Here is a 57671-nt window from a genome sequence, read left to right on the forward strand (position 1 = left end):
TCGGCCTATGCGGCAGGCTGCCACATAGGACTCGCATCAGCTAAAGTCGTTCTCGAGAAACGGGGCCCGCTTCACGGCCGCGTCGAGCGTCACCAGCGTTTCGAGCAGATCGGCCATGCGGTTCAGCGGCACGGCGTTCGGCCCGTCCGATTTCGCCTCGGCCGGCGTCGGGTGCGTCTCCATGAAGAGCCCCGCCACGCCCGTGGCCACGGCCGCGCGCGCGAGCACCGGCACGAACTCGCGCTGGCCGCCGGAACTCGTGCCCTGCCCGCCCGGCAACTGCACCGAGTGGGTCGCGTCGAACACGACCGGCGCGCCGGTCTCGCGCATGATCGCGAGCGCGCGCATGTCCGAGACGAGATTGTTGTAGCCGAACGACACGCCGCGCTCGCAGGCGAGGAAGCGGTCTTCGGACAGCCCCGCCTCGCGCGCGGCGTCGCGCGCCTTGTCGATCACGTTCTTCATGTCGTGCGGCGCGAGGAACTGGCCTTTCTTGATGTTGACCGGCTTGCCCGAACGCGCGCACGCATGGATGAAATCGGTCTGGCGGCACAGGAACGCGGGCGTCTGCAGCACGTCGACGACCGATGCCACGGGCTCGATCTCTTCCTCGGCATGCACGTCGGTGAGAACCGGCAGCCCGAGCTGACGCTTCACCTCGGAGAGAATGCGCAGCCCTTCGTCCATCCCGAGACCCCGGAACGACTTGCCGCTGCTGCGATTGGCCTTGTCGTAGGACGACTTGTAGATGAACGCAATGCCGAGCTTCGCGCAGATTTCCTTCAGGCGGCCGGCCGTGTCGATCGTCATCTGCTCCGATTCGACCACGCAGGTGCCCGCGATCAGGAAGAACGGCTTGTCGAGGCCGACCTCGAACCCGCACAGCTTCATGCCTGCTCCTTGACGCGAGGTGCCTCGCTCGTCGCCACGCGCGTCTGCTGATACGCGAGCGCCGCCTCGACGTAGGCCTTGAAGAGCGGATGGCCGTCGCGCGGCGTGGACGTGAATTCGGGGTGGAACTGCACGCCGACGAACCACGGATGCATGTCGCGCGAGAGCTCCATCATCTCGGGCAGATCCTCGCTCGGCGTGCGCGCGCTGATGACGAGACCGCCCGCCTCGAGCTGCGGCACGAAACGGTTGTTGACCTCGTAGCGGTGACGATGGCGCTCGTTCACGTCCCTGCCGTAGATCTGCGCGGCCATCGTGCCGGGCTTGATCGGGCAGCGCTGCGAGCCGAGCCGCATCGTGCCGCCGAGATCGGACGCCTCGTCGCGCTTCTCGACCTTGCCGTCGCGGTCGTACCACTCGGTGATCAGCGCGACCACGCGGTTCGGCGTGTTCGGATCGAACTCGGTGCTGTTCGCGTCCTTCAGGCCGACCACGTCGCGCGCGAACTCGATGACGGCGAGCTGCATGCCGAGGCAGATGCCGAGGTACGGCACCTTCGCCTCGCGCGCGTAGCGAACCGCCTTGATCTTGCCTTCGGTGCCGCGGCGCCCGAAGCCGCCCGGCACGAGAATCGCGTCGAGATGCCTCAGGCTGTCCACGCCCTCGGCTTCGATCTGCTCCGAATCGATGTACTCGATGTTCACCTTCGTCGAAGTGCGGATCGACGCGTGCTTGAGCGCCTCGATGAGCGACTTGTACGACTCGGTCAGATCGACGTACTTGCCGACCATGCCGATCGTCACCTCGTGCTGCGGATGCTCGAGCTTTTCGACGAGGTTCGCCCACACGGAAAGGTCGGCGGCCTTCGGCGAGATCCTGAGTTCCTCGCAGACGATCGTGTCGAGCCCCTGGTCGTGCAGCATCTGCGGAATCTTGTAGATGCTGTCCGCGTCCCAGACCGAGATCACCGCGTCCTGCGGCACGTTCGAGAAGAGCGAGATCTTCTGGCGCTCGTCGTCGGGGATCGGCCGGTCCGCGCGGCACAGCAGCACGTTCGGATAGATACCGATCTCGCGCAGCTTCTGCACGCTGTGCTGGGTCGGCTTGGTCTTCAGCTCGCCCGCCGTCGCGATGAACGGCACGAGCGTCAGGTGCACGAAGCAGGCGTTGTTGCGGCCGAGGCGCAGGCTCATCTGCCGCGCGGCCTCGAGGAACGGCAGCGATTCGATGTCGCCCACCGTGCCGCCCACCTCGACGATCGCGACGTCGGGCTCGCCGCACGTCGCGGACGCCGCGCCGCGCTCGATGAACGCCTGGATTTCGTTCGTGATGTGCGGGATGACCTGGACCGTCTTGCCGAGATAGTCGCCGCGGCGCTCCTTGCGGATCACCGATTCGTAGATCTGGCCCGTGGTGAAGTTGTTGGCCTTACGCATCTTCGTGCTGATGAAGCGCTCGTAATGGCCGAGGTCGAGGTCGGTTTCCGCGCCGTCTTCCGTCACGAACACTTCGCCGTGCTGAAACGGGCTCATCGTGCCGGGGTCGACGTTGATGTAGGGATCGAGCTTGAGGAGGGTGACTTTGAGACCGCGCGATTCGAGGATCGCGGCGAGGGAGGCGGCGGCAATGCCCTTGCCGAGGGATGAAACTACGCCGCCGGTGACGAAAACATATTTGGTCATCGCTGAATGCTCGCGGGAAAAACGGATTATATCGTAATTAAGGTGGCCAACCCGGCAATTTGCCCGCGTCCGGCCACCCCGGCACGGGCCTGAGCGGGCCCGGGCGGCCGGCGGCACGCCCGTCCCGCTCAGCCGTTTTCCTCCATCGCGTGAAGCAGCCGCTGTACGGCGCGCGCCGTCTCGAGCGGCTTTTCCATCGGAAAAAGATGGCTGCCCCCGATCCATTCGAGCTTCTCGCCGGTCAGCCGGCGTGTGGCCGCGAGACCGGCCTGGCGCACCTCCTTCGAGCGCGTGCCGGCCACGAAACCGACCGGGACCGGCGAGCCGTGAGCAAGCCGCGCGCCCAGCGTGTGCGGCAGGGTCCGGTAGATCAGATATTCGATGCGGCGGTCAAACGCGAGCGTGCGCGTGCCGTCGGGCGCGGTCCGCGGCATGCCGGAATCGACGTAGTCGGACAGCACGCGCTCGTCCCAGCGCGCGAACGCGGGCTTCGCGCGAAAGTGCCGCCAGGCCTCGTCGCGACTCGCCCAGGTGGTGCGCCGCCGGCGCGTCGCGGCGGCCGGCGAAAGCCGCTCGTCGAGGCCGGTCCACTGCGAGACGCGCAGGAGGCCGCGGCGCCAGCCGGCGACAACGGGCGAATCGAGCATCACCACGCCGCGCACCCGCTGGGGCCGGCGCAGCGCCGCCATCAGCGACAGGTAGCCGCCGAGCGAATGGCCGACGAGCCAGACGCGCGGTTCGTCGCTCCGCTCGATGTCGTCGAGCAGTTGCTCGACGAGGTGCGGCCAGCCCTGGGTAACGGGAAAACGCGCGTCGTGACCGATGCGCTCGATGGCGCGGATCGCGTAGCGATCCCCCAGTTCGGCGAAGAACGTCCGGTAAGTCGAGGCCGGAAACCCGTTCGCGTGCGAAAAGTGAATGACCTGCTTCAAGACGGTGCGGCCTCCGCGCGATGGTCCGGGCCCAGTTCCCGGCGATGCGGCCGGACAACGCCCGCACGGCGCCCCTGGGCCGTATCAATCGCCCTTGCCGCCGTCGTCGGACGGCGCCATCCAGTAGCGGCGATGGGCGGTCCGATAGCGCTCGACCGTCAGGGCGCCGGGCTGCGCATCGACGCGCACGGCGCCGTCCGCATCGCTGCGCGCGAGCACGATGCGGCGCGCCTCGTAGCGGGCCCAGACGCCAGGCGCGGGGTGGCGAAAGCGATTTCGATACCCTACCTGAAATAACGCGACGAGCGGCCCGACGGAATCGAGGAACGGCTCGGTTGACGAAGTACGGCTGCCGTGGTGAGGCACCGCGAGCACCTCGGCATGCAGCGCATTGCGGTCGAGCCCGATGAGCGTGCGCTCGACGTCCGCCTCGATGTCGGCGGCGAGCAGCGCCGCGACGGCCGTCGAACCATGGGCGGGGTCCGCCGTCGTCGAGACGCGCAGCACGCAGCAGTGTCCGTTCGTCTTGCCAGCCAGCGGCCCGGGCGGCGGCCAGAGCACTTCGAACTCGACGCCGTCCCACTGCCAGCGCTGCCCCGCCGCGCACGGCACCGTCTCGGCGCCGGTCTGGCGCGCCCGCATCCACAACGGATGGCCGCGCCGGATGCCGGCCACGAACTGGCGCACGGCGATCTGGCCGAGCACGGCGCGCGCACCGCCCGAATGATCGGAATCGTCGTGGCTGATCATCAGGGCGTCGAGTCGCGACACGCCGTTCGCTTCCAGATAGGGCACGACGATGCGCTCGCCCGCGTGCGTCGACTCCGGCCCCGGTCCCGCATCGAACAACAGCGCGTGGCGCGCCGTCTGCACGAGCACGGCGCCGCCCTGCCCGACGTCGAGCGCCGTCAGCCGGAACGTGCCGTCCGGCAGGCCGGGGCCGCCCGGCATCAACAGCGGCAGCCACGCGAACGGCGCCGCCCAGCGCAACGGCCAGCCGCGCGGCGCGAGGCACCAGGCGACGCCGAGCGCCGCGCAGGCCAGCGCCCAGACCTCGGGCCGGGGCAGCCGCAACGTGGTCCACGGGCCCGACGCCACCATGCCGAGCGCCACGGCCAGCCAGTCGAACAGGGTGTGGGCGGCACGCAGTGCCCAGGCGTCGAGCGGCATCGGCAGCACGACGCCGGCCAGCGCGAGCGGCGTGACGAAGAGGCTCGCCCACGGAATCGCGAACGCGTTGGCGAGCGGCCCGACGAGCGGAATCTGCGCGAACCAGTAGACGGTCAGCGGCGCCAGCGCAAGCGTGACGGCCCATTGCACGCGGGCGCTGTCGCACGTCTTCGACGCAATGCGGGCGATGGCCGCGCCCGCGCGAAATCGTTCCCGCCGTGCGCGCCAGCGGCTTGCGAAGACATCCCGCTCCGGCGGCGCGGCTTCGCCGTCCGGCTCCGGCCCGAAAACGCACTGCGAGGCGGCGGCTTCGGCCGGCGTCCACGCGTGCCGCGCTTCCGCCCGCACGCGGGGCACGCCGGAAGCCGCATAGAGAATTGCAGCCACCGCGCCGAACGACAGCCAGAAGCCCGCCGCGCAAACGGCCCACGGATCGTGCAGCAGCACCAGCCCGAGCGCCCACGCGAGCGCCTGGGAACGCGCCACGCGACGCTGGCTGAAGAACGCGACGGCCGCGACGCCGAGCATCCACAACGCGCGCTGCACCGGCACGTTGAAGCCCGCCAGCGCCGCATGGATGACGGCCGCCGTCACGGCGCCGAGGGCGGCGGCCGTTTGCGCCGGCATGACGAGCGGCGCGGCGAAGCCGCGCCATCTCAGGCGCCGCCAGAGTCCGCCGGCGATCCAGCCCGCGAAACCCGCCGTCAACGCGATATGCAGCCCCGAGATCGCGACCAGATGGCTTGTCCCGGTGTTGCGCATCAGCGTCCAGTCGGCGTCGCTGATCGCGTCCTGGGCGCCGGTGGCGAGCGCGCGGACGATGCCCCGATGCGGCTCGCCGGCCAGCACGGTATCGATGCGCGCGTTCACGCGAGCGCGCCAGCGCCCGATCGCCGTGCCGATGCCGCCGGCCACGCCGGGCAGCGACACGGCCCGCGCCGGTGCGCTGACATAGCCTGTGGCCCGTACGTCGCGCTCGAGCAGCGCGGCCTCGGCATCGCGCAGACCGAAATTGGCGTTGCCGTGCGCGCGTTTGAGACGCACCGGCAGGCGCCAGCGCGCACCGGGTTCGAGTGTGGGAACCGGCGCGCCGCGCGCCATCCAGGTCAACTGGAGCCGCTCCGGAAGCCGTTCGGAAAATGCGTCGGAAAGCGCGGCCGGATAGGCATCGACCGCGAACAGGAAGCGCACGCTCTGGCTGTCGCCCGTCGGCAAACCGACGACATGACCGCTCACGTCGAGCTCGCGGCTTTCCAGCGCAACCGGCAACGTCTGCGCGAACCGGACCTGCGCGCGCCAGGCCGCATAGCCGAAGCCCACGCACAGTGCCGTAATCCAGACCGCCGTCCAACCGGCGGCGCGCCGCCGGCGGATTCGCCGTCGTTCGTGCGAGTCGTCATCGTCCGCCGGCGCCCGAGCGCCCAGCCCCCATGCCGCGCCCGCCGACGCCAGCGCCATCACGACCAGCAAGCCGAGCCCGCCGCGCCAGCCCGGCAGCGCCGCCTGCTGCTGCAAGACCATGACGCCCAGCGCAAATCCGCACCACACCGCCCGCATCCCGCCTCCCGCGGCGGCTCCGTCCGATCACACCGGAACCCGAACCGCCGACGGTGGATTATGCGGACAAAAGCGCGAGCCGCGGCAGCGCCGCGAGCGCGTTGGCCGTCGTGCCAAGGGCCAGCGCGTCGGGCGCAAGACCGCGCAATCCGGCCAGCACTTCGCCGATGCGCGGCACCTGGTCGGGCGTGTTGCGTTCGCGGTAACGCCAGGACGGCGCGATGTCGGGCGCGTCGGTCTCCATCACGATCGACTCGAGCGGCAGTTGCGCAGCGAGGCGCCGAATCTGCAGCGCGCGCTCGAACGTGAGATTGCCGCCGAAGCCCAGATGCAGCCCCTGGCCGATGAACGCCTGCGCCTGCTGGAAGCTGCCGTTGAACGCATGCGCGATACCGCGGCGCAGGCCGTGGCGGCGCAAGCCCTTGAGCACGCTGTCCTGCGACTTGCGCACGTGGCAGATCACGGGCAGGTCGAAGTCGCGCGCAAGACGCAGTTGGGCGTCGTAGAAATGCAGCTGCCGGGCCTCGTCGAGGCCCGGCACGAAATGGTCGAGGCCGATCTCGCCGATGCCGACGAAGCGCGGATCGGCAAGGCTTGCCTCGACCTCTGCGGCGAGCACGTCGAGGTCGCCGTCGAGCGCACGGGGCGTGTACATCGGATGAATGCCGAGCGCATAGACCGCGCCGTCGAGCCGATGCGCGAGCGCACGCACCATCGCGAAGTTCTCGCGCCCGACCGCCGGGATCACCACGCGCGCCACGCCCGCGCCGCGCGCCGCCGCGGCGACCGCGTCGCGGTCCGCGTCGAACTCCGCGGCGTCGAGATGGCAGTGCGTGTCGATCCACATAGACGGGTGTCTCCGCGACGCAAAACCCGAGGCCGGACGCGGGGCATCGCGCCCCGCCCCGCCGAACGGGCCGGCTAGTGCTGCTGCGCCGGGACTACCGGCGGCAGCGCCTCTTCGTACAGCGTGCCGTCGCGCAGCCGCACGATGCGGTCGCAGCGCCCGGCGAGGTCGAGATCGTGCGTGACGATCACGAAACTCGTGTTGAACGTATCGGACAATTCGAGCATCAAGTTGAACACCGTGTCCGCCGTCGCGCCGTCGAGGTTGCCCGTCGGTTCGTCGGCGAGCACGCAGGCCGGTTTCGTCACGAGCGCGCGGGCAATCGCCACGCGCTGCCGCTCGCCGCCCGAGAGCTCGCCCGGCCGGTGCTTCGCGCGATGCGCGAGCCCGACCCGCTCGAGCGTGTCGAGCGCCTCGCGGCGCGCGTCCTCGACCTCCATGCGGCGAATCCGCAGCGGCATCGCGACGTTGTCGAGCGCCGAGAATTCGGGCAGCAGATGGTGGAACTGATAGACGAAGCCGAGCGCCCGGTTGCGCAGCGTCGTGCGCTCGCGCTCGGAGAGCGCCGTGAACGGCTGGCCGAGCAGCGAGACCTCGCCCGCGCCGGGCTCGTCGAGGCCGCCCAGCACGTGCAGCAGCGTGCTCTTGCCCGAGCCCGACGCGCCGACGATCGCAAGTTTCTCGCCGCGCCGCACCGACAGTTGCGCGCCCTTCAGCACCGACACGCTCAGGCCGCCCTGGCCGAACGTCTTCGAGATGCTGTGCGCCTCGAGCACGTAGGGGTAGTCGCCGGCCACAGCCGACATCGCCGGGTTGAGCTTACTCATAGCGGAGCGCCTCCGCCGGACGAACCCGGGCCGCGCGCCAGCTCGGATAGAGCGTCGCGAGCGCGGACAGCACGAATGCGATCACGCCGATGTGGATCACGTCGGACGGGACGAGCTCCGAGGGCAGCTCGCTGATGAAGTACACCGACGGCGGCAAGAACTGCACGCCGAACAGATGCTCGATCATCGGCACGGACCACGGAATGCTCCAGGCGATCAGGCAGCCGAGCGCGACGCCCGTCGCCGTGCCAACGAAGCCGATCGTCACGCCCTGCACGAAGAAGATCTTCATGATCGAGCCCGGCTGCGCGCCGAGCGTACGCAGGATCGCGATGTCGGCCTGCTTGTTGGTCACGGTCATCACGAGCGACGAGACGAGATTGAACGCCGCCACGGCGATGATCAGCGTGAGGATGATGAACATCATGCGCTTTTCGATCTGCACGGCCGAGAACCAGGTCTTGTTCTCCTGGGTCCAGTCGCGCAGGTAGAGGTCGCCCGAGAGCGTGTGCGAAAGCTCGCGCGAGACGGCCGGCGCGCGCTGCATGTCCTTCAGACGCAGCCGCACGCCGCTCGGCGCGGGCAGCCGGTAAAGCACCTCGGCATCGTGGATGTTGATGAGCGCGAGCGTGCTGTCGTACTCGTAATGGCCCGACTCGAACACGCCGACCACGGTGAACTGCTTGAGCCGCGGCAGCATGCCGGCCGGCGTCATCGAGCCCTCGGGCGCGACGAGCGTGATGCGGTCGCCGAGCTGCACGCCGAGGCTCGAGGCAAGGTCCGCACCGAGCAGGATGCCGAAGCTGCCCGGCGTCAGCGCCGCCATGCTGCCGGCCTGCATTTCCTTGTCGATGTCGGAGACCTGCGGCTCGAGCGTCGGCTCGACGCCGCGCAGCGCGACCCCGCTCACGGTGTCGCCGCGCGTGAGCAGCGCCTGGGCGTCCACGTAGGGCGCGGCGCCGATGACCTCGTGGTTCTGCTTCGCCTCGCGCGCGGTGAGCTGCCAGTCCGGCATCGAGCCGGTCGGAGAAAATATCTCGATGTGCGCAAGCACCGACAGCATGCGGTCGCGCACGTCGCGCTGGAAGCCGTTCATGACCGACAGCACGACGATCAGCGCCGCCACGCCGAGCGCGATGCCCGACATCGAGACGAGCGCGATGAAAGAAATGAAGCCGTTGCCGGTGGTGCGTTTGCCGGCGCGCGTATAGCGCCAGCCGATTTGCCATTCGTAGGGAAGTTTCAAGCGATTCCTTGTATGCGCCCATGTGCGCCCGTTTTCGGGCGCGTTCAGCCTTGTTGCCCGACCGTCGCTCCAGCGTCGCGCCCACCCGCCCTGTTGTTGAGTGCAACGGACGGCATCGGGTTCCGCGGCGCCGGCGACGGCCAAGCGCGAAGTTTGCCACACAACGGATCCCGCCCCTCAAGTCGCTGCGCGGAGCACCGTCCCGGCGGCGCCCGCAGGCGACCGCCCCGAATCGCTACAAGTCGCCCCGACGCTCGGCCGGTACGACCCGGCATCGCCCGCGGCGCGCGCCGATCCGCAAAAACTTTCCGGACCGCGTCCGACAACGCGAAGCGATTACCCTACAATGCGCACCATCATGCCTATTGACCGCCTCCATCTCCTGGTGCCGTTTGCGCTGCCGTCGGCCGCCAACGCGTCCACCGCGCTCGCGGGCGTCGCCCGTCCGGCGCTGGAGCGGCTCGTGGCGCACGCGACGTTCGTCGAGCAGGTGATCGGCGAGGACTTCCAGCGCACGCTGCCGCACGAGCGCTGGGTCGCCCGCCGGTTCGGCGCCGTCGCAGGCAGCGCGGCCGACGAGGCGCCGCTCGCCCCCTACATGCTGCGCGCCGACGGCGGCGAGCCCGGCGACGCCACGTGGGCCTGCGTGCAGCCCGTGCACGTGCACGTCGCGCACGACCATCTGGTGCTGATCGATCCCGCCGCGCTCGCGCTCGACGATGCCGACGCCGCCGCGCTGTTCGCGCTGGCCCGGCCGCTGATCGGGGAACTCGGCGTGCGCGTCGAGGCACCGGCCCCGCAGCGCTGGTATCTGTCGAGCAACGCGTTCGGCTCGCTCGCCGGCGCCGCGCCGCTGCGCGCGAGCGGCCGCAACATCGAAATCTGGCTGCCGCACGAGGCGCACACGGGCGAGCGCTCGCGCCTCTGGATGAGGCTGCAGAACGAAGTGCAGATGGCCTGGTTCGAGCATCCTGTCAACGCGGCGCGCGAAGCGCGCGGGCTGCCGGCCGTCAACTCGATCTGGTTTCATGCGCAGGGCGCGGCGCGGCCCGTGACGAGCCCGTTTTCACGCGTCTTCTCGGACGCGGCCGCGACGCGCGGCCTCGCGCTGGCCGCATCGGTCGCGCCGGCGCCCGCGCCGGCCGGCTTCGCCGCGCTGCGCGAACAGCCCGACACCGCCGGACCAGACGGCACGACGCTCGTCGAGCTCGATCCGTTCGCCGCCGCGTTCATCGCGCAGGACTGGCCGCGCTGGGCCGATGCGTTCGCCGCGTTCGAGCGCGACTGGTGCGCGCCGGCGCTCGCCGCCCTGCAGACGGGCGAAGTGCGCGAGCTCTGCCTCACGCTGTGCGGCGATACCGGCTCGGTCACGCTGCGCGTCACGCGCGGCGACCTGCGCAAGTTCTGGCGCCGCCGCCCGTTCGCCTCGCTGCTCATCGAATGACGCACCATGTCCGCCCTGCGCGTTTCTTCCGCCTTTCCTGACAGCCTGGCATGACCCGAATCGTTACCCGCGCCTGCTCTCCCGCCGATGCCGAAGTGCTCGCGCGCCACGGCCTGCATCCCGTGCTCGCGCGGCTCTACGCGGCGCGCGGCGTGAGCCGGCCCGACGAGATCGAGACGGCGCTCGCGCGGCTGATCCCGCCCGCCTCGCTGAAGGGCATCGACGCGGCCGCCGCGCTGCTCGCCGACGCGCTCGAGCACCGGCGCCGCCTGCTCGTCGTCGCCGACTACGACTGCGACGGCGCGACCGCCTGCGCCGTGGCCGTGCGCGGCCTGCGCATGTTCGGCGCGCAGATCGACTACCTCGTGCCCAACCGTTTCGAATACGGCTACGGCCTCACGCCCGAGATCGTCGAGCTCGCCGCGCGGCGCGCGGGCGGCAAGCCGGACCTGCTGATCACGGTCGACAACGGCATCGCGAGCGTCGAGGGCGTCGAAGCGGCCAACGCGCTCGGCATCGACGTGCTCGTGACCGACCATCACCTGCCCGGCGAGACGCTGCCGACCGCGCGCGCGATCGTCAATCCGAACCAGCCGGGCTGCACGTTCCCGAGCAAATGCCTGGCCGGCGTAGGCGTGATGTTCTACGTGCTGCTCGCGCTGCGCGCGGAGTTGCGCCGGCGCGGCGCGTTCGGCGATGCCGACGGCGCGCGGCCCGAGCCGCGCCTCGACGGCCTGCTCGACCTCGTCGCACTCGGCACGGTCGCCGACGTCGTGAAGCTCGACGGCAACAACCGCGTGCTCGTCGCGCAAGGTCTCCAGCGCATCCGCAACGGGCGGATGCATCCCGGCATCGCGGCGCTCTTTCGCGCGGCCGGCCGCGACGCGCGCAGCGCCTCGGCCTTCGACCTCGGCTTCGCGCTCGGCCCGCGCCTGAACGCGGCGGGCCGGCTATCGGACATGTCGCTCGGCATCGAGTGCCTGACGACCGACGACGACGCCCGCGCCGCGCAGCTCGCGCAGCAGCTCGACGCGATGAACCGCGAGCGGCGCGAGATCGAGGCCGGCATGCAGCAGCAGGCGCTCGCCGATCTCTCGGCCGTGGACCCCGCCGCGTTCGCGACGAGCGCGACCATCTCGCTCTTCAACCCCGGCTGGCACCAGGGCGTCATCGGCATCGTCGCGGGCCGGCTGAAGGAGAAGTTCCACCGGCCGTCGTTCACGTTCGCGCCCGCCGACGAAAGCGGCATGCAGGTGAAAGGCTCGGGCCGCTCGATCCCCGGCTTTCATCTGCGCGACGCGCTCGACCTCATGTCCAAGCGCGAGCCGGGCCTGCTCGCGCGGTTCGGCGGCCACGCCATGGCGGCCGGCGTCACGCTCGCGGCCGCCGACGTGCCGCGCTTCACCGCCGCCTTCGAGCGCGTCGGCCGCGAATGGCTGAGCGACGACGCGCTCGCCCGCACCGTCGAGACCGATGGCGACCTCGAGGACGCCTACTTCACGCCGCAGTTCGTCGAGATGCTCGACGCCGCCGTCTGGGGCCAGGGGTTCCCGGCGCCCGTGTTCGCCGGCGAGTTCGAGGTGGCCTCGCAGGCGCTCGTGAAGGACCGGCACCTGAAGCTGCAGCTCGCGCGCGGCCGCCAGCGCTTCAATGCGATCTGGTTCAACCGCACCGACCCGCTGCCCGCTCGCGCGACGCTCGCCTACCGGCTCGTGCGCGACACCTGGAACGGCGTCTCGCGCGTGCAGCTCGTCGTCGAACACGCGGCCGACTAAAACCCTGCCCGCGCTGCCTTGCGCACGGGACGCCCGGCGACCTTGAAGGCGCCTTCAAGGCCTTCGCGGCCGCCCGCCACGCGGCCCCTTGCATGGCGCGCCGGCCCTCGCGCCGCCGGCGGCCCCGCCCCTTCTCCCGTGCCCGATCGGCTATAATTATCCGTTTTTACGCCCCCGGACGAAGATAGACATGGAAGCGGAACGTCTCAACGCGATCGAAGCCTCTCTGGCCGACCTGCGCCATCGCGCGGACGAGCTACGGGGGTATCTTTGACTACGACGTAAAGGCCACGCGGCTCGTCGAAGTCAACAGGGAACTCGAAGACCCCGACGTCTGGAACGACGCGAAGCACGCCCAGGCGCTCGGCAAGGAAAAGAAACTGCTCGAAGACGTGGTCGACATCCTCTCGGCGATCGACACCGATCTGCGCGACACGCATGACCTGTTCGAGATGGCGCGCGAGGAAAACGACGAGGACACGCTGCTCGCCTGCGAAGCCGATGCCGCCGCGATCGAGGCGCGCGTCGCCGGCGTCGAGTTCCGCCGCATGTTCTCGAACCCGGCCGACCCCAACAGCGCGTTCATCGACATCCAGGCCGGCGCCGGCGGCACCGAGGCCTGCGACTGGGCTTCGATGCTGCTGCGCCAGTACCTGCGCTACTGCGAGCGCAAGGGCTTCAAGGCCGAAGTGCTCGAAGAGTCCGAAGGCGACGTCGCCGGCATCAAGAGCGCGACGATCAAGGTCGAGGGTGAATACGCCTACGGCTTTTTGCGCACCGAAACGGGCATCCACCGGCTCGTGCGCAAGTCGCCGTTCGACTCCTCGGGCGGACGCCACACGTCGTTCTCGTCGGTCTTCGTCTATCCCGAGATCGACGACTCGTTCGAAATCGACGTCAACCCGGCCGACCTGCGCATCGACACGTTCCGGGCATCGGGCGCGGGCGGCCAGCACATCAACAAGACCGATTCGGCCGTGCGGATCACGCACATTCCGAGCGGCATCGTCGTGCAGTGCCAGAACGACCGCTCGCAGCACCGCAACCGCGCCGAGGCCATGGCGATGCTCAAGTCGCGCCTCTACGAGGCCGAGATGCGCAAGCGCCAGTCGGAGCAGGACAAGCTCGAATCGTCCAAGTCGGACGTGGGCTGGGGCCACCAGATCCGCTCCTACGTGCTTGACCAGAGCCGCATCAAGGATCTGCGCACGAACGTCGAAATGAGCAACACGAAGGCCGTGCTCGACGGCGACCTCGACGAGTTCATCAGCGCGAGCCTGAAACAGGGCATTTGAGCGGCGCCGGGCACACCTCGCGCCCTGCCGCACCGGAATCCGCCCGCCTTGCCGGGCCTTCGAACACCGAGCCATCATGACCGAACCGAACCAGCCGAACGAGGCGCCCGAGGCGAGTGCCGCCGGAGCGGACGACAACCCGATCATCGCCGAGCGCCGCGAAAAGCTGCGCGCGCTGCGCGAGGCCGGCGTCGCCTACCCGAACGACTTCCGTCCGACCCATCACGCCGCCGACCTGCAGGCCGGCTACGCCGACGCCGACAAGGACGCGCTCGAGACGCGCGTGCTCGAAGTCTCGGTGGCCGGCCGCATGATGCTCAAGCGCGTGATGGGCAAGGCCAGCTTCGCGACGGTGCGCGACGGCTCGGGCCAGATCCAGTTCTTCGTGACGCCGGCCGACGTCGGCGCCGACGTCTACGAGGCGTTCAAGAAGTGGGACCTCGGCGACATCGTGGCCGCGCGCGGCGTGCTCTTTCGCACCAACAAGGGCGAGCTCTCGGTACGCTGTACCGAACTGCGGCTGCTCTCGAAGGCGCTGCGCCCGCTGCCGGACAAGTTCCACGGCCTCGCCGACCAGGAAATACGCTACCGTCAGCGCTACGTCGACCTGATCGTCACGCCCGAGTCGCGCCAGACCTTCCTCGCGCGCACGAAGGCGATTTCGTCGATCCGCCGCTTCATGGCCGACGCCGCGTTCATGGAAGTGGAAACGCCGATGCTGCACCCGATTCCGGGCGGTGCCGCGGCCAAGCCCTTCGTCACGCACCACAACGCGCTCGACATGCAGATGTTCCTGCGCATCGCGCCCGAGCTCTACCTGAAGCGGCTCGTCGTCGGCGGCTTCGAGCGCGTATTCGAGATCAACCGGAATTTCCGCAACGAGGGCGTCTCGCCGCGCCACAATCCGGAATTCACGATGATGGAGTTCTACGCCGCGTACACCGACTACACGTGGCTCATGGACTTCACCGAGCAGTTGATCCGCCAGGCCGCCGTCGACTCGCTCGGCACGGCCGTGCTGACCTACCAGGGCCGCGAGCTCGACCTCTCGAAGCCGTTCCACCGGCTCACGATCACGGGAGCCATCCAGAAGTACGCGCCGCAGTACACCGACGCCCAGCTCGCCGACGCCGCGTTCCTGCGCGCCGCGCTGAAGCGGTTCGGCGTGGACACGACGCAGCCCGCGTTCCTCAACGCCGGCCTCGGCGCGCTGCAGCTCGCGCTTTTCGAGGAGACGGCCGAGGCGCAGCTTTGGGAGCCGACCTACATCGTCGACTACCCGGTCGAAGTCTCGCCGCTCGCGCGCGCCTCCGACACGCAGCCGGGCATCACCGAGCGGTTCGAGCTCTTCATCACGGGCCGCGAAATCGCCAACGGCTTCTCGGAGCTCAACGACCCCGAAGACCAGGCCGCCCGCTTCAGGAAGCAGGTCGAACAGAAGGACGCCGGCGACGAAGAAGCGATGTACTACGACGCCGACTACATCCGCGCGCTCGAGTACGGCATGCCGCCGACAGGCGGCTGCGGGATCGGCATCGACCGTCTCGTGATGCTGCTCACCGACAGCCCGAGCATTCGCGACGTGATCCTGTTCCCGCACCTGCGCCGCGAGGATTGAGTTCGCTCGCCGTCGCGCGAGCCGGACCCAACAAAAAAGGCGATTCGCTTTCGAAAGCGAATCGCCTTTTTCACGTGCCGCGCCCGACGCGGGCGCTCAGAAGTCCGCGTCCTCAATCCAGGCGGCCTGAATCGCCTCGAGGATTTTCTCGTTCGAGCGCGCGGGATCGTCGTCGAAACCGTCGAGCTCGGTGACCCAGCGATGCAGGTCCGTGAAGCGCACGTACTGCGGATCGACGTCGGGGTACCTGTCGGTCAACGCCATCGCGATGTCCTGCGTATCGGTCCATTTCATGACGCTCGCGCTCCTCTCAGTGGTTTTCCTTGGCATGGTTGATCGAGTAGCGGGGAATCTCGACCACGAGGTCCCCGTCGGCCGGCACGAGGGCCTGGCACGACAGCCGCGAGGTGGGCTCGAGCCCCCACGCCTTGTCGAGCAGATCGTCCTCGTCCTCCTCCGAGGGCGCGAGCGACTCGAACCCTTCCCGCACGATCACGTGACAGGTCGTGCAGGCGCACGACTTCTCGCACGCGTGCTCGATTTCGATGCCGTGCTCGAGCAGCGTATCGCAGACGCTCACGCCGGGCGTCGCATCGATGACCGCGCCTTCCGGGCACAGTTCGACATGGGGCAGCACCACGATTTGGGGCATTGTGAATTCCGTATCAAATATCCGTCGTACCGGGCGATGCCGCCGGCGGCATCGCCCATTCTACCGGCAGCCCACGCGCGAAAGCGCGCGCGGCCGTGGCGACATGGGCCGCGTATCGGCCGCCGCGCCTTAGCCGATCTCGTCGAGACGCCGGCCCGCGAGCGCGCGGCGGATGCCCTTGTCCATGCGCCGCGCGGCGAATTCGTCGGTGCCCGCCGAAAGCGCCTGCGTCGCGGCCTCGATCGCGGCGGTGTCGTCGCCGGGCGCGACCGCGCGCAACGCCACGATCAACGCGTCGAGTTGCGCGCGCTCGGTCGCGTCGAGCAACTCGCTGTCGGCCGCGAGCGCGGCGGCGGTCGCCTCGACGAGCCGTCCGGCTTCGACCTGGGCTTCGCGTAGCGCGCGCGCGCGCATGTCGACCTCGGCCGTCCTGAAGCTGTCTTCGAGCATCTTCGCGATGTCGTCGTCGGCAAGGCCGTACGACGGCTTCACGACCACCGACGCCTCGACGCCCGAATGCTGTTCGCGCGCGAACACCGAGAGCAGGCCGTCCGCGTCGACCTGGTAGGTGACGCGAATGCGCGCGGCGCCCGCGGTCATCGGCGGAATGCCGCGCAGCTCGAAGCGCGCGAGCGAACGGCAATCGGACACGAGCTCGCGCTCGCCCTGCACGACGTGAATCGCCATCGCGGTCTGGCCGTCCTTGAACGTCGTGAAGTCCTGCGCGCGCGCGACCGGAATCGTCGAATTGCGCGGAATGATCTTCTCGACGAGGCCGCCCATGGTCTCGACGCCGAGCGAGAGCGGGATCACGTCGAGCAGCAGCCAGTCGTCGCCGCTGCCGCGATTGCCGGCGAGCAGGTCGGCCTGGATCGCCGCGCCGAGCGCCACGACCTGGTCGGGATCGAGATTCGTGAGCGGCGGCTGGCCGAAGAACGTCTCGACCGCGCGGCGGATCACCGGCATGCGCGTGGCGCCGCCCACCAGCACGACGCCCTTCACCTCGGCCGGCGCGACCTTCGCGTCGCGTAGCGCCTTGCGCGTCGGCGCGAGCGTGCGCTTCACGAGCGACTCGACCAAAGCGGCAAAGCGGGCCTCGTCGACGCTCACGTCGACGGCGCGATCGTCGGAAAGCGTCGCACGAACGTGCGCGACAGGCACCGACGAAAGCGCCTCCTTCGCATCGCGCGCACTGTCGAGCAGCAGGCGCACGTCCTCAGGCGAGAGCGACGCAGCGTCGAGCTGCGCCTCGTCCAGCACGTGGCGGTAGAGCACCTGGTCGAAATCGTCGCCGCCGAGCGCGGAATCGCCGCCCGCCGCGAGCACCTCGAACACGCCCTTCGTGAGCTTGAGCACGGAGAGGTCGAAGGTGCCGCCGCCGAGATCGTAGACGGCGTAGAGGCCTTCGGCGCCGTTGTCGAGCCCGTAGGCGATCGCCGCCGCCGTCGGCTCGTTGAGCAGGCGCAGCACGTTCAGACCCGCGAGCCGCGCGGCGTCGCGCGTCGCCTGACGCTGCGCGTCGTCGAAATACGCGGGCACCGTGATGACGGCGCCCACGAGATCGTCGCCGAGCGTGTCCTCGGCGCGCTGGCGCAGCGTCGCGAGAATTTCCGCGGAGACTTCGACCGGGCTCTTCACGCCGTCCACGGTGCGAATCTGCACCATGCCCGGCGCGTCGACGAAATCGTAGGGCGCGTTCGCCGCACCCTCGACGTCGTGCTTGCCGCGGCCCATGAAGCGCTTGACCGAGACGATGGTGTTGCGCGGATCGGTGGCCGCCTCGCCTTTCGCGACGCGGCCGATGCGCCGGCCGCCGCCCGGCAGATAGCGCACCACGGACGGAAGCAGCACGTCGCCCGTTTCGTCGGGCAGCGCGTCGGGCACGCCGCTGCGCACCGTAGCGACGAGCGAATTGGTCGTGCCGAGATCGATGCCGACGGCCAGCCGCCGCTGATGCGGCGCCGGCGCCATGCCGGGTTCGGAGATTTGCAGTAATGCCATGAGTAATCTTTTGCGGGCCTTGCGGCCCCTCGCCTGTTACCTGGTTGTGCGCTGGTTGTGCGGCGCCCGCGCTCAGCCCTCGAGCCGCTCGATCTGCGCGTCGATTTCGCCCGCCACCCGCTCGATGAACATGAGCTGGCGCACCGCCTCGGCCGCGGCCTGGTCCGCGCCGCCGTCGAGCAACGCGGCAAGCTTCGCGAAGCGCGCGCGCTCGTCCTCGCGCAATTCCGCCGAAAGCGCGTCGAGCGCATCGACGTTCTTCGCGCCCACTGCGTCCTCGATGCTTTCGCGCCACTCCATCTGCTGCATCAGGAACGCCGGCTCCATGGCCGTGTTGTTCTCCGCGCCGACGTCGAGGCCGCGCAGATGCAGCAGGTAGATCGCGCGCTGCAGCGGATGGCGCAGCGTCTGGTACGCCTCGTTCGCGCGCGTGGCCCACTGCATCGCGAGACGCTTCTGCGCGTCGCCCGCCGCCGCGAAACGGTCCGGATGGACCTGGGCCTGCACGGCGCGATAAGCGCGGTCGAGCGCGTCGGCGTCGAGCGCGAACTGCTCGGGCAGATCGAAAAGGGCAAAGTGCGTGCCGGAAAGGGAAAGCGCAGTCATGGGGATCGTCGAGGCCGGCCGGACCGGCAAATCGTTTCGGGCGGGCAAGCGGCGCCGCGGCGCATCAAAATCAAAAAGGCGGCACGCGCCGCCTTTTCGCCGCGTCGCGCGGCCTTCATACGCGGAACGACTCGCCGCAGCCGCACTCGTCCTTCACGTTCGGGTTGTTGAAGCGAAAGCCTTCGTTCAGCCCTTCCCGCACGAAATCGAGCTCGGTGCCGTTGATGTAGGCAAGGCTCTTCGGGTCCACCACGACCTTCACGCCGTAGCTCTCGAACACCTCGTCCTCGGGCGCCAGATCGTCGACGTATTCGAGCTTGTAGGCAAGCCCCGAGCAGCCCGTCGTGCGCACGCCGAGGCGCAGCCCGACGCCCTTGCCGCGCCGGGTCAAATACTTCTGTACGTGCTGTGCCGCCTTTTCCGTCAACGTAATAGCCATAGCGTCCGTGCCGCGCCCTCACGCCCTGCCCGACGCGACGCCCATCCGGGCTTCGCGCCGCGCAGGGCGCCGGGGCGACCCTGCCTGCATCCGAAATCGTTTATTCCAGCGCGGAACGGCATCCCGTCCGCCCCACCTTCGCCGCTTCGCTGCCAGCCCCCTCTGGAGCTTTCCTCAGGCCGCGGCCTGCTTCGCTTCCTCGCCTTCGGCGACCGCCGTCAGACCGCGGCGCTGGCGATAATCGGCCACCGCCGCCTTGATCGCGTCCTCGGCGAGAATCGAGCAGTGAATCTTCACCGGCGGCAGCGCCAGCTCCTCGGCAATCTGCGTGTTCCTGATCGCCATGGCCTCGTCGAGCGTCTTGCCCTTGACCCACTCCGTCACGAGCGAACTCGACGCGATCGCCGAGCCGCAGCCGTAGGTCTTGAACTTCGCGTCCTCGATAACGCCGTCCGCGCCCACGCGAATCTGCAGCTTCATCACGTCGCCGCAGGCCGGCGCGCCGACCATGCCGGTGCCGATCGTGTCGTCGTCCTTCGCGAACGAACCGACGTTGCGCGGGTTTTCGTAGTGGTCCAGAACCTTGTCGCTATATGCCATGATCTCTACTCCTTGATTCGTTTCGGGTCGCCCTGCGCGCCGGCGGCGCGATCAGTGCGCGGCCCACTGGATGGTCGTCAGGTCGATGCCGTCCTTGTGCATTTCCCAAAGCGGCGACAGGTCGCGCAGCTTGGCGATCTTGCCCTTCAGCAGGTTGACCACGTAATCGACGTCCTGTTCGGTCGTGAAGCGGCCCACCGTGAAGCGGATCGAGCTATGCGCGAGTTCGTCGTTGCGGCCGAGCGCGCGCAGCACGTAGGACGGCTCCAGCGACGCCGACGTGCACGCCGAGCCCGACGATACCGCAACGTCCTTGACGGCCATGATCAGCGACTCGCCCTCGACGAAGTTGAAACTGATGTTCAGGTTGTGCGGCACGCGCTTTTCCATGTCGCCGTTCACGTAGACCTCCTCGATCTCCGAGAGGCCGCGCAGCAGACGGTCGCGCAGCATGCGGATGCGCTCGTTCTCCGTCGCCATTTCCTCGCGCGCGAGCCGGAACGCCTCGCCCATGCCGACGATCTGGTGCGTCGCGAGCGTGCCCGAGCGCATGCCGCGCTCGTGGCCGCCGCCGTGCATCTGCGCCTCGATGCGCACGCGCGGCTTGCGGCGCACGTACAGCGCGCCGATGCCCTTCGGGCCGTAGGTCTTGTGCGCCGAAAACGACATCAGGTCGACCTTCAGCTTCTGCAGGTCGATTACGACCTTGCCCGTCGCCTGCGCCGCATCGACGTGGAAAATGATGCCCTTCTCGCGGCAGATCTCGCCGATCGTCTCGACGTCCTGGATCACGCCGATCTCGTTGTTCACGTACATCACCGAGACGAGGATCGTATCCGGGCGCAGCGCCGCCTTGAAGGCGTCGAGGTCGATCAGGCCGTCCGGCTTCACGTCGAGATACGTGACGTCGAAACCTTCGCGCTCGAGCTCGCGGCACGTGTCGAGCACGGCCTTGTGCTCGGTCTTCACCGTGATGACGTGCTTACCCTTGCTCTTGTAGAAATGCGCGGCGCCCTTGATGGCGAGGTTGTCCGACTCGGTCGCGCCCGAGGTCCAGATGATTTCGCGCGGGTCGGCGTTCACGAGCGCGGCGACGTTCTCGCGCGCTTCCTCGACCGCGTGCTCCGCTTCCCAGCCGTACGCGTGGCTGCGCGAGGCCGGATTGCCGAATTGCTCGCGCAGGTAGGGGATCATCTTGTCCACCACGCGCGGGTCGACCGGCGTCGTCGCGCTGTAGTCCATGTAGATCGGCAGGTGGGGAATGTCGTTATTCATGTATCACTCCGGGAAAATCGCGTGTTGTCTCGGTCGGTTCCGGGCGCCGTGGCCGCGCTCAGGAACCCGCCATGTTGAAAATGGAGTTCGGTCCTTTCGGCGCGGCATGCGCCGGCTCGACCACGGGCGCGCCGGTGCGCCGGTCGCGCAGCACCGAGGGCGCCGCACCTTCGCGCGCGCGCTGCTGGTCGACCAGATCCTTCAACGACACGGAATCGAGGTACTCCACCATTTTCTGGTTCAGCGTGGACCAGAGCTCGTGGGTCATGCAGTGGCCGTCGTGCTGCTTGGTGCCCTCGCAGGCGCCCTTGCCGCCGCACTGCGTGGCGTCGAGCGGCTCGTCCACGGCGATGATGATGTCCGCCACCGTCACGTTCTCCGCGCGGCGCGCGAGGTTGTAGCCGCCGCCCGGCCCGCGGACCGACTCGACGATTTCGTGACGCCGCAGCTTGCCGAACAACTGCTCCAGATACGACAGCGAGATGTGCTGGCGCTGGCTGATGCCTGCAAGCGTCACCGGGCCCTGCTCCTGGCGCAGCGCCAGGTCGATCATCGCCGTGACGGCGAAACGGCCTTTGGTCGTGAGTCTCATGATGTAGGGGGAACCGCAATTCTCGACAATTTTCGTCAAGTATAAATACATGACTGTTCCAGTCAAGTATACATGACGCCAGTCAGGTTATCCGGCGAACGGTGGATCGCCCGAATCGGTCGAAGGCCCGCAGCGCCATCCGACCCGTTTTCCGCTTTCGCGCCTGCTATCAGTCCGACAGACGCCCGCGCAGCCCTTCCAGCAAACCGGCGCACGCCGCCTCGCACTGATCGAGCACCGCCTCGAAACCGGCCTCACCGCCGTAATACGGGTCGGCCACTTCGCGTTCGCGCGCGTCGGGCGCGAATGCCATCAATAGACGGACCCGGTCGCGCAACTCGGGCGGGCACAGGCGGCGCAACGCGCCGAGGTTGGCGTCGTCCATCGCGAGCACGAGGTCGAAGCGGCCGAAATCCCCCGCCGCGATCTGCCTCGCGCGCAAACCCGAGAGATCGTAGCCGCGCCGGCTCGCCGCCCGCTGCGCCCGGGCGTCGGGCGCAGCGCCCACGTGCCAGTCGCCGGTCCCGGCCGAATCGACGACGATCCGCCCGTCGAGCCCGGCCTCGGCCACGCGCTTGAGCATCACGCCTTCGGCGGTCGGCGAGCGGCAGATGTTGCCGAGACAGACGAAGCAGACGGAAACCGTTTTCATCGAACCGTGGACTGCGTGGAGAAGACGGGAAGCCGCGATTATACAAAGGGCGCGATGAGTCTGCCGGACCCCGCGCCGCCGCTCGCGCTCAGGCCCGGCGGGCCGACGCCAGGACCGCGCTGGCCGACGACGCCCGGTCCGCCGCCTTGACGTCGCCGCCGACGAGCCCATACGAAAACGCCCTCGCCAGCTCGGCCGTCAGTTGCCCGGCGCCAAGCGGCGCCGGCGCGTCCGCCGAGCTCCACGCGTGTATCCACCCGGCCACCGCCAGCGGCACGATCAGCGCCACCGGCCAGTACCCCGCCACCATCCTTTTCATGATCGGCTCTCCCGATATGACGACAAGCCGTAACGCACTATCGTCACTGAGAATGATATAGAGCCAGACAATCAAGATAAAGGGATTTGCCACTAACACAGTGTTGCGGCCAGGCAAACAGTGAAGGCGATACGGTGTGATGCGAAGCAGTGCGGCAAAACGCTCCCGATCGTTCATCGTCCCGGCACAGGCATCGCGCTCGGCACAGTACGGCGCAACGCACCATTCGAAGACCCAAACGGCACCCGGGACATCCATTTTTTTCACGATACGAGATACAATCGATTCTCCGCCGCTTCGTGCGTCAACCGCTTTCGATCCCATGAGCGACACCCATTCCGAGCCCAAGACCTCGATTCAGGTGATCGAACGCATGATGCGCCTGCTCGACGCGCTCGCCGCGCATAGCGATCCGGTCAGCCTGAAAGAACTGGCGCAGCGCACCGCGCTGCATCCGTCGACGGCCCACCGCATCCTGAACGACATGGTGAGCTGCCGGCTCGTCGATCGGTCGGACCCCGGCACGTACCGGCTCGGCATGCGTCTGCTCGAACTCGGCAATCTCGTGAAGGCGCGCCTGTCCGTGCGCGACGCGGCGCTTGCGCCGATGCGCGAGCTGCACCGTCTCACCGGCCAGACGGTCAACCTCTCGGTGCGTCAGGGCGACGAGATCGTCTATATCGAGCGCGCGTACTCCGAACGCTCGGGCATGCAGGTGGTTCGCGCGATCGGCGGCCGCGCGCCGCTGCATCTGACGTCGGTCGGCAAGCTCTTTCTCGCCGCCGACGAGGCGAACCGCGTGCGCGCCTACGCGACGCGCACCGGCCTCTCGGGCCACACCCGCAACAGCATCACCGACCTCGCCCAGCTCGAGCGCGAGCTGACGCACGTGCGCCAGCAGGCCTGCGCACGCGACAACGAAGAGCTGGAACTCGGCGTGCGCTGCATTGCGGCGGGCATCTACGACGACACCGGCAAGCTCGTCGCCGGGCTGTCGCTGTCCGCGCCCGCCGACCGGATGCAGGACTCCTGGCTCGGCCAGCTCAGCAGCACGGCGCTCACCATCTCCGAGTCGCTCGGTTTTCATCCCGAGGCAGCCGGCGAAACCGCGCCGGGCGGCAACGACGGCCCGGGCAAGGCCCAGCCTGCGCCGCAACAGGCGTCCTAGACCTGTCGCGCATCGCGCGAAAGCCCGTACCATGCAAAACGCCCCACAATAAGCGGGGCGTTTTTTATCGGGCGCAATCTCCGGACGTTTCAGGTGCCGGCGCCGTTCGCGTCCGCGCCGGTGGCGACGCGCGCCTGCTGCTCGCCCCCGCCGTTGTCGAGCCACGTGCGCACGCGGCTCGCGTCGGCGAAGCGCGAATACTTGCCGGTCGAGTCGAGCAGGACCACGATCATCGGACGGCTGTGGATCGTCGTCTGCATGACGAGGCACTCGCCCGCCTCGTTGATGAAGCCCGTTTTCTGCAGGCCGATGTCCCAAGACGGGTTGTGGACCAGCGCGTTGGTGCTGTTGTAGACGAGCGAGCGCTTGCCGGTGAACACCGTGTAGGAATTGTGGTCGGTCGAGAACTGGCGGATCAGCGGGTACTGGTAGGCGGCGTTGACCATCTTCACGAGGTCGCGCGCGGTCGAAACGTTGTGGCTCGTCAGGCCGGTCGAGTTCTCGAAGTGCGTGTCGGTCATGCCGAGCGCCTTCGCCTTGGCGTTCATCGCGGCGATGAACGCGGGCCGCCCGCCGGGGTAGTAGCGCGACAGCGCCGCCGCCGCGCGGTTTTCCGACGCCATCAGCGCGATGTGGAGCATGTCCTCGCGCGAGAGCACGGACCCGACCGAAAGGCGCGACCCGGTGTTCTTGATGAAATCGCGGTCGTCGTCGGTCACTTCGATCGGCTGGTCGAGCGGCGCCTTCGAATCGAGCACGACCATCGCCGTCATCAGCTTCGAGATCGAGGCGATCGGCACGACCTCGCTCGAGTTCTTCTCGTAGACCGGCGCGAGCGTGTTCTGGTCGACGATGTAGGCGACGTTCGAGCGCAGCGCGAGCGACTCGGGCGACTCGGGCGACTCGTGCAGCCGGAACGCCTGACTCGTCGGCGAGTGGCGCGGTTCGAAGGCGACGCGCCGCATCGTCGCGTGGCGCCGCCCCTTCATCACGTAGGTCACGCGCCGCTTTTTCGCGCCGAGGCGGGCTTTCCCGCTCGTCGCGATCTTGCGGGCGCCGGCCCTGTGCCCGGCTGCGTTCGCGCCTGAAACGACGTCTTTCGCCGCCGGCGGCTGCGTGCCGGCGGGAGCGGCGGCGGCCGGATCGTCCGCCGCGAAAGCCCGCACCGGCATGACAAGAGCTGAACTGACGATCAGGGAAACCGCCAGCGACAGCGCTGTACCGACCATGGCACCCTGGGTCACTTTGAACGGCAAGAGCTTGTCGAGATTCATTGGTGTTCTATATCGGAGCGGCGGAATGGTTCGCCAAGTGTAGTTAAAGCCGGAAAATTTCGCAAATTGAAGCACTTACCTGCATTCATTAAACCGGAATGTAAGTTTCGATTGTAGAAACGCGATCGAAACTTCCCTAACGATGCAGACAGGCAATCGAAACGGTGCACTGCGGGCGTCGGCGCCATACGCGGCGGGCAGCACGGACGCCTGAAACGGTCATCGAGCGGCAAGCGGGGAAGATCCGGCCCTATCCGGCGGCAACGGACACGAAACGCGCTTTCGACCGCGATAGCCCTTCAACGTTCCACGCCCGAATCGGTGGACGCAGTCGCCGCTATTTTCAGGATGCAACGGAAAACCGGCGCCAGCCGCATCAGGGCTACCCCGGATTTCGGAAGAATCCGCATAACGATATATTTATCAACGGCTTAAAGAATTGTGCGACGCACAAAATCCTTGACATTGGCCGCAGGCGTCCTACAATCCAAGGTAATGTTGCGACGCACAAATGCGCGAACAGAACACCATCCCGTCTTGCCCCCTTTCCCAACGCGGTCCGCATCGGACGGCCCGCCCTCCAGGAGCGTAACCATGAGTCTGCTGACCCCCGAGCAATTCGCCGCTGCCCAGAAGGCCAATCTCGAAACCCTCTTCGGCCTGACCGGCAAGGCATTCGAGGGCGTGGAAAAACTGGTCGAACTGAATCTGCAGGCCGTCCGCTCGAACATCGCCGAAACCCAGGAACACGCGCAGCGCGCGCTGTCGGTGAAGGACGTGCAGGAGCTGCTCGCGCTGCAGGCCAGCTACACGCAGCCGCTCGCGGAAAAGCTGCTGTCGTACGGTCGCCATCTGTACGAAATCACGGCCACCACCCAGGCCGAGTTCGCGCGCGTGGCCGAGGCCCACTACGAAGACCAGAACCGCAAGGTGCAGTCGCTCGTCGACAACGTCGCGAAGAACGCGCCGGCGGGTTCGGAAACGGCCGTCGCCGTGATCAAGTCGGCCATCAACGCCGCCAACACGACCTACGAAACGGTGCACAAGGCAGCGCGCCAGGCCGTTGAAATCGCCGAAAGCAACTTCAACGCGGCAACCGCCGCCGCTGCCAAGGCCACGACCCAGGCTTCGCGCTCGGCGGCCGCGTCGGCCACCAGAAAGCCGGCCTGAGTCCCGTCGTCGTTCGTCGCGCCCGGGGGGCTCTGCCCGCTCCGCATCCGCCCTCGCGACGTTCGCTCATCGTTTTACGGCCGACAAAACAGGAACGGCGCGCTTCGACGAAGCGCGCCGTTTCGTTTGGCGCCGACGCCGGCCGGACCCGGCCGGCCGCACATCGCGACTACTTCTTTTTCTGCGGCGGCAGGTCCGTGCAGACCCCCTCGTAAAGCTCGGCAGCCATGCCGATCGACTCGCCGAGCGTCGGGTGCGGGTGGATCGTGCGGCCGATGTCGGTCGCGTCCGCGCCCATCTCCACCGCGAGGCACACTTCGCTGATGAGGTCGCCCGCGTTCAGGCCGACGATGCCGCCGCCGATCACGCGATGCGTCTCTTCGTCGAAGAGCAGCTTCGTGAAGCCCTCGTCGCGTCCGTTCGCGATCGCGCGGCCCGACGCGGCCCACGGAAACACCGCCTTGCCGTACTTGATGCCCTCGGCCTTGCATTGATCCTCGGTCTTGCCGGCCCACGCCACTTCCGGATCGGTGTAGGCCACGGCCGGGATCTGCAGCGCGTCGAAGTAAGCCTTCTCGCCGTGCGCCACTTCCGCCGCGACGTGAGCTTCGTGCACCGCCTTGTGCGCGAGCATCGGCTGGCCGACGATGTCGCCGATCGCGAAGATGTGCGGCACGTTCGTGCGCATCTGCTTGTCCACTTCGATGAAGCCGCGCTCGGTCACGGCGACGCCCGCCTTGTCCGCGCCGATCTTCTTGCCGTTCGGCGTACGCCCCACGGCGACCAGCACGAGATCGTAGCGCTGCGGGCCGTCCGGCGCCTTCTCGCCCTCGAAGCTCACGTAGATGCCGTCGTCCTTCGCTTCGGCCTTCGTGGTCTTCGTCTTCAGCATCACGTTGGCGAAGCGCTTCGCGTTGTACTTCTCCCAGACCTTCACGAGATCGCGGTCGGCGCCCGCCATGAGGCCGTCCATCATTTCGACGATGTCGATCTGCGCGCCGAGCGTCGAGTAGACGGTCGCCATTTCGAGGCCGATGATGCCGCCGCCAATCACGAGCATGCGCTGCGGAACCTGCCGCAGCTCCAGCGCGCCCGTCGAATCGATCACGCGCGGGTCCTCGGGGATGAACGGCAGCTTCACGGCCTGCGAGCCGGCCGCGATGATGGCCTGTTTGAAGCGGACGACCTTCTTGCCGCCCTCGCCCGCCACTTCCATGTGGTGCGGATCGACGAACGTGCCGACGCCCGTCACGACCTCGACCTTGCGGGCCTTCGCCATGCCGGCGAGGCCGCCCGTCAGCTTGCCGACGACGCCGGCCTTGAACGCGCGCAGCTTGTCCAGATCGACCTGCGGCTTGCCGAACGTAATGCCGTGCGCGGACAGCGACTCGGCCTCGTCGATGACGAGCGCCGTGTGCAGCAACGCCTTCGACGGGATGCAGCCGACGTTCAGGCACACGCCGCCGAGCGTCGGATAACGCTCGATCAGCACGGTCTTCATGCCGAGATCGGCGGAGCGGAAGGCGGCCGAATAGCCGCCGGGGCCCGAGCCGAGCACGAGCATGTCGCATTCGATGTCCGCGCTGCCGCCGAAGCTGCCGGCCTGCGGCGCGGCGGCCTTGGGCGCGGCGGCCGGCGCGCCCGATGCGGCGGCCGGTTGCGGCGCGGCCGCGGCAGGCGCCGGGGCCGCAGCGGCGGGTGCCACCGAGGCGCCCGCGGACGCCTCGACGAGCGCGATCACCGTGCCTTCCGACACCTTGTCGCCGGGCTTGACCTTGATCTCCTTCACCGTGCCGGCGGTATCGCTCGGCACCTCGATGGAGGCCTTGTCCGATTCCAGCGTCATCAGCGCCTGCTCTTTTTCGATGACGTCGCCGGGCTTGATGTTGACTTCGATGACATCGACGTCCTTGAAGTCGCCGATGTCCGGCACTTTCACTTCGACGAGACTCATGGTGTCCCCTGTGTCGACCGAAGCCGGCGTGTCGGCCGGAACGACGCCTCAGCGTCTACTCCGGGCCACAGCGCCGACTCCAGTCCCATACGAAAGATGGTGGCTGGTGGAGCGACCGGCTCGCCCGCCGAGGGACGAGCCGACCGGTCGATGAAGCGGATTTACAGGATCACGCGCCGGAAATCGCCCAGCACCGACGAAAGGTAGGCGTTGAAGCGCGCCGCCTCCGCCCCGTCGATCACGCGGTGGTCGTACGAGAGCGAGAGCGGCAGCGTGAGGCGCGGCACGAACTGCTTGCCGTCCCACACCGGTTTCATCGCGCCGCGCGACAGGCCGAGAATGGCCACTTCGGGCGCGTTGATGATCGGCGTGAAGTGCGTGCCGCCGATGCCGCCCAGTGACGAGATCGAGAAGCAGCCGCCCTGCATCTGCTCGGGCTTGAGCTTGCTTTCGCGCGCCAGCTTCGACAGCTCGCTCATTTCCTTCGCGATCTCGACGAGGCCCTTCTTGTCCGCGTCGCGGATCACCGGCACGACGAGGCCGTTGGGCGTATCCGCGGCGAAGCCGACGTGGTAGTACTGCTTGAAGACGAGATTGTCGCCGTCGAGGCTCGCGTTGAAGGTCGGGAACTTCTTCAGCGCCGACACGCAGGCCTTGATGACGAACGCGAGCATCGTGAACTTGACGCCGGCCTTCTCGTGCTCCTTGTTCAGTTGCACGCGCAGCGCCTCGAGGTCGGTGATGTCCGCTTCGTCGTTGTTCGTGACGTGCGGGATCATCACCCAGTTGCGATGCAGGTTCGCGCCCGAGATCTTCTTGATGCGCGAGAGCGGCTTCGGGTCCACCGGACCGAACTTCGCGAAGTCGACCTTCGGCCAGGGCAGCAGGTTCAGCCCGCCGCCCGCCGGCGCGCCCGCGGCAGCCGGCGCGGCCTGCTGGCCGCTCATCACGCCTTTGACGAACGCGGTCACGTCCGCCTGGGTGATGCGGCCTTTCGGGCCCGTGCCGCGCACGCGCGAAACGTCGACGCCCAGCTCGCGCGCGAACTTGCGAACCGACGGCGACGCGTGGCTCGCGTGACGCGAGCCGCCTTCGCCGGCCGGAATGGCCGGCGCCTGGGCAAGCGCGGACGGCGCGGTGGACGGCGCAGCCGCCGCGGGAACCGGCGCGGACGGCGCAGGCGCGGACGGCGCAGGCTTTGCAGCGGCGGGCGCCGCCGCGCCCGCGTCGGCTTCTAGCAGCAGGATCACGGCGCCTTCGGAAACCGAGTCGCCGACCTTGATCTTCACTTCCTTGACGACGCCGGCGGCCGGGCTCGGCACGTCCATCGTCGCCTTGTCCGACTCGAGCGTGACGAGCGACTGTTCCTTCTCGACGCGGTCGCCGGCCTTCACGGCAATCTCGATGACGGGCACGTCCTTGTAGTCGCCGATGTCCGGCACCGTGACGGTCTGCACGCCGCCGCCCGTCGCGGGCTGGGCCGGTGGTTGTTGGGCCGGTTGGGCCGGCGCGGCCTGCGGCGCCGGAGCAGGCGCTGCCGCGCCGTTGCCGGCGGGCGCCGCAGCGCCCGCGCTATCCAGAATGACGATCAGTGCGCCTTCCGACACCGAATCGCCGACCTTGATCTTCACTTCCTTCACCGTGCCCGCGGCCGGGCTCGGCACGTCCATGGTCGCCTTGTCCGATTCGAGCGTGACGAGCGACTGCTCTTTCTCGACGGTATCACCCGCCTTCACCAGAATCTCGATTACAGGCACGTCCTTGTAATCGCCGATGTCCGGCACCTTGACTTCGATCGCTTGACTCATTGTTGATGTCTCCAGGGCCGCGGACACACCTTCCCCGTCGCCGGAGAAGGCGCGCCCGCAAGCACGCGGGGGTGATGCGTTAGACGGTCATCGGATTGGGTTTGGACGGATCGAGGTTGTACTTCGCGAGCGCGTCGGCAACCACCTTGCGTTCGATCGTGCCCTCGTCGGCCAGCGCGCTGAGCGCCGTCACGGTCACCCAGTAGCGATCCACCTCGAAGAAGTGGCGCAATTGCTCGCGCGTGTCCGAGCGGCCGTAGCCGTCGGTGCCGAGCACGACGTAGCGGTTCGGCACGAGGCCGCGAATCTGGTCGGCGAGCGCACGCACGTAGTCGGTCGACGCAATCACCGGACCCTGGGCACCCTTGAGCAGCTTCGCGACGTGCGACTCGCGGCGCGGCTCGCTCGGGTGCAGCAGGTTCCAGCGCTCGACCTCGTGGCCTTCGCGCGCGAGCTCGGTGAAACCCGGCACGCTCCAGAGGTCGGCAGCGACGCCCCAGTCGTTCTTCAGCAGGTCGGCGGCGGCGATCACCTCGTTGAAGATCGTGCCCGCGCCGAGCAACTGCACGCGCGGCGCCTTCTTGTCGGCCTCGGCCTTGCGGAACGCGTACATGCCCTTGATGATGTCCGCGGCCACATGCTCACCCTGCGGAATCGCCGGGTGCTCGTAGTTCTCGTTCATCACCGTGACGTAGTAGTACACGTCCTCCTGCTCCTGCACCATGCGGCGCAGGCCGTCCTGCACGATCACCGCGAGCTCGTAGCCGAACGTCGGGTCGTAGCTCACGCAGTTCGGCACCGAGGCCGCCCACAGCAGCGAGTGGCCGTCTTCGTGCTGCAGGCCTTCGCCGTTGAGCGTCGTGCGGCCCGCCGTGCCGCCCAGCAGGAAGCCGCGCGAGCGCATGTCGCCCGCGGCCCAGGCGAGGTCGCCGATGCGCTGGAAGCCGAACATCGAGTAGAAGATGTAGAACGGGATCATGATCTCGCCGTGCGTCGAGTACGACGTCGCGGCGGCGATCCAGTCCGACATGCCGCCGGCCTCGTTGATCCCTTCCTGCAGGATCTGGCCGGTCTGCGATTCCTTGTAGAACATTAGCTGGTCGGAGTCTTCCGGGACGTACTTCTGGCCGTCCTGGTTCCAGATGCCGATCTGGCGGAAGAGCCCTTCCATGCCGAACGTGCGCGACTCGTCGGGCACGATCGGCACGATGCGCTTGCCGAGCGCCTTGTCCTTCAGCAGGATGTTGAGAATCCGCACGAACGCCATCGTCGTCGAAATCTCGCGGCCTTCGCCCGTGCCCTTGAGCAGCGGATCGAACGCCTCGAGCGCCGGCACCGGCAGCGACTGCGCCTTCTGCCGGCGCGCCGGCAGATAGCCGCCAAGCGCCTGACGATGCGAGCGCATGTACTCGAGTTCCTTCGAGCCTTCCTCGAACGTGAGGTACGGCACGTCGGCGACGTCCTCGTCGGAGATCGGCAGGCGGAACTGGTCGCGGAACGACTTCAGTTGCTCCACCTGCATCTTCTTCTGCTGGTGGGTGATGTTCATGGCCTGGCCGGCCTCGCCCATCCCGTAGCCCTTGATCGTCTTGGCGAGGATCACGGTCGGCTGGCCCTTCGTCTGGGTCGCCGCGTGGAATGCCGCGTAGATCTTGTGCGGATCGTGGCCGCCGCGGTTCAGGTTCCAGATGTCGTCGTCGGACCAGTCGGCGACGAGCGCCTTGAGCTCGGACGTATTGAAGAAATGCTCGCGCACGTAGGCGCCCGACTCCGACTTGTAGGTCTGGTATTCGCCGTCGACGACTTCCATCATCCGGCGCATCAGCGCGCCGCTCTTGTCGCGCGCGAAGAGCGCGTCCCAGCGGCTGCCCCAGATCACCTTGATGACGTTCCAGCCCGCGCCGCGGAACTCGCTTTCGAGCTCCTGGATGATCTTGCCGTTGCCGCGCACCGGGCCGTCGAGACGCTGCAGGTTGCAGTTGACGACGAACACGAGGTTGTCGAGCCGCTCGCGGCCGGCCATGCCGATCGCGCCGAGCGATTCCGGCTCGTCGGTCTCGCCGTCACCGAGGAAGGCCCAGACCTTGCGGCCTTCGGTCTTCGCGATGCCGCGCGCCTGCAGGTACTTCATGAAGCGCGCCTGGTAGATCGCCATGATCGGGCCGAGCCCCATCGAGACGGTCGGGAACTGCCAGAAGTCCGGCATCAGCCACGGGTGCGGGTACGAGGAGATGCCCTCGCCGCCCACTTCCTGACGGAAGTTGTCGACCTGCTTCGGCGAGAGGCGGCCGAGCAGGAACGCGCGCGCGTAGACGCCCGGCGACGAGTGGCCCTGCACGAACACGAGGTCGCCGCCGTGCTGTTCCGACGGCGCGTGCCAGAAGTGGTTGAAGCCGACGTCGTAGAGCGTCGCGGCCGAGGCGAACGACGCGATGTGGCCGCCCACGTTGGTGTGCTTGCCCGCGCGCAGCACCATCGCCATGGCGTTCCAGCGCGTGTACGAGCGGATGCGGTGCTCGATGTCCTGGTCGCCGGGATGGTTCGCCTGCGCGACGACGGGAATCGTGTTGATGTACGGGGTGTTGGCCGAGAACGGCAGATGCTCGCCATGCACGCGGGCGAATTCGATCTGCTTTTCGATCAGGTAGTGCGCGCGGTCGGGACCGATCGTGGAGATGACGCCGTCGAGCGCTTCGAGCCACTCGGCGGTTTCCTGCGGATCGTCGTCCTTCTCGGTGGTGACGTATTTGAGAACTTCGTCAGGTACAGCGGACATGCTCGTCTCCTGAATATAGGGAACGCTGTTGAACGGACGACGCGGAACGGGTGGCCGCGGCAGTTTCCGGGCGATTGTAATGACCCGTCCGCGCATCGCGCAACAAGATTTTCGAATAGCGAGATGCAATTTTACAATGCGAAAAATTGCTGCAACGCACGCTGGAGCGTTTCCGCAGATTCGCCCATCCCTGCGAGTTTGCTCCCGTTTGTCTGCGATTTACCGCTTCTTTCACGTCATTTGCGTGTCTTACGCTGAGCTACAATCCTTGCCATGTTGACCGAACGGCTTTTCGCTCGCTCGGCGCGAGCGCCGGTCCCGCCCGGCACGTCGTCGCCGTCCCGCTGGCACCACGGACCGTGGTGGTCCAATTCCTATCTGCTGACCCCGCTCCTGTCGATCCTGGTGTTCCTCGTCGTCATGAGCCTGATCCTCTGGAGCCTGAACCGGCGCGAGGAGCAGCAGCAGCAGGACACGCTGTACCGGAACGTCGCCTGGGCGCAGCAGCAGATCCGCCTGTCGATGACGGGCGCCCAGGACCAGCTCCTCGCGCTCGCGCGCGACGTCGCCACGGGCCACACCGACGAACCGTCGTTCCAGGCCGAGGCCACCGACATCGTCGAGCAGCATCCTGAAATCCTCTACCTGAACTGGTATACGAGCCAGCAGACGCCGCGCTGGCCCGAACTCGCGCCGCCCGAGGCCGCCTCCGCGCCGACGGCGCCCGGCCTGCATGCCGCGGGCCTCGACGACGCCTCGCTCGGCGAGGCCGTCAAGGGCGCCTTCGGCGAGGCGCGCGAGACGCGCCGCCAGGCCTACTCGCCGCTCCTCTACGACGATCTCGGCAAGGGCTACATCACGCTGCAGACGCCCGTGTACCGCGACCGCGAGTTTCTCGGCTCGATCGCTGCCGTGTTCTCGGTGGCGAGCATGCTCCGGCACGACATCCCGCCCGAGCTGTCGGCCAAGTACAAGATTTCGATCCTCGACGCGAACAACCACGAGCTCGCCACCACCTCGACGCGCCCGCGCCTGCCCCGCGACGTGTTCTACGACCTGCCGCTCAACCCGCCGGGCGAGGGCGTCTCGGTACGCGTGTACGCCTATCCGCAGATCACCAACTTCACGAACAACACGCTCGTCTGGCTCGTCGCCGGGCTCTCGTGCTTCGTGCTGTGGAGCCTCTGGAGCCTCTGGAAGCACACGCGGCAGCGCTTCGAGGCGCAGCAGGCGCTCTATGCCGAGGCGTTCTTCCGGCGCGCGATGGAGAATTCGGTGCTCATCGGCATGCGCGTGCTCGACATGCACGGATGCATCTCGCACGTGAATCCGGCGTTCTGCCGGATGACGGGCTGGGACGAGAGCGACCTCGTCGGCAAGACCGCGCCATTCCCCTACTGGCCGCGCGACGCCTACCCCGAAATGCAGCGCCAGCTCGACATGACGCTGCGCGGCAAGGCCCCCTCCTCGGGCTTCGAGTTGCGCGTGCGGCGCAAGGACGGCTCGCTCTTCCACGCGCGCCTCTACGTCTCGCCGCTCATCGACAGCTCGGGCCGGCAGACCGGCTGGATGTCGTCGATGACCGACATCACCGAGCCCAAGCGCGCGCGGGAGGAACTGGCCGCCGCGCACGAGCGCTTCACGACCGTGCTCGAAAGCCTCGACGCCGCCGTCTCGGTGCTCGCCGCCGACCAGGCCGAGCTGCTGTTCGCGAACCGCTACTACCGGCATCTGTTCGGCATTCGCCCGGACGGGCACCTGGAGCTCGCGGGCGGCGGTCTCGACAGCGCGCAGGCCTCGTCCGACTCGATCGACATGGTGGACGCCTATGCGGGCCTGCCCGCCGCCGCGCTGACCGAAAGCGCCGCCGACGCGCAGGAGGTCTACGTCGAGCGCATCCAGAAGTGGTTCGAGGTGCGGCGCCAGTACATCCAGTGGGTGGACGGCCACCTCGCGCAAATGCAGATCGCCACCGACATCACGACGCGCAAGCAGGCCGAGGAGCTCGCGCGCCAGCAGGACGAGAAGCTGCAGTTCACGAGTCGCCTGATGACAATGGGCGAGATGGCCTCGTCGCTCGCGCACGAGCTGAACCAGCCGCTCGCCGCGATCAACAACTACGCGTCGGGCACCGTCGCGCTCGTGAAGTCGGGCCGCGCGTCCTCCGACAACCTGCTGCCGGTGCTCGAGAAGACGGCCCAGCAGGCGGTGCGCGCCGGCATGATCATCAAGCGCATCCGCGAGTTCGTGAAGCGCAGCGAGCCGAAGCGCCAGGCGACGCGCGTCGCTGACATCGTCGCCGACGCGGTCGGCCTCGCCGAGATCGAGACGCGCCGGCGCCGCATCCGCATCGTCACCGACATCCGCTCGCGCCTGCCCGTCATTTACGTTGATCCGGTGCTGATCGAGCAGGTGCTCGTCAACCTGCTCAAGAACGCCGCCGAGGCGATGGCCGCGGCGCGGCCCAACGCCGTCGACCCGGTGATCCGCGTCGTCGTGCGGCGCGAGCACGGCAACGTCTGCATCAGCGTCGTGGACCAGGGCCCCGGCGTCGACGAGGCGGCGGCCGAGCGGCTCTTCGAGCCGTTCTACAGCACCAAGTCCGACGGCATGGGCATGGGCCTGAACATCTGCCGCTCGATCATCGAATCGCACCGCGGCCGCCTCTGGGTCGTCAACAACGTCGAGTCCGACGGCCACGTCACCGGCGCCACGTTCCATTGCAGTCTGCCGATCGGCGAAGCCGACGGCGCGAATCAGGACGGCTCCGAAGAGCCGGCAACACAAACCGTAACGGGAGACACATGAACAATCCGGCCCCCCCCCAGGAAACCGTCTTCGTCGTCGACGACGACGAGGCCGTGCGAGACTCTCTGCGCTGGCTGCTCGAGGCGAACGGCTACCGCGTGCAGTGCTTCACGAGCGCGGAGTCGTTCCTCGAGGCCTGGCAGCCCGCCCAGACCGCCGGCCAGATCGCCTGCCTGATTCTGGACGTGCGCATGTCGGGCATGAGCGGGCTCGAGCTGCAGGAGCGGCTGATCGCCGAGAACGCCTCGCTGCCGATCATCTTCGTGACCGGCCACGGCGACGTGCCGATGGCCGTCTCGACGATGAAGAAGGGCGCCATGGACTTCATCGAGAAGCCGTTCGACGAGGCCGAGCTGCGCAAGCTCGTCGAGCGCATGCTCGACAAGGCGCGCACCGAGAGCAGCAGCGTCCAGCAGCAGCGCGCGGCGGCCGAGCGGCTCGGCAAGCTGACCGCTCGCGAGCACCAGGTGCTCGAGCGGATCATCGCGGGGCGGCTGAACAAGCAGATCGCCGACGATCTCGGCATCAGCATCAAGACAGTCGAGGCGCACCGCGCCAACATCATGGAAAAGCTCAACGTCAACACGGTCGCCGACCTGCTGCGTCTCGCGCTCTCGAACAAGCCGCAGCAAGCCCAGCCGCAGTAAGGCACGCCAGCCCCTCCCGGGACGGGTTCTCCGCCCCGAAACCGTCGCGCGGCCGCAAAGCTCCGCGGTCCGCGACGGTATAATGTTCCCTTGCCCAGCGACGCTCCGTCCGCACACCGCGCGCTTCGCGCGAGCGGTCCGCCGCCGCATGGACCGCACCGCCCGCCGCCGGAATTCGCGTCTGCCCTGCCGTGCTCCACACTCTCGACCTTCGACCTCTCGACCGACCATGACAGCCACCCTGATCGACGGCCTCGCCCTCTCCAAGACCCTGCGCGCCGAGGTTGCGACGCGCGCCGCCGCCCTGACCGCCCGCGGGCATCGTCCGGGGCTCGCGGTCGTGCTGGTCGGCGACAATCCGGCGAGCGAGGTCTACGTGCGCAACAAGGTGAAGGCCTGCGAGGACAACGGCCTTTATTCCTCGTACGACCGCTATCCGGCGACGTTTCCCGAGGTCGACCTGCTCGCGCGCATCGACGAACTGAACTGCGACCCGCAGATCCACGGCATCCTCGTGCAGTTGCCGCTGCCCGCGCACATCGACAGCCACAAGGTGATCGAGGCGATCGCGCCCGGCAAGGACGTGGACGGCTTCCACGTCGCCAACGCGGGCGCGCTGATGACGGGCCGGCCGCTCTTTCGCCCCTGCACGCCGTACGGCGTGATGAAGATGTTCGAGGCCTACGGCATCCCGCTCGCAGGCGCGAACGCGGTCGTGATCGGGCGCTCGAACATCGTCGGCAAACCGATGGCGCTGCTGCTGCTCGAAGCCGGCGCGACCGTCACGATCTGCCACAGCAAGACCCGCGACCTGGCCGCGCACACGCGCGAGGCCGACATCGTGGTCGCGGCGGTCGGCAAGCGCAACATCCTCACGGCCGACATGGTGAAGCCGGGCGCGACCGTCGTCGACGTCGGCATGAACCGCGACGACGCCGGCAAGCTTTGCGGCGACGTCGACTTCGCCGGCGTGCAGGCCGTGGCCGGCCACGTCACGCCGGTGCCGGGCGGCGTGGGCCCGATGACGATCACGATGCTGCTCGTCAACACGATCGAGGCGGCCGAACGCGCGGCGGCGGCCGCCTGACGGGCCGGCCCGAGGCCCGCGCGCGACGCCGTCGCGCGGCCCCGGCCGACATCTGCTAATTTGAGGCATGGCCGGTTGCAAACCGCGCAGCGCGTCCCAATGTCCGTCACAGGACACGCCGCGCGTCCCGGCCCTTTCCCCTCCCGAGACAGACAGGACTCACCATGGCTACGACTTTCTCCCGGCACGACAATCCGCTGCTCGACTTCACCGGCCTGCCGCGCTTTAGCGACATCCGGCCGGAACACGTCACGCCGGCGCTCGACGTGCTGCTGGCCGACGCCCAGGCCGCCGTCGAGCGGGCCAGCCAGCCGACGACGCCGGCCACGTGGGCCGACGTCGTCGAGCCCGTCGAACAGGTCTCCGAGCCGCTGTCGCGCGCCTGGAACGTCGTCGGCCACCTGAACGCCGTCGCCGATACGCCCGAGCTGCGCGCCGCCCACGGCGAAAACCTGCCGCGCGTGACCGAGTTTTGGTCGAGCGTCGGGCAGAATCTCGCGCTCTACGAGAAGTACAAGGCCATCGCCGCGAGCAACGCCTACGCACTCCTCGGCAGCGAGCGCAAGAAGATTCTCGAGAACGCGCTGCGCGACTTCCGCCTGTCGGGCGCCGAACTGCCCGAGGCGAAAAAACCGCGCTTCGCCGAGCTGCAGGAACGCCAGGCGGCGCTTTCGAAGGCGTTCTCCGACCACGTGCTCGACGCGACCAACGCCTACGCGTACTACGCGACGCAGGAAACCGAACTCGTCGGCCTGCCGGAGGACGCGATCGCCGCGGCCCGCGAGGCCGCCGAGCGCGAGAACAAGGAGGGCTGGAAGTTCACGCTGCACTTCCCGTCGTATTTCCCCGTCATGCAGTATTCGGAGAACCGCGCGCTGCGCGAGGCGATCTACCGCGCCTACGTCACGCGTGCCTCCGAGCTCGGCCCCGTGTACGGCGGCGGCAAGCCCGAATGGGACAACACGGAGATCATCGCCGAGCAGTTGAAGCTGCGCGCGGAAGAGGCCGCGATGCTCGGCTACCGCAACTTCGCCGAGGTCTCGCTCGCGCCGAAGATGGCGGAATCGCCGCAACAAGTCATGACGTTCCTCGAAGACCTCGCCACGCGCGCCAAACCGCACGCGCAACAGGACTGGCAGGAACTGCGCGAATTCGCGGCGGGCGAGCTCGGGCTCGCCGACCTGCAGCCGTGGGACATGGCGTTCGCCGCCGAGCGGCTGCGCCAGAAGCGCTACTCGTTCTCCGAAAACGAGGTCAAACAGTACTTCCCGGAAGACTTCGTGCTGAAGGGGCTCTTCAAGGTGACGGAGACGCTCTTCGGCGTGCGCATCCGCGACGACTCCGCGCCGACCTGGCACCCCGACGTGCGCTTCTTCCGCGTCGAGAACGCCGACGGCACGCTCGTCGCGCAGTTCTATCTCGACCTCTACGCGCGCGAGGGCAAGCGCGGCGGCGCGTGGATGGACGACGCGCGCGCGCGGCGGCGCCTCGGCGAGCGCGACGTGCAGACGCCCCTCACCTATCTGACCTGCAACTTCTCGGCGCCCGTGGGCGGCCGGCCCGCCTGCTTCACGCACGACGAGGTCATCACGCTGTTCCACGAGTTCGGCCACGGGCTTCACCACATGCTCACGCGCGTCGACGAGCTCGGCGTTTCGGGCATCAACGGCGTCGAGTGGGATGCGGTCGAGCTGCCGTCGCAATTCATGGAGAACTTCTGCTGGGAGTGGGACGTGCTCGGCGAGATGACCTCGCACGTCGACACGGCCGAGCCGCTGCCGCGCGCACTGTTCGACAAGATGCTCGCGGCGAAGAACTTCCAGAGCGGCCTCGGCACGCTGCGGCAGATCGTGTTCTCGATGTTCGACATGGCGCTCCACGTCGATTTCGACGCGGCCGGCGGCAAGAGCGCGAACGACCTCGCGCGCGAGATCAACGAGCGCTACCACGTGATTGCGCAGGCGCCGTTCTCGCGCTGGCCCGACACGTTCAGCCACATCTTCGCGGGCGGTTACGCGGCCGGCTACTACAGCTACAAGTGGGCCGAGGTGCTGTCCGCCGATGCGTACGCGGCGTTCGAAGAAGCCGCGCAGACCGGCGAAGGCAGCGTGCTCGACGCGGCGACGGGCACGCGCTACCGGCGCGAAATCCTCGAAGTGGGCGGCAGCCGCCCGGCGATGGAATCGTTCAAGGCGTTCCGCGGGCGCGAGCCGAGCATCGATGCGCTGCTGCGCCACAACGGCATGGCCCAGCCGCCCGCCGCCCGCCAAGTTCCCTGACCAAGCGGACGCCGTCGCCGCGCGGCCGGGTCCGCCTCACCGATGCAGGCGGAAGTCCACCTCGGCGGGGCGGCCCTCCAGCGAGAGCGTCGCCCGCGCGGCCGGCGAACGGCTCACCACCTTCCCGCGCCGCACGACCGCGAGACGCGCCGCGCGCAGGCGGATCGCCTCGACCGGATCGCGCGCGTCGAGCACGACGCAGTTCGCCTCGCATCCGGGCGCAAGCCCATACCCCTCGAGACCCAGAATCCGCGCCGGATTCACGGTCACGGCATCGAAGCAGGCGCGCGTCGCCGCAAGCCCCGTCATCTGCGCGACGTGCAGCCCCATGTGCGCGACTTCCAGCATGTCGGCCGAGCCGAAGCTGTACCACGGGTCCATCACACAGTCGTGCCCGAATGCCACGTCGATGCCCGCCGCCATCAGCTCCGGCACGCGCGTCATGCCGCGCCGTTTCGGGTAGGTGTCCGAGCGCCCCTGCAGCGTGATGTTGACGAGCGGGTTCGCGATCGCCGCGACGCCCGCCTCGCGCATCAGCGGCAGCAGCTTGCTCACGTAGTCGTTGTCCATCGAGTGCATCGACGTGAGATGCGAGCCCGCCACGCGCCCGTGCAGGCCGAGCCGGTGCGTCTGCGCGGCGAGCGTTTCGATGTGGCGCGACTGCGGATCGTCGGACTCGTCGCAGTGCATGTCGACGCGCAGGCCCTTCCGCGCCGCGAATTCGCAGAGCAGTCGCACCGATTCCGCGCCGTCGGCCATGGTGCGCTCGAAATGCGGAATGCCGCCGACCACGTCCACGCCCATCGCGATCGCGCGCTTGAGATTGTCGAACGCGCCGGGGCTTCGCAGCAGCCCGTCCTGCGGGAACGCCACCAGTTGCAGGTCGAGATAGGGCGCTACCCTGCGCCGGACTTCGAGCAGTGCCTCGACGGCGAGCAGCCGGTCGTCGCAGACGTCCACGTGCGAGCGGATCGCGAGCAGGCCACGCGCCACGGCCCAGTCGCAATACGCGAGCGCGCGGGCGACGAGCGCCTCCTGCGTCAGATGCGGCTTGAGCTCGCCCCAGAGCGCGATACCTTCGAGCAGCGTGCCCGACTCGTTCACGCGCGGCAAACCATACGAAAGCGTCGCGTCCAGGTGGAAGTGCGCGTCAACGAACGGCGGCGTGACGAGCGAGCCGGCGGCGTCGATCTCCTGCGGGGCGCTCGCGTCGAGCCGCGCCTCGACGGCGACGATGCGGCCGCCCTCGATGCCGATGTCGACTTCGGGATGCCCCGCGGGATGCGCGTGGGCCAGCACGGCGCGGCGAATGATCAGATCCATGGGCAGCTCTCCCCTTCCCGTTTTGCGTCGATTCTAGAGGGTCCAAAAAGCGGGCGGCGGATGGCGAACCGACGACGGCAAAGGCAGACAGCTATCGCGTGTCTTCGGCCGGATCGTCTCCGCCGTCGTGCCCGTCGTCGCTTTCGTCTCCCGCTTCGTCGTCGGCCTCGTCGTCGAACAGCGCGAACTGTCCGCGCGGCGCTTCGTGCGCCTCTTCGAGCCGCACGCCGACGCCGAGCAGCCGCACCGGCCGGTCGCGCCGCGCGAGGCCCTTTTCGAGCAGACCCAGCAACGTCGGCAGATGGGGCGCGTCGCCGACGCATTCGACCGTCGTGCGCTGGAAATCGGCAAAGCGGATCTTCACGAACAGCTTGCGGATCGAGGCTGCCGCGCCGGCGCGCTCGATCCGCGCGTCGAGCAGGCCGGCGAGCCGCACGAGTTCCTCGCTGCAAGCCTCGAGCGTGAGCAGATCGGTGACGTAAGTCGTCTCCACGCTCACCGACTTGCGTGCCCGGTCCGCGCAGACCGGCCGCTCGTCGATGCCGCGCGCGAGCTCGTAAAGCCGCTTGCCGAACACGCCGAAGCGCCGGTGCAGATCGACGAGCGGCCAGTTCCGCAGTTGCGCGCAGGTCTCGAGCCCGAGGCGGTCGAGCTTCGACGCCGTCACCTTGCCGACGCCGTGAATCTTGCGCACCGGCAGCGCGGCCACGAACGCGTCCACCTCGTGCGGACGCACGACGAAGAGGCCGTCGGGCTTGTTCCAGTCCGACGCGATCTTCGCGATGAACTTGTTCGGCGCCACGCCGGCCGACACGGTCACGCCCACGGTTTCGCGCACGCGTTCGCGAATTTCGGCGGCGATCAGCGTGGCGCTGCCCTTGCAACGGTCGGTATGGGTGACGTCGAGATAGGCCTCGTCGAGCGACAGCGGCTCGACGTCCGGCGTGTAGTCGCGATAGATGGCCATGATCTGCCGCGACGCGACGCGATATTTCTCCATCGCGCTCGGCAGGATCAGCAGTTCGGGGCACTTGCGCATCGCCAGCGCCGACGACATGGCCGAGTGAACGCCGAAGCGCCGCGCCTCGTAATTGCAGGTCGCGATCACCCCGCGCTGGTCCGGCCGTCCGCCGACGGCCAGCGGACGACCACGCAACGACGGGTCGTCGCGCATTTCGACCGACGCGTAGAAACAGTCGCAATCGCAATGGATGATCTTGCGTGCGAGCGGCGCGGCGGCGGTCGCCAGGGCGGGAAATGACGCGTTCAAGATTCCGATACTGTACAAAAACACAGTGTCTTTATCAAGATGCCCGATCCGTTTTTCGCCTTTTCCCTATCCGGCGTTTCGGCCATGAAAACCATCGGCAAATAAACCGCTGCGCGCCTACACGCCGAAGCGAAATCGAATGATTCACAAATCCGGGTAGATATGCGAGCATCCTGGACATGGAACCCCGTAACGTTTCGAACCTATCTCACCATCATCACGGCGGTCGTAGCTCACGGCGCCGTGGATCGTTACGTCCATAGCAAGGCATACGGGCAATCGCTACCGTACTCCATGCACCAACGACCAGGGCGCCTTTCAAGGCGCCCTTTTTATTTTCCACGTGGATGAGCCAAAGATGATCGAGCCGATCCAGTATCGCCGGGCGACCGGCAACGATATCCTGACCCTATGTGAATTGGGCCAAATCCTGAATGCGGTTCATCACGAGGCTCGTCCCGACATCTTTGCGGACGCAACGCCGCAATTCGCGCGCGACGAAGCGCACTGGCTTCCCAGTCTCCGCGAGGAAAATCGGGCCGCCTTTCTCGCGGAGCAGGGACGTGCAGCGGTCGGATTTATTACCGTTCAGGTCATACCGCTGGCCAGCCCGCTGCTACAGCCTTTAGTGGTCGGGCGAATCGGTTCGATAGGTGTCGTGCAGCGCCTTCAGGGACAAGGGATCGGGCGGGCGCTGATAGCGCTTGCGGAAAACTGGGCGCGGGAGAATGAGGCCACCGACATGCGGTTGAACGTCTGGGCATTCAACGAACGAGCGACCAATCTATATAAGGAATTCGGCTATGAGATTCGCGCGTTCGAAATGGGAAAGCCCATTTCTTCGATGACGCACGATCTGCAGAAGCCGTCGACGGGGAATGACCGACGCTGAATCAGCGACGAGGCATTGGCACGCCGTTGCCGAGACAACCGATCGAGCAGACCCACGCCACGGGAAAGCCGATCCGCCTGCGCGTGCTCCGGGTCAATCCGGCGAGACGGTTTTACGAACAAAACGGCTTCAGGATAGAACACTCGAGCGACGAGCGGTATTTCATGTCTTATGAGCTGAGCTGCCGTATTGGGAATCGGCGAGCAAATCGAGCAAATCGGAGCCGCGAAAACAACCAGGCGGCGAATAGAAATGCAAAAAGCCTGCATGGCTTCCACCATGCAGGCTTTTCAAAATCGAGGTACTGGTTGCGGGGGTAGGATTTGAACCTACGACCTTCGGGTTATGAGCCCGACGAGCTGCCAGACTGCTCCACCCCGCGTCCGTTGAGAAAGTAATTATAAGGAGAAACGCCTCGCCGGTCAATCATCTTTCCGTCCCGCAAACAAAACACCGGCGTTCGCTGCGCTCAAGACACCTTCAGCGCATCGTCGAACTGTCCGACGGGGCATCGCCACCTGGCACTCCCGCCCTTCATTTCCCAAACTTTTGCCGGTCCTCTTCCGCTCGTTTTCGCGCCCCAGCCAATTAATTCGCATCCCGTAACGATTAATCGGGGAATATTTTGACGGGTAGACAGCCTCGACGAGGCTTTATATACTCCGCACATCGAAAGCTACCGATCGATGCAATTTCAGCACCGTTAGCCGGGGTTCGGCGAGCGTTTGCAGCACCCGGCATCAACCCTGCACGCCGCTACCCCTCTCTTCGTTCATCGGGGTTCTCACCCCCTCGAAGAACGCATCACCGAAACCGCGTTTTCTTTTCCTACTGTCGTCCGCGCGGCGCAGTTGCGCTTGCGCCCGCGGACTAACGATGACGGATGCGACGCGGGCCCGAACGGGCATGCGTCATCGGGGCCAGGTCCGTACCGCTTCGCACCGGCTCGTCCGGTTCCAGTCGGTTAGTCGCGGCTCCGCCGCGGTCAGTCGAACTCCCTTTCGCGACGTCGCAAGACGTCCGCGCGGCAGGCCTTGCGCGTGTCGCCCCGAACCAGGAGGCGCCTTGATCTCTCGACCTACCGTACGTTTCGTATCCGGCAGCGTCGCCGTCGCCATCGTCGCGGCTTTACTGCTTCGCGCCATCGGCATCGACGCGCTGAAACGCTACGCGCCCGATCTCGCCTACTACACGGAGCGTCACCTGCTGCTCGTCGGCTATTCGATGAGCGCGGCGCTCGCGGTCGGCATTCCCGCCGGCGTGCTGCTGAGCCGTCCCGCCGTCGTGCGTCAGGCCGAACGCATCATGCAGATCTTCAACGTCGGCAACACGGTGCCCTCGCTCGCCGTGCTCGCCATCGCGCTCGGCATCTTCGGCATCGGCGACGTGCCGGCGATCATCGCGCTTTTTCTCGCCTCGCTGCTGCCGATCACGCGCAACACTTACGAAGGCCTCCGGCAGGTGCCCCAGGCGTTGCTCGAAGCCGCGCGCGGCATCGGCATGACCGGCTGGCAGTCGCTGCTGCGCGTCGAGTTGCCCGGCGCGTTGCCGATCGTCCTCGGCGGCGTCCGCACGGCGCTCACGATCAACGTCGGCAGCGCGCCGCTCGCGTTTCTCATCGGCGCCGACAGCCTCGGTTCGCTGATCTTTCCCGGCATCTATCTCGACAACGAAAAGATGCTGCTGCTCGGCGCCGCCGCCACCGCGCTGCTGGCGCTGCTGCTCGACGGCGCGCTATCGGCCGGCGGTCGCTGGATGCTCGCGCGGCGGGGGATGACGCCATGACCGTCAATCCGTCGCGCGCCGGCCGCCTGCGCCGCTTCGCCTCGAAGGCCGTCGCATACGCGTTCGCGCTCGTTGCGCTCGGCGTCTTTTGCCTCGACGCGCGCGCGGAAACGCTCGTGCTCGGCGGCAAGAACTTCACCGAGCAATACGTGCTCGACGAAATCACGGCGCAGTATCTGCGCTCGAAGGGCTATCGCCTCGACGTGCGCACGGGCCTCGGCAGCACGCTGCTGCGCAGCGCCCAGGTCGACGGTCAGGTCGACATCGTCTGGGAATACACGGGCACGGCCGCGCTCGTCTACGACAAGATCACCGAGAAGCTCGATCCGCGCGACACCTATCTGCGCGTGAAGGCACTCGATGCGAACCGCGGCATCGTCTGGCTCGACGCCTCGCCGCTCAACAACACCTATGCGCTGGCTCTGCCGCGCCAGGTCGCGCAGGCCACCGGCATCCGCACGATCTCGCAGTTGGCCGCGAAGCTGGCCGGCGATCCGAAAAGCACGCGCCACCTGTTCGCCATGGACATCGAGTTCGCCAATCGCCCCGACGGGCTCGTGCCGCTCGAAGCGGCGTACGGCATGCATTTCAGCCGCGCGGACACGCGCCAGATGGACCCCGGTCTCGTCTACACGGCGTTGCACAACGACCAGGTGATGATCGGCCTCGTCTACACGACCGACGGCCGCGTGAAGGGCTTCGGCATCGTGCCGCTCGAAGACGATCGCCATTTCTTTCCCGCCTACAACGCGACGCCCGTCGTGCGCGCCGTCGTGCTGCAACGCCATCCTCAACTCGCCGCGCAGCTCGACGCGCTATCCGCCGCGTTGAACAACGACGTCATGCTCGACATGAACAAGCGGGTGGACGTCGACGGCCAGTCCGTCGAATCGGTGGCCGCGCAGTTCCTGCGCACGCACCGGCTGCCCTGAACGGAGACGAACGCGTGAACGTGATCGATTACCTCGCGTCGAGCTGGCCCGAGCTGCTGCGCCTGACTCTCCAGCATCTTTATCTGGTCGGCATCGCCGTGGGCTGCGCCATCGCCGTCGGCGTGCCGCTCGGCATCCTGATCGACCGCCACGCGTGGCTCGCGCCGCCGCTCATCGGGCTCGCGACCGTCATCCTCACGCTGCCGTCGATCGCACTCTTCGGCCTGATGATCCCCGTGTTCTCGCGCTTCGGCGAGGGAATCGGCGCCGTGCCCGCCATCACGACCGTGTTTCTCTACGCGCTGCTGCCGATCATGCGCAACACGTTCCTCGCGCTGCGCAGCGTCGACGCCGGCATCAAGGAAGCCGGCGCCGGCATCGGCATGACGGACTGGCAGCGGCTGCGGCTCGTCGAACTGCCGCTCGCCGTGCCCGTCATTCTCGGCGGCGTGCGCACGGCCGTCGTCATGAACATCGGCGTGATGACGATCGCCGCCGTGATCGGCGCGGGCGGCCTCGGCGTGCTGATCCTGCGCGCCATCGGCCAGAGCAGCATGATGAAGCTGCTGGTCGGCGCGGTGCTCGTGAGCCTCGTCGCCATCGCCGCCGACCTGCTGCTGCAGGCGCTGCAGCGCCTTCTGACGCCACGGGGAATCCAGAAGCCATGATCGAACTCGACCGACTGACGAGAGACTTCGCGCGCAAGGACGGCCAGACCGTGCGCGCCGTCGACGCGGTGAGCCTGACCGTGCCGGAAGGCGAAATCTGCGTGTTTCTCGGTCCGTCCGGCTGCGGCAAGACCACGACGCTCAAGATGATCAACCGCCTGATCGAGCCGACTTCGGGCCGCGTGCTGATCGGCGGCGAAGACACAACGACGCTCGACGAAGTGGACCTGCGCCGCCACATCGGCTACGTGATCCAGCAGGTCGGCCTGTTCCCGAACATGACCATCGAGGAGAACGTCACGGCCGTGCCGCGCCTGCTCGGCTGGAACAGGAAGCGCTGCCGCGAGCGCGCGGCCGAACTCATGTCGATGGTCGCGCTCGATCCGAAGCTTTATTCGAAGCGTTATCCGCGCGAGCTGTCGGGCGGCCAGCAGCAGCGCATCGGCGTGATCCGCGCGCTCGCGGCCGACCCGCCCGTGCTGCTGATGGACGAGCCGTTCGGCGCGGTCGACCCGATCAACCGCGAGGCGATCCAGAACGAGTTCCTGCACATGCAGCGGCAACTGAAAAAGACCGTCATCATGGTGAGCCACGACATCGACGAGGCGATCAAGCTCGGCGATCGCATCGCCGTGTTCCGGCGCGGCCGGCTCGTCCAGTACGATCGCCCGGACACGCTGCTCGCGCATCCGCGCGACGAGTTCGTCTCGCAGTTCATCGGCCAGGACAGCACGCTCAAGCGCCTTTTGCTCGTCACCGCCGGCGACGCCGCCACGCGGCCGCCCTTTGCCGCGCCCGGCACGACGCTCGCCGAAGCGTTCGACGTCATGGACCAGCAGGATTGCCGCGCGCTCACGGTGGTGGATGCCGGACGCCGCGTGCTCGGCTACGTGACGCGCCGCGCAGCGCGCAGCAGCACGGGCCTGTGCGGCGAACATCTGACGGACTTCGCGGCAACAGTCCACGTGGGCGACAACCTGCGCGTCGTGCTCTCGAAGATGTATCAGTTCGGCACGTCGTGGATGCCGGTGCTCGACGCGGACGGCGGCTACGTCGGCGAGATCACGCAGGACTCGATCGCGGCCTGGCTCGGTTCCGCGCGCACGCCCGGGCAAGCGGACGACGCCGCGCCGGCAGCCTTCGTCGCGCCGCCCGGCGACGCGGGCACGCAAACGACGAACGGCCGCTGACGCGCACGCAAATCCCTTCTCGCCCGCCGTTGCCGCTGTGGCCCGAACGGCAACCCGATCGGCGCTGGTACACTCCGTTCGGCGAGAATCGGCGCGCCTCGGCCTGTCGCCGCCGCGAACGCCATCGGACATAGAGAAGAGGTCTCATTTGAAAATCGCCACCTGGAACGTCAACTCCCTGAAGGTCCGCCAGCAGCACGTGATCGACTGGCTCGAACAGAGCCAGGTGGATGTGCTGTGCCTCCAGGAGCTCAAGCTCACCGACGACAAGTTTCCGCGTGCCGAAATCGAGGCGCACGGCTACCGGAGCTGGTACGCGGGCCAGAAGACCTACAACGGCGTCGGCATTCTCGTGCGCGAGGGCCTCGCGGTCGACGAGGCGAGCGTCGTGCGCAACATGCCGACGTTCGAGGACCCGCAGCAGCGCGTGATCGCGCTGAGCGTCGGCGGCGTGCGGATCGTCAGCGCGTATTTTCCGAACGGCCAGGCGCCCGGCACCGAGAAGTTCGATTACAAGCTGCGCTGGCTGAACGCGCTGCACGACTGGCTCGCCGGCGAACTCGCGCACCATCCGAAGCTCGCGCTGCTCGGCGACTACAACATCGCGCCCGAGGATCGCGACGTCCACGATCCGAAGGCCTGGGAGGGGCAGAATCTCGTCTCGCCCGAAGAGCGCGCGCAATTCGCGCGGCTCGTCGGGCTCGGGTTCGTCGACGCGTTCCGTCTTTTCGAGCAGCCCGACAAGACCTACACGTGGTGGGACTACCGGATGTTCGCGTTCCGCCGCAACGCCGGGCTGCGCATCGACCACATCCTGCTCTCGCCCGCGCTCGCGAAACGATGCGTGTCGTGCGAGGTGGACAAGGCCCCGCGCAAGTGGGAGCAGCCCTCCGACCACACGCCCGTCGTCGCGCAGCTCGACGAAAACGCGTCCTGAGCGACGCGTCCGGCGCATCCGTCACGCGTCGGCGTCTTTGCCGTCCTTTCCGCCGAGACAGGTCCACAGAAAACCGAACACGAGCGCGTCGTACTGCGCGCGCTCCAGCTCGTCGCTGCCGGGCCCGTGCCCGCCGTCCGTGTTCTCGAGATACCAGACCTGCGTGTGGCCCTGCTGCTGCATGCGCGCCGCCATCTTGCGCGCGTGGCCCGGATGCACGCGGTCGTCGCTCGTGGAAGTCGTCAACAACAGCGGCGGATAAGCGACGCCCGCCGCCACGCGGTGATACGGCGACCAGGCGGCGAGCGCGCGCGCCTCGCGCGCCGACTCGGGACCGTCGTCGCCATCGGGATCGCCGTATTCGTCGAGCCACGAGGCGCCCGCGTGCAGCAGCGGATAGCGCCGCATGTCGAGCAGCGGCGCCTCGCAGACCACGGCGCCGAACAGCGCCGGCGCCTGCACCATGCAGGCGGCCACGAGCAGCCCGCCGTTGCTGCCGCCCTTGATGCCGAGTTGACCCGGGCTCGTCACGCCGTCGGCGATCAGTTGCCGCGCGACCGCGATGAAATCGTCGAACGAGCGCTGCCGGTGCTCGCGCTGCGCGCTCGCATGCCACTCGCTGCCGTATTCGCCGCCGCCGCGGATGTGGGCGATCGCCACGACGCCGCCCTGCTCGAGCCAGCCGATTCCGGCGTCGACGAGATACTGAGGCGTAAGCGGAATCGCGAAGCCGCCGTATCCGGTCAGCAGGCACGGTCCCGGCTTGCGCGCGCGGCCTTCACCTTCGAGCGCCTCGCGCGGGCCGATCACCGTGCAGGGCACGCGCGTGCCGTCGCGCGAACGCGCGTGCGTGCGCATCACCATGAACGGCGACGCGTCGAACTGCGTCGGCCAGCGGTCGATCAACTCCCAATCGTCGAGATTCGAGGCGACCAGATCGGCGAGCCAGTACTCGGGCGGTTGCAGATAATCGTCGACGTCGACGTAGACCTCGTCGTCGAGCGTCTCCTCGACCGGCGACACCTCCACCTGCGAGGACGCGTGCACCGGAAACGGGCGCGCCTGCCAGTCCCAGGCGCCCGGCGCCGTCTCGCGCGGCTGCCAGAGCATCGTGCGGCTCTGCACGTCGTCGAGCCAGGAGACGATCAGATAGTGCCGCGTGCTCGTCCAGTCGCAGGCCGAGGTGACGGGCGTCGGCGTGAAGAGCGGCGTCATCGCGCGGGCGCCCGCGAGAAACACGTCCTCGCGAATCGCGAGCAGCGCACCGCCGGGCCAGGTCGCGCCGCCGCAGGTCCAGTCGAGCCTCGGCTCGAGCAGCAGCCAGCCGTGCCAGGCGCCTACCGCGACGTGGGCCGGCAGGTCGTAGCGCACCCACTCGCCCTGCCCGTCGAGCCGGAACGTATACGAATCGAAGAAGTCGATGCTGCGCACCACCTCGTGACGCCGCTCGACCGGATCGTAGTCGGCCTCCACGCTGACGTCGCCGGCCTTGCCGCGAAACACCACGGGCGCGTCGGCGAGCCGCGTGCCGCGTGTCCAGCGCCGCACTTCGCGCGGATAGCCCGAGCGCGTCAGCGTCGCGGGCCCGTTGTCCCAGCCCACGTAGACGGTGTCCCGGTCGATCCACGATACGGTGTGCTTGCCTTCGGTCGCGATCCCGAAGCCGCCCTCGACGAACGCGCGGCGCTCGATGTCGAACTCGCGAACCACGGTGGCGTCGGCGCCGCCGGCCGACAGCGCGATCAGCGCCCGGTCGCCGTCCGGGTAGAGGATGTCGATGCCGGCGCAGACCCACGGACGGTCTTCCGCCGCGCCGAGCGCATCGAAGTCGATGAGCAACTGCCAGTGCGGCGAGCGGGCCCGCCAGTCTGCCCAGAGCGTGCGCCGCCACAGACCCTTGGGATTGTCCTCGTCGTCCCAGAGATCGTAGGCCCATTGTCCCCAGCGACTGGGAATCACGGGCCGCTCGCGCGGCAAATAGGCCTGCGCGAGACGCTTCGCGAGCGCGTCGAGGCGCGCGCCGCCTTGCCAGGCCGCACGCGTGCGCGCGTTCTGCGCCTCGACCCACGCCGTCGCGTCGGCGTCGTCGAGCGATTCGAGAAACTGGAACGGATCGGCCTCGTCGGGCCAGGGAGAACGAAAAGAAGAAACGGGCATGGTCGACTGCTGCGTGGAAACAGCGTCGATTATGCCCGCTTGCCGGCACGGCGGAGCGGCCGGCCGTGCCGCGCGCCGCGATGCGTCGCGAGAAAAACGCAGCGCGGCAGGCTCGTTCCCGCATCGTCTTTCGCGCAAAGCGCAACCGGCCGGCGTTCGCGCCCGAGGCACGGGCATATCGTGCCCATCGCGCGAGCCGCGCGCGTCACTCCAGATTCAGCTCCTGGATCTTGCGCGTGATGGTGTTGCGTCCGATGCCGAGCCGCTCGGCGGCCTCGACCTTGCGGCCGCGCGTGAAGTCGAGCGCCTCGCGGATGACGGCCGCCTCGAAGCGTCGCGACAGCTCGTCCATCACGTCGGCGCTGTTTTCGCGCAGGAGCCGCGCCACCTCGGTGCGCAGCCCGCTTTCCCAGACGCTCACGGGCGTCGCCACGGCCGCGCCCGACGCAGCCGGCGCGGCCACGGCGCCCGCCAGCCCGGCGGCGGCACCGCCCATCGTCGCCGCCTCGGCCAGCGGCGCGCCGGCGGCCGACGATTCGGCCACGCCGCCGCTGCCCTGCGCCGGCACGAGGTCGGGCGGCAAGTCCTTGATCTCGATGGTCTGCGCGGGCGCCATCACGGTCAGCCAGTTCGCGAGGTTTTCGAGCTGCCGCACGTTGCCCGGAAACGGCAGCGACGAGAGCCAGACCAGCGCCTCGTCGGACACGCGCTTGGGCTCGACGCCGAGCTCGCGCGCGCTCTTCTGCAGAAAGTGCCGCGTCAAAAGCGGAATGTCCTCGCTGCGCTCGCGCAGCGCCGGCAGGCGCAGGCGAATCACGTTGAGCCGGTGGTAAAGGTCCTCGCGGAAAAGCCCCTGGCGCACGCGCGTCTCGAGGTTCTGGTGCGTGGCCGCGATCACGCGCACGTTCGCGCGCAGCGGGTTGTGGCCGCCGACGCGGTAGAACTGGCCGTCCGAGAGCACGCGCAACAGGCGCGTCTGCAGGTCGAACGGCATGTCGCCGATTTCGTCGAGGAAGAGCGTACCGTTCTCGGCCTGCTCGAAGCGCCCCTGGCGCATGGCCTGCGCGCCCGTGAACGCGCCGCGCTCATGGCCGAACAGCTCGGACTCGAGCAGATCCTTCGGAATCGCCGCCGTGTTCAGGGCGATGAACGGGCCGTTCGCGCGCGGGCTATGCCGGTGCAGCGCACGCGCGACGAGCTCCTTGCCGGTGCCCGATTCGCCCGTGATCAGCACGGTCGCCGCCGAATGCGAGAGCCGGCCGATCGCGCGAAACATGTCCTGCATGGCCGGCGCCTGGCCGAGCATCTCGGGCGCCTCGGCAACGCGCTCCTCCCACGGATGCTCGCCGCGCACGCTCTCGTCGACGGCGCGGCGGATCAGCTCGACCGCCTTGTCGACGTCGAACGGCTTGGCGAGATATTCGAACGCGCCGCCCTGGAACGCGGCCACGGCGCTATCGAGGTCGGAGAACGCCGTCATGATGATGACGGGCAGCCCCGGCACGCGCTCGCGCACCGTCTGCAGCAGCTCGAGCCCGGAGCCGCCCGGCATCCGGATGTCGGACACGAGCACCTGCGGGCTGTCGTGGTCCAGCGCGCCCGCGGCCTCGCGCACGTTCGCGAAGCTGCGGGTGGCGAAGTTCTCGCGTGCGAGGGCCTTTTCGAGCACCCAGCGGATCGATTGGTCGTCGTCTACTATCCAGATCGGCTTCATAAAGATCGGTCAGAAATCGTGGGGGCGTTGCGGTCCTGGTTGTCGAGCGGCAGCCGGATCCGAAACTCCGTATGGCCGGGCCGGCTTTCCACCTCGATCAAACCGTCGTGCTGCTGGACGAACGTCTGCGCGAGCGTCAAGCCGAGACCGCTGCCATCCTCGCGTCCGGAGACGAGCGGATAGAAGATGCGGTCGCGAATCTCTTCCGGAATGCCGGGCCCGTTGTCGACGATACGCAAGTCCAGTGCCAGCTTGCACAGACGCTTCGCGATCGTGATCTTGCGCGCGATCCGCGTGCGTATCTCGATGCGCGCGTCGCCCTGCGCGATGCGCTCGCGCAGCGCCTGGGCCGCGTTGCGCATAATGTTGAGCACGGCCTGGATTAGTTGCTCCTTGTCGCCGCGCAGGTCCGGCACGCTCACGTCGTAGTCGCGCTCGACCGTGAGCCCGCGCGGAAACTCGGCGAGGATCACGGCCCGCACGCGCTCGCAGACCTCGTGGATGTTCACGTCGCCGACGATGTGCGGGTGCCGGTGCGGTTCGAGCAGCCGGTCGACGAGCGTCTGCAGCCGGTCGGACTCCTTGATGACGACCTGGGTGTACTCGCGCAGTTCGTCGCGCCGCAGCGCGCCGAGCTCGAATTCGAGCAGTTGCGCCGCACCGCGGATGCCGCCGAGCGGGTTCTTGATCTCGTGCGCGAGGTTGCGGATCAGTTGCTTGTTCACGGCCGTCAGGTCGTGGATGCGCTCCTCGCGGTCGCTGCGCACGTACCGCTCGTTCTCGAACAGCTCGAGCAGCACGTAGTCGGGCGTCGCCTCGAGAAAGCCGACGATGACGTGCACGTGCATCGGCTCGCGCGCCATGCGCTCGAGCACGGCGTCGAGCCGCGTCGCGTGGAAACGGTGCGCGGCGATCGACGCGATCGTCGCGATCAGTTCGTCGGGGTTCGAGAACAGGTCGTGCCACACCATCTGCGCGAGCTGCCGGCGCGACAGCTCGAGCATCGCTTCCGCGGACGGATTGGCGAACGCCACCCGCAGCGTGCGCTTGTCGAGCACGAGCACGGCCGTCGGCAGCGCCTCGAAACCCGGCAGCAGCCCCGAGCCGACTAGCTGGGCGTCGTCCGACAGGGGCTCCGCATGCCCCCTTCTTGCCTTGATCAGATTCTTGAGCACCATGTTCCAGACCGGCTGCCGCAAGGCGCGCCGGAAATGACGTCCAGGTTCGCGCGCGACCGGCGTGCGCCGCGAGCAGACGTTGCGCTGCGCGCGAGACGGCCCAACGAAAAAGGGACGGCGCCGCCGTCCCTTGGTGACCGATCGCGAACGTCGGGCAGGCGCTTCGCCGCCGGGGCGAGAAGCGCCATCGCTGCAATTACAGCGAGTAGTACAGTTCGAACTCGACCGGATGCGTGGTCATGCGCACGCGCTGCAGCTCGGCTTCCTTGAGCGCGAGGTACGCATCGATCATGCCGTCCGTGAACACGCCGCCGCGCGTAAGGAACTCGCGATCCTTGTCGAGCGACTCCAGCGCCTGGTCGAGGCCCGCGCAGACGGTCGGGATCTTCGCATCCTCTTCCGGCGGCAGGTCGTACAGGTTCTTGTCGGCGGCTTCGCCCGGGTGGATCTTGTTCTGCACGCCGTCGAGACCCGCCATCATCAGGGCCGAGAAGCACAGGTACGGATTCGCCATCGGGTCCGGGAAGCGCGTTTCGATGCGGCGGCCCTTCGGGTTGCTCACGTGCGGAATGCGGATCGAGGCCGAGCGGTTGCGCGCCGAGTAGGCGAGCTTCACCGGCGCTTCGAAGTGCGGCACGAGACGCTTGTACGAGTTCGTCGTCGGGTTCGTGATCGCGTTCAGCGCGCGGGCGTGCTTGATGATGCCGCCGATGTAGAACAGCGCGAATTCCGACAGGCCGGCGTAGCCATTGCCCGCGAACAGGTTCTGGCCGTCCTTCCAGATCGACTGGTGGACGTGCATGCCCGAGCCGTTGTCGCCGACGACGGGCTTCGGCATGAAGGTCGCCGTCTTGCCGTACGTATGCGCGACGTTATGGACGATGTACTTCAGTTGCTGCGTCCAGTCGGCGCGTTGCAACAGCGTCGAAAACTTGGTGCCGATTTCGTTCTGGCCCTGGCCCGCCACTTCGTGGTGGTGCACTTCGACCGGAATGCCGATCTGCTCGAGCAGCAGGCACATTTCCGAGCGGATGTCCTGGAACGAATCGACCGGCGCGACCGGGAAGTAGCCGCCCTTCACGCCCGGGCGGTGACCCGGGTTGCCGCCTTCGAATTCCTTGCCCGACGACCACGGGGCTTCGTCCGAACCGATCTTCACGAAGCAGCCCGACATGTCCGTGTTCCACTGGACCGAGTCGAAAATGAAGAATTCCGGCTCCGGGCCGAAGTAGGCGGTGTCGCCGAGGCCCGAGCTCTTCAGGTACGCTTCGGCGCGCCGCGCGAGCGAGCGCGGGTCGCGCTCGTAGCCCTTGCCGTCCGACGGCTCGATCACGTCGCAGGTCAGCACGAGCGTCGATTCTTCGTAGAACGGGTCGATGAATGCGGTGTCCGGATCCGGCGAGAGCAGCATGTCCGAGGCTTCGATGCCCTTCCAGCCGGCAATGGACGAACCGTCGAACGCATGGCCGCTTTCGAATTTGTCTTCGCCGAAGGCCGACACCGGCACCGAAACGTGTTGCTCCTTGCCGCGCGTGTCGGTGAAACGGAAATCGACAAACTTGACGTCCTCGTCCTTGACGAGCTTCATGACGTCGGCCACGGATTTACTCATAACCTTTTCTCCTGATTAATGTACTCGGCGGACCTTGCCGCCGACCCAACCCTGTTGACCTGCTCCGGCCCATCTGCTGCCACTGCATGGCGCGGCACGCCGCAGCCGAATTGATCGCGCATAGATAAGCAGAATTCATGCCATCCATGCGCCGCTTTGGCGCAAACCCGCTCCGCTCACGTGCCTGCGGATACGGCCCTCCGCACCGCAAGCATCCTGAAAAAGTCGGAACCGCCCGTCGCGCACCATCGACGTGCAAATCCAGCGGTCGCACCGCTAGAAAACCGCATTATGGTGCATGTCCATAAATTTGCACCATAGACGCGCATCCGGCCTTGGACAGGCGTCCGGCGGCGGCATGCCCCGGCCGCCGCGCCCGGCGCCCGGGGCGAGTCCGGCGCGCTAGAATGGTCGTTTGGTCCAACGTCGATGGAGATTCGCTGTCATGAGCACGCTCGAGCAGTTGTACGGGGAAGCCGAAAAGCGTCGCAACGAAAACCAGTTGCCCTATGCGGGCGCGGTACTGCCCGCCGAGGCGTTCGAGCTGCTGCAGCTCGATCCGCAGGCGCGGCTCATCGACGTGCGCACGCGCGCCGAACTCGACTGGATCGGCCGCCCCGTGGTCGGCGACGGCCAGTATGCGCACGTGGAATGGACCCGCTATCCGGGCGGCGTGCCGAACCCCGCGTTCCTCGACGAGCTGCGCGCGGCGGCGCCCGCCGACGCGCCCGTGCTGTTCCTGTGCCGCAGCGCCGCGCGTTCGAAGCTGGCAGCCGTCGAGGCCGCGAAAGCTGGCTACGCGCGCGCGTTCGACCTGCTCGAAGGATTCGAAGGCGAGAAGGACAGTCGGGGACATCGCAAGACGGTATCGGGCTGGTGTTTTCGCGGCCTGCCGTGGATCGGGGCCTGATTTCCGGCCCTTGCGCGAACGCCGTCGACCGGACCCGCGCAAGGGGCCGCTCCGTGCTTCGCCACGGTAGGCGCGCGATGTGACAGGCCGATGATGGCGTGCCGGGCGCCCGATGCGTCGGTGCGTCCCGTCAACCCCCGTCAAAAACCGCTACGGCCGCCGCTGCGCCGCTCGCGCTCCGAGGGGGCCGCCGGCTCCTCGGGCAGTTCGACGATCTCGCCGCCGAGCAGATGCACGCCCTCGCGCAGCCTCACGAACGCCGTGGCCACGGCCTCGGGTTCGCCCTTCACGCCGAGGTCGATGTGGCGCCGCGCGTAGATGCCGCCGCGCTCCGTATCGCCGACGCTCGGCAGACTGAAGACGCGCACGCCGGGGAAATCGTGCTCGATGCGCTCCATGAGCGGCGTGAGCGTCGATTCGGGCAGCTCGAACACGAGCAGCGACTTTTCCGCGTGCGGGACGCTGTGGTGCAGATGCGCGTACCTCGTGTCGAGCACCCACTCGATCATCGGCCAGGCCATGACGGGAAAGCCCGGCACGAAGTGGTGATCGCGCACTGAGAAGCCCGGAATCTTGTTGTAGCCGTTCGGGATGATCGACGCGCCCGCGGGAAACGTGCCCATGTTCAGGCGGTGCAGGTTCTCGGCCGACTCGTAGTCGACCGGCTCCGGTCCCGTGTGCATCTCGCGGATGCGCTCGCGAATCAGTGCCTCCGCCTCGGGATGCAGCGCGAGCGGCACGCCGAGCGCCGCCGCCGCGCACTGGCGCGTGTGATCGTCCGGCGTCGCGCCGATGCCGCCCGTCGAGAACACGATGTCGTCCGAGGCGAACGTGCGCGCAAGCGTCGCCGTGATGCGCGCCGGATCGTCGCCGACGTATTCCGCCCAGGCGAGCGACAGGCCGCGCGCGTCGAGCAGTTCGATAACCTTCGCCAGATGCTTGTCGCTGCGGCGACCCGACAGAATCTCGTCGCCGATGATGATGACGCCCAGTGCCATTGCCGGCCTCGCTCGATAGTCAGAAAAAGAAGGGGTTCAGGACGACGCCGCGATGCCGCGGCCGCCGCCCGGCTCCTGCGCGCGCATGCGCTGCAGCGCCCGCAGGCAATAGTGGCCGAACCACAGCGCCGTGAACACCAGAATGAACGCGTAAATCCAGATGGTAAGCGCAGTCACCACCGGGAAGAACAATACCAGCCAGGCCGACGACACCCAGATCGCCGTCGGCAGCGACCCGAGCAACCCGCTCGCGATGCCGATGGCGAGGAGCGGCAGCCGGTGTCCGCGCACGAGCGCGCGCCGTTCGTCGGCGCTCGCGTGGAGCGCCAGCGCGTCGTAGGTCATCACGCGGTAGGTCAGCCAGCCCCAGAGCAGCGGCGGAATCAGCGCGAAAAACGGCGGCACGAGCCAGAGCGGCAGCGTGAGCGTCAGCAGCGCGAGGCAGACGAGCGCCGTCCAGAGCGCGTACGCGAGGCTGCCGTACCAGCTACCGCCGCGGCGCTTCTCCAGCGCGGCGAACTGCTTCGTCGACAGATGGCGGATCACGCGCGGCATCGAGAGCATGACGATGAAGAGCAGCACCGTCATGACGATGAGCGGAATCGCCAGCGCGATCACGACGAACGGCGCCACCACGGCGCGCAGCGAGCCGAACCCGAGCCAGTCGAACAACCGGTAGAGCATGACGGTCCAGGACCAGTGCTCGAGCCAGAC

The 57671-nt window shown here is 67.9% G+C and carries 46 protein-coding genes and 1 tRNA gene (1 of these 47 only partly in view); 17 read left to right on the top strand and 30 right to left on the bottom strand.

The window, feature by feature from the left end:
- Positions 1 to 36: 36 nt before the first annotated feature.
- The 7 genes from kdsA to CY652_RS09530 form a co-directional block, all read right to left on the bottom strand.
- Positions 37 to 891: a 3-deoxy-8-phosphooctulonate synthase gene (gene kdsA / locus CY652_RS09500; RefSeq protein WP_102130456.1), complete on the bottom strand. Its 855-nt coding sequence runs from the start codon at positions 889 to 891 to the stop codon at positions 37 to 39.
- Entirely contained in the window at positions 888 to 2573 is a 1686-nt protein-coding gene (locus CY652_RS09505) for a CTP synthase (RefSeq protein WP_102130457.1), read from the bottom strand. Before CY652_RS09505 ends, kdsA begins: the two co-directional genes overlap by 4 nt.
- Positions 2574 to 2701: 128 nt before the next feature.
- Positions 2702 to 3505, bottom strand: coding sequence for an alpha/beta fold hydrolase (locus tag CY652_RS09510; protein WP_102130458.1), 804 nt, complete (start codon positions 3503 to 3505; stop codon positions 2702 to 2704).
- A gap of 84 nt (positions 3506 to 3589) precedes the next feature.
- Positions 3590 to 6232, bottom strand: a complete 2643-nt coding sequence (locus CY652_RS09515; protein WP_102130459.1) for a ComEC/Rec2 family competence protein — start codon at positions 6230 to 6232, stop codon at positions 3590 to 3592.
- 58 nt (positions 6233 to 6290) lie between these two features.
- Positions 6291 to 7079, bottom strand: coding sequence for a TatD family hydrolase (locus CY652_RS09520; RefSeq protein WP_102130460.1), 789 nt, complete (start codon positions 7077 to 7079; stop codon positions 6291 to 6293).
- Between the two features lie 74 nt (positions 7080 to 7153).
- Positions 7154 to 7906, bottom strand: a complete 753-nt coding sequence (gene lolD / locus CY652_RS09525) for a lipoprotein-releasing ABC transporter ATP-binding protein LolD (RefSeq protein ID WP_102130461.1) — start codon at positions 7904 to 7906, stop codon at positions 7154 to 7156.
- Positions 7899 to 9152, bottom strand: a complete 1254-nt coding sequence (locus CY652_RS09530; protein ID WP_102130462.1) for a lipoprotein-releasing ABC transporter permease subunit — start codon at positions 9150 to 9152, stop codon at positions 7899 to 7901. Before CY652_RS09530 ends, lolD begins: the two co-directional genes overlap by 8 nt.
- Before the next feature lie 346 nt (positions 9153 to 9498).
- Here CY652_RS09530 and CY652_RS09535 point away from each other — a divergent pair, with 346 nt between their 5' ends.
- The 4 genes from CY652_RS09535 (at position 9499) to lysS (ending at position 15284) form a co-directional block, all read left to right on the top strand.
- Complete coding sequence (locus tag CY652_RS09535) at positions 9499 to 10596, top strand: regulator (RefSeq protein ID WP_102130463.1); 1098 nt, start codon at positions 9499 to 9501, stop codon at positions 10594 to 10596.
- A 50-nt stretch (positions 10597 to 10646) separates the two neighbouring features.
- On the top strand, positions 10647 to 12371 hold the full coding sequence (recJ, locus tag CY652_RS09540; protein WP_102130464.1) for a single-stranded-DNA-specific exonuclease RecJ: 1725 nt from the start codon (positions 10647 to 10649) through the stop codon (positions 12369 to 12371).
- A gap of 190 nt (positions 12372 to 12561) precedes the next feature.
- Positions 12562 to 13666, top strand: a protein-coding gene (gene prfB, locus CY652_RS09545; protein ID WP_102130465.1) for a peptide chain release factor 2 whose coding sequence is annotated in 2 segments (ribosomal slippage) — positions 12562 to 12642 and positions 12644 to 13666 — 1104 coding nt in all. Because the reading frame shifts where the segments join, the coding sequence is not laid out codon by codon here.
- A gap of 76 nt (positions 13667 to 13742) precedes the next feature.
- Positions 13743 to 15284: a lysine--tRNA ligase gene (gene lysS / locus CY652_RS09550; RefSeq protein WP_102130466.1), complete on the top strand. Its 1542-nt coding sequence runs from the start codon at positions 13743 to 13745 to the stop codon at positions 15282 to 15284.
- A 96-nt stretch (positions 15285 to 15380) separates the two neighbouring features.
- Here lysS and iscX read toward each other — a convergent pair whose 3' ends face one another.
- From iscX to CY652_RS24835, 10 genes are all read right to left on the bottom strand, one after another.
- Entirely contained in the window at positions 15381 to 15578 is a 198-nt protein-coding gene (gene iscX, locus CY652_RS09555; protein WP_102130467.1) for a Fe-S cluster assembly protein IscX, read from the bottom strand.
- 16 nt (positions 15579 to 15594) lie between these two features.
- Positions 15595 to 15936, bottom strand: coding sequence for an ISC system 2Fe-2S type ferredoxin (gene fdx / locus CY652_RS09560; RefSeq protein WP_102130468.1), 342 nt, complete (start codon positions 15934 to 15936; stop codon positions 15595 to 15597).
- 129 nt (positions 15937 to 16065) lie between these two features.
- Positions 16066 to 17937, bottom strand: coding sequence for a Fe-S protein assembly chaperone HscA (gene hscA / locus CY652_RS09565; protein WP_102130469.1), 1872 nt, complete (start codon positions 17935 to 17937; stop codon positions 16066 to 16068).
- 72 nt (positions 17938 to 18009) lie between these two features.
- Entirely contained in the window at positions 18010 to 18543 is a 534-nt protein-coding gene (gene hscB / locus CY652_RS09570; RefSeq protein WP_102130470.1) for a Fe-S protein assembly co-chaperone HscB, read from the bottom strand.
- A 115-nt stretch (positions 18544 to 18658) separates the two neighbouring features.
- Positions 18659 to 18982: an iron-sulfur cluster assembly protein IscA gene (iscA, locus tag CY652_RS09575; RefSeq protein ID WP_102130471.1), complete on the bottom strand. Its 324-nt coding sequence runs from the start codon at positions 18980 to 18982 to the stop codon at positions 18659 to 18661.
- 174 nt (positions 18983 to 19156) lie between these two features.
- Positions 19157 to 19582 carry a Fe-S cluster assembly scaffold IscU gene (gene iscU, locus CY652_RS09580; RefSeq protein WP_102130472.1) on the bottom strand — a complete coding sequence of 142 codons (426 nt, stop codon included), beginning with the start codon at positions 19580 to 19582 and terminating at the stop codon, positions 19157 to 19159.
- A 51-nt stretch (positions 19583 to 19633) separates the two neighbouring features.
- On the bottom strand, positions 19634 to 20857 hold the full coding sequence (locus CY652_RS09585; protein ID WP_102130473.1) for an IscS subfamily cysteine desulfurase: 1224 nt from the start codon (positions 20855 to 20857) through the stop codon (positions 19634 to 19636).
- Positions 20858 to 20915: 58 nt separating this feature from the next.
- Positions 20916 to 21449, bottom strand: coding sequence for a Fe-S cluster assembly transcriptional regulator IscR (gene iscR / locus CY652_RS09590; protein ID WP_102130474.1), 534 nt, complete (start codon positions 21447 to 21449; stop codon positions 20916 to 20918).
- A gap of 169 nt (positions 21450 to 21618) precedes the next feature.
- A complete protein-coding gene (locus tag CY652_RS09595; protein WP_102130475.1) occupies positions 21619 to 22101 on the bottom strand; it encodes a low molecular weight protein-tyrosine-phosphatase in 483 nt (160 codons plus the stop codon).
- A gap of 88 nt (positions 22102 to 22189) precedes the next feature.
- Entirely contained in the window at positions 22190 to 22744 is a 555-nt protein-coding gene (locus CY652_RS24835; RefSeq protein ID WP_258002253.1) for a hypothetical protein, read from the bottom strand.
- Between CY652_RS24835 and CY652_RS09605 the strand changes: the two genes are divergently transcribed.
- On the top strand, positions 22743 to 23588 hold the full coding sequence (locus tag CY652_RS09605) for an IclR family transcriptional regulator (RefSeq protein ID WP_258002254.1): 846 nt from the start codon (positions 22743 to 22745) through the stop codon (positions 23586 to 23588). The two genes, CY652_RS24835 and CY652_RS09605, sit on opposite strands and share 2 nt — an antisense overlap.
- 89 nt (positions 23589 to 23677) lie before the next feature.
- Here CY652_RS09605 and pbpG read toward each other — a convergent pair whose 3' ends face one another.
- A complete protein-coding gene (gene pbpG / locus CY652_RS09610; RefSeq protein ID WP_102130476.1) occupies positions 23678 to 24862 on the bottom strand; it encodes a D-alanyl-D-alanine endopeptidase in 1185 nt (394 codons plus the stop codon).
- 594 nt (positions 24863 to 25456) lie between these two features.
- Here pbpG and CY652_RS09615 point away from each other — a divergent pair.
- Positions 25457 to 26032, top strand: a complete 576-nt coding sequence (locus tag CY652_RS09615; protein WP_102130477.1) for a phasin family protein — start codon at positions 25457 to 25459, stop codon at positions 26030 to 26032.
- A 169-nt stretch (positions 26033 to 26201) separates the two neighbouring features.
- Here CY652_RS09615 and lpdA read toward each other — a convergent pair whose 3' ends face one another.
- The 3 genes from lpdA to aceE form a co-directional block, all read right to left on the bottom strand.
- Entirely contained in the window at positions 26202 to 27986 is a 1785-nt protein-coding gene (gene lpdA / locus CY652_RS09620) for a dihydrolipoyl dehydrogenase (RefSeq protein WP_102130478.1), read from the bottom strand.
- Positions 27987 to 28147: 161 nt separating this feature from the next.
- The gene (gene aceF, locus CY652_RS09625; protein ID WP_102130479.1) at positions 28148 to 29794 is read right to left on the bottom strand and encodes a dihydrolipoyllysine-residue acetyltransferase; all 1647 of its coding nucleotides are present in this window, start codon (positions 29792 to 29794) and stop codon (positions 28148 to 28150) included.
- A 79-nt stretch (positions 29795 to 29873) separates the two neighbouring features.
- Positions 29874 to 32570 carry a pyruvate dehydrogenase (acetyl-transferring), homodimeric type gene (aceE, locus tag CY652_RS09630; protein WP_102130480.1) on the bottom strand — a complete coding sequence of 899 codons (2697 nt, stop codon included), beginning with the start codon at positions 32568 to 32570 and terminating at the stop codon, positions 29874 to 29876.
- Positions 32571 to 32843: 273 nt separating this feature from the next.
- Between aceE and fixL the strand changes: the two genes are divergently transcribed.
- From fixL to CY652_RS09650, 4 genes are all read left to right on the top strand, one after another.
- A complete protein-coding gene (gene fixL / locus CY652_RS09635; protein WP_102130481.1) occupies positions 32844 to 35378 on the top strand; it encodes an oxygen sensor histidine kinase FixL in 2535 nt (844 codons plus the stop codon).
- Entirely contained in the window at positions 35375 to 36025 is a 651-nt protein-coding gene (gene fixJ, locus CY652_RS09640; RefSeq protein ID WP_102130482.1) for an oxygen response regulator transcription factor FixJ, read from the top strand. Before fixL ends, fixJ begins: the two co-directional genes overlap by 4 nt.
- Before the next feature lie 229 nt (positions 36026 to 36254).
- A complete protein-coding gene (gene folD, locus CY652_RS09645; RefSeq protein ID WP_102130483.1) occupies positions 36255 to 37112 on the top strand; it encodes a bifunctional methylenetetrahydrofolate dehydrogenase/methenyltetrahydrofolate cyclohydrolase FolD in 858 nt (285 codons plus the stop codon).
- A 164-nt stretch (positions 37113 to 37276) separates the two neighbouring features.
- Positions 37277 to 39391 (top strand): M3 family metallopeptidase, encoded by a 2115-nt coding sequence (locus tag CY652_RS09650; RefSeq protein WP_102130484.1) that lies wholly within the window; start codon positions 37277 to 37279, stop codon positions 39389 to 39391.
- 36 nt (positions 39392 to 39427) lie between these two features.
- Here the strand turns inward: CY652_RS09650 and CY652_RS09655 are convergent, their stop codons facing one another.
- Complete coding sequence (locus CY652_RS09655) at positions 39428 to 40714, bottom strand: amidohydrolase family protein (RefSeq protein WP_102130485.1); 1287 nt, start codon at positions 40712 to 40714, stop codon at positions 39428 to 39430.
- A gap of 91 nt (positions 40715 to 40805) precedes the next feature.
- Positions 40806 to 42008, bottom strand: coding sequence for a DNA polymerase IV (gene dinB / locus CY652_RS09660; RefSeq protein ID WP_102130486.1), 1203 nt, complete (start codon positions 42006 to 42008; stop codon positions 40806 to 40808).
- Positions 42009 to 42342: 334 nt separating this feature from the next.
- Between dinB and CY652_RS09665 the strand changes: the two genes are divergently transcribed.
- The gene (locus CY652_RS09665) at positions 42343 to 42876 is read left to right on the top strand and encodes a GNAT family N-acetyltransferase (protein ID WP_102130487.1); all 534 of its coding nucleotides are present in this window, start codon (positions 42343 to 42345) and stop codon (positions 42874 to 42876) included.
- Between the two features lie 305 nt (positions 42877 to 43181).
- On the opposite strand, the gene CY652_RS09670 is transcribed toward CY652_RS09665, so the two are convergent.
- Positions 43182 to 43258, bottom strand: a tRNA-Met gene (locus tag CY652_RS09670).
- Positions 43259 to 43992: 734 nt separating this feature from the next.
- Between CY652_RS09670 and CY652_RS09675 the strand changes: the two genes are divergently transcribed.
- The 5 genes from CY652_RS09675 to xth all read left to right on the top strand — a co-directional run bounded on the left by CY652_RS09675 (position 43993) and on the right by xth (position 48388).
- On the top strand, positions 43993 to 44661 hold the full coding sequence (locus CY652_RS09675; protein WP_374703645.1) for an ABC transporter permease: 669 nt from the start codon (positions 43993 to 43995) through the stop codon (positions 44659 to 44661).
- Entirely contained in the window at positions 44658 to 45593 is a 936-nt protein-coding gene (locus tag CY652_RS09680) for a glycine betaine ABC transporter substrate-binding protein (RefSeq protein WP_102130488.1), read from the top strand. Before CY652_RS09675 ends, CY652_RS09680 begins: the two co-directional genes overlap by 4 nt.
- A 14-nt stretch (positions 45594 to 45607) precedes the next feature.
- The gene (locus CY652_RS09685) at positions 45608 to 46261 is read left to right on the top strand and encodes an ABC transporter permease (RefSeq protein ID WP_102130489.1); all 654 of its coding nucleotides are present in this window, start codon (positions 45608 to 45610) and stop codon (positions 46259 to 46261) included.
- A complete protein-coding gene (locus tag CY652_RS09690) occupies positions 46258 to 47451 on the top strand; it encodes an ABC transporter ATP-binding protein (protein ID WP_102130490.1) in 1194 nt (397 codons plus the stop codon). The genes CY652_RS09685 and CY652_RS09690 overlap by 4 nt, the downstream gene beginning before the upstream one ends.
- Positions 47452 to 47599: 148 nt before the next feature.
- Positions 47600 to 48388 (top strand): exodeoxyribonuclease III, encoded by a 789-nt coding sequence (gene xth, locus CY652_RS09695; protein ID WP_102130491.1) that lies wholly within the window; start codon positions 47600 to 47602, stop codon positions 48386 to 48388.
- Between the two features lie 21 nt (positions 48389 to 48409).
- Here the strand turns inward: xth and CY652_RS09700 are convergent, their stop codons facing one another.
- From CY652_RS09700 to glnA, 4 genes are all read right to left on the bottom strand, one after another.
- Positions 48410 to 50545, bottom strand: a complete 2136-nt coding sequence (locus tag CY652_RS09700; protein ID WP_102130492.1) for a prolyl oligopeptidase family serine peptidase — start codon at positions 50543 to 50545, stop codon at positions 48410 to 48412.
- Between the two features lie 205 nt (positions 50546 to 50750).
- Positions 50751 to 52259, bottom strand: coding sequence for a nitrogen regulation protein NR(I) (gene ntrC, locus CY652_RS09705; RefSeq protein ID WP_102130493.1), 1509 nt, complete (start codon positions 52257 to 52259; stop codon positions 50751 to 50753).
- The gene (glnL, locus tag CY652_RS09710; protein WP_102130494.1) at positions 52256 to 53437 is read right to left on the bottom strand and encodes a nitrogen regulation protein NR(II); all 1182 of its coding nucleotides are present in this window, start codon (positions 53435 to 53437) and stop codon (positions 52256 to 52258) included. The genes ntrC and glnL overlap by 4 nt, the downstream gene beginning before the upstream one ends.
- A 196-nt stretch (positions 53438 to 53633) precedes the next feature.
- Positions 53634 to 55049: a type I glutamate--ammonia ligase gene (glnA, locus tag CY652_RS09715; RefSeq protein WP_102130495.1), complete on the bottom strand. Its 1416-nt coding sequence runs from the start codon at positions 55047 to 55049 to the stop codon at positions 53634 to 53636.
- Positions 55050 to 55494: 445 nt separating this feature from the next.
- Here glnA and CY652_RS09720 point away from each other — a divergent pair, with 445 nt between their 5' ends.
- Complete coding sequence (locus CY652_RS09720) at positions 55495 to 55959, top strand: rhodanese-like domain-containing protein (protein ID WP_102130496.1); 465 nt, start codon at positions 55495 to 55497, stop codon at positions 55957 to 55959.
- A 140-nt stretch (positions 55960 to 56099) separates the two neighbouring features.
- Here CY652_RS09720 and CY652_RS09725 read toward each other — a convergent pair whose 3' ends face one another.
- Entirely contained in the window at positions 56100 to 56957 is an 858-nt protein-coding gene (locus CY652_RS09725; protein WP_102130497.1) for a competence/damage-inducible protein A, read from the bottom strand.
- 36 nt (positions 56958 to 56993) lie between these two features.
- Positions 56994 to 57671: the 3' portion of an EI24 domain-containing protein gene (locus CY652_RS09730; RefSeq protein WP_102130498.1), read on the bottom strand. It continues 153 nt past the right edge of the window; the window shows 678 of its 831 coding nt (coding positions 154-831); the start codon falls outside the window, past its right edge; it ends in the stop codon at positions 56994 to 56996.

Origin of the sequence: Burkholderia sp. WAC0059, from assembly GCF_002870125.1 — a bacterium.
GTDB lineage: Bacteria > Pseudomonadota > Gammaproteobacteria > Burkholderiales > Burkholderiaceae > Paraburkholderia.

Excerpts from the sequence above, each read along its gene's own strand:
- kdsA (WP_102130456.1), bottom strand. The coding sequence starts at position 891 with ATGAAGCTGTGCGGGTTCGAGGTCGGCCTCGACAAGCCGTTCTTCCTG.
- CY652_RS09505 (WP_102130457.1), bottom strand. The coding sequence starts at position 2,573 with ATGACCAAATATGTTTTCGTCACCGGCGGCGTAGTTTCATCCCTCGGC.
- CY652_RS09515 (WP_102130459.1), bottom strand. The coding sequence starts at position 6,232 with ATGCGGGCGGTGTGGTGCGGATTTGCGCTGGGCGTCATGGTCTTGCAG.
- CY652_RS09520 (WP_102130460.1), bottom strand. The coding sequence starts at position 7,079 with ATGTGGATCGACACGCACTGCCATCTCGACGCCGCGGAGTTCGACGCG.
- lolD (WP_102130461.1), bottom strand. The coding sequence starts at position 7,906 with ATGAGTAAGCTCAACCCGGCGATGTCGGCTGTGGCCGGCGACTACCCC.
- CY652_RS09535 (WP_102130463.1), top strand. The coding sequence starts at position 9,499 with ATGCGCACCATCATGCCTATTGACCGCCTCCATCTCCTGGTGCCGTTT.
- recJ (WP_102130464.1), top strand. The coding sequence starts at position 10,647 with ATGACCCGAATCGTTACCCGCGCCTGCTCTCCCGCCGATGCCGAAGTG.
- lysS (WP_102130466.1), top strand. The coding sequence starts at position 13,743 with ATGACCGAACCGAACCAGCCGAACGAGGCGCCCGAGGCGAGTGCCGCC.
- iscX (WP_102130467.1), bottom strand. The coding sequence starts at position 15,578 with ATGAAATGGACCGATACGCAGGACATCGCGATGGCGTTGACCGACAGG.
- fdx (WP_102130468.1), bottom strand. The coding sequence starts at position 15,936 with ATGCCCCAAATCGTGGTGCTGCCCCATGTCGAACTGTGCCCGGAAGGC.
- hscA (WP_102130469.1), bottom strand. The coding sequence starts at position 17,937 with ATGGCATTACTGCAAATCTCCGAACCCGGCATGGCGCCGGCGCCGCAT.
- hscB (WP_102130470.1), bottom strand. The coding sequence starts at position 18,543 with ATGACTGCGCTTTCCCTTTCCGGCACGCACTTTGCCCTTTTCGATCTG.
- iscA (WP_102130471.1), bottom strand. The coding sequence starts at position 18,982 with ATGGCTATTACGTTGACGGAAAAGGCGGCACAGCACGTACAGAAGTAT.
- iscU (WP_102130472.1), bottom strand. The coding sequence starts at position 19,582 with ATGGCATATAGCGACAAGGTTCTGGACCACTACGAAAACCCGCGCAAC.
- CY652_RS09585 (WP_102130473.1), bottom strand. The coding sequence starts at position 20,857 with ATGAATAACGACATTCCCCACCTGCCGATCTACATGGACTACAGCGCG.
- iscR (WP_102130474.1), bottom strand. The coding sequence starts at position 21,449 with ATGAGACTCACGACCAAAGGCCGTTTCGCCGTCACGGCGATGATCGAC.
- CY652_RS09595 (WP_102130475.1), bottom strand. The coding sequence starts at position 22,101 with ATGAAAACGGTTTCCGTCTGCTTCGTCTGTCTCGGCAACATCTGCCGC.
- CY652_RS09605 (WP_258002254.1), top strand. The coding sequence starts at position 22,743 with ATGAGCGACACCCATTCCGAGCCCAAGACCTCGATTCAGGTGATCGAA.
- CY652_RS24835 (WP_258002253.1), bottom strand. The coding sequence starts at position 22,744 with ATGGGATCGAAAGCGGTTGACGCACGAAGCGGCGGAGAATCGATTGTA.
- pbpG (WP_102130476.1), bottom strand. The coding sequence starts at position 24,862 with ATGAATCTCGACAAGCTCTTGCCGTTCAAAGTGACCCAGGGTGCCATG.
- CY652_RS09615 (WP_102130477.1), top strand. The coding sequence starts at position 25,457 with ATGAGTCTGCTGACCCCCGAGCAATTCGCCGCTGCCCAGAAGGCCAAT.
- lpdA (WP_102130478.1), bottom strand. The coding sequence starts at position 27,986 with ATGAGTCTCGTCGAAGTGAAAGTGCCGGACATCGGCGACTTCAAGGAC.
- aceF (WP_102130479.1), bottom strand. The coding sequence starts at position 29,794 with ATGAGTCAAGCGATCGAAGTCAAGGTGCCGGACATCGGCGATTACAAG.
- aceE (WP_102130480.1), bottom strand. The coding sequence starts at position 32,570 with ATGTCCGCTGTACCTGACGAAGTTCTCAAATACGTCACCACCGAGAAG.
- fixL (WP_102130481.1), top strand. The coding sequence starts at position 32,844 with ATGTTGACCGAACGGCTTTTCGCTCGCTCGGCGCGAGCGCCGGTCCCG.
- fixJ (WP_102130482.1), top strand. The coding sequence starts at position 35,375 with ATGAACAATCCGGCCCCCCCCCAGGAAACCGTCTTCGTCGTCGACGAC.
- folD (WP_102130483.1), top strand. The coding sequence starts at position 36,255 with ATGACAGCCACCCTGATCGACGGCCTCGCCCTCTCCAAGACCCTGCGC.
- CY652_RS09650 (WP_102130484.1), top strand. The coding sequence starts at position 37,277 with ATGGCTACGACTTTCTCCCGGCACGACAATCCGCTGCTCGACTTCACC.
- CY652_RS09655 (WP_102130485.1), bottom strand. The coding sequence starts at position 40,714 with ATGGATCTGATCATTCGCCGCGCCGTGCTGGCCCACGCGCATCCCGCG.
- CY652_RS09665 (WP_102130487.1), top strand. The coding sequence starts at position 42,343 with ATGATCGAGCCGATCCAGTATCGCCGGGCGACCGGCAACGATATCCTG.
- CY652_RS09680 (WP_102130488.1), top strand. The coding sequence starts at position 44,658 with ATGACCGTCAATCCGTCGCGCGCCGGCCGCCTGCGCCGCTTCGCCTCG.
- CY652_RS09690 (WP_102130490.1), top strand. The coding sequence starts at position 46,258 with ATGATCGAACTCGACCGACTGACGAGAGACTTCGCGCGCAAGGACGGC.
- CY652_RS09700 (WP_102130492.1), bottom strand. The coding sequence starts at position 50,545 with ATGCCCGTTTCTTCTTTTCGTTCTCCCTGGCCCGACGAGGCCGATCCG.
- ntrC (WP_102130493.1), bottom strand. The coding sequence starts at position 52,259 with ATGAAGCCGATCTGGATAGTAGACGACGACCAATCGATCCGCTGGGTG.
- glnL (WP_102130494.1), bottom strand. The coding sequence starts at position 53,437 with ATGGTGCTCAAGAATCTGATCAAGGCAAGAAGGGGGCATGCGGAGCCC.
- glnA (WP_102130495.1), bottom strand. The coding sequence starts at position 55,049 with ATGAGTAAATCCGTGGCCGACGTCATGAAGCTCGTCAAGGACGAGGAC.
- CY652_RS09720 (WP_102130496.1), top strand. The coding sequence starts at position 55,495 with ATGAGCACGCTCGAGCAGTTGTACGGGGAAGCCGAAAAGCGTCGCAAC.
- CY652_RS09725 (WP_102130497.1), bottom strand. The coding sequence starts at position 56,957 with ATGGCACTGGGCGTCATCATCATCGGCGACGAGATTCTGTCGGGTCGC.